44 protein-coding genes, 2 tRNA genes, 1 other RNA gene and 1 pseudogene (1 of these 48 cut by a window edge) are annotated in these 51,885 nt (G+C 57.6%); 29 read left to right on the top strand and 19 right to left on the bottom strand.

What is annotated here, in order from left to right:
* The first annotated feature begins 393 nt into the window (after nucleotides 1-393).
* A complete protein-coding gene (gene mobI, locus AAGW23_RS06590; RefSeq protein ID WP_045429914.1) occupies nucleotides 394-855 on the top strand; it encodes a conjugative transfer protein MobI(A/C) in 462 nt (153 codons plus the stop codon).
* A 379-nt stretch (nucleotides 856-1,234) separates the two neighbouring features.
* On the opposite strand, the gene AAGW23_RS06585 is transcribed toward mobI, so the two are convergent.
* Together AAGW23_RS06585 and AAGW23_RS06580 are read right to left on the bottom strand one after the other, a co-directional pair.
* Nucleotides 1,235-1,600: a hypothetical protein gene (locus tag AAGW23_RS06585; RefSeq protein ID WP_042926707.1), complete on the bottom strand. Its 366-nt coding sequence runs from the start codon at nucleotides 1,598-1,600 to the stop codon at nucleotides 1,235-1,237.
* Nucleotides 1,601-2,143: 543 nt separating this feature from the next.
* On the bottom strand, nucleotides 2,144-3,112 hold the full coding sequence (locus tag AAGW23_RS06580; protein WP_042926705.1) for a hypothetical protein: 969 nt from the start codon (nucleotides 3,110-3,112) through the stop codon (nucleotides 2,144-2,146).
* A gap of 226 nt (nucleotides 3,113-3,338) precedes the next feature.
* On the opposite strand from AAGW23_RS06580, the gene AAGW23_RS06575 reads away from it, so the two are divergent.
* The 3 genes from AAGW23_RS06575 to AAGW23_RS06565 all read left to right on the top strand — a co-directional run bounded on the left by AAGW23_RS06575 (nucleotide 3,339) and on the right by AAGW23_RS06565 (nucleotide 5,953).
* Entirely contained in the window at nucleotides 3,339-3,905 is a 567-nt protein-coding gene (locus AAGW23_RS06575) for a recombinase family protein (RefSeq protein WP_042926704.1), read from the top strand.
* Between the two features lie 322 nt (nucleotides 3,906-4,227).
* Nucleotides 4,228-4,848: a hypothetical protein gene (locus tag AAGW23_RS06570; RefSeq protein ID WP_042926703.1), complete on the top strand. Its 621-nt coding sequence runs from the start codon at nucleotides 4,228-4,230 to the stop codon at nucleotides 4,846-4,848.
* The gene (locus AAGW23_RS06565; protein ID WP_042926702.1) at nucleotides 4,841-5,953 is read left to right on the top strand and encodes a helix-turn-helix domain-containing protein; all 1,113 of its coding nucleotides are present in this window, start codon (nucleotides 4,841-4,843) and stop codon (nucleotides 5,951-5,953) included. The genes AAGW23_RS06570 and AAGW23_RS06565 overlap by 8 nt, the downstream gene beginning before the upstream one ends.
* Nucleotides 5,954-6,204: 251 nt before the next feature.
* Here AAGW23_RS06565 and AAGW23_RS06560 read toward each other — a convergent pair whose 3' ends face one another.
* The 13 genes and pseudogenes from AAGW23_RS06560 to AAGW23_RS06500 form a co-directional block, all read right to left on the bottom strand.
* A complete protein-coding gene (locus tag AAGW23_RS06560) occupies nucleotides 6,205-7,395 on the bottom strand; it encodes a GIY-YIG nuclease family protein (RefSeq protein WP_042926699.1) in 1,191 nt (396 codons plus the stop codon).
* Nucleotides 7,388-9,499 (bottom strand): DEAD/DEAH box helicase, encoded by a 2,112-nt coding sequence (locus AAGW23_RS06555; protein ID WP_042926697.1) that lies wholly within the window; start codon nucleotides 9,497-9,499, stop codon nucleotides 7,388-7,390. Before AAGW23_RS06555 ends, AAGW23_RS06560 begins: the two co-directional genes overlap by 8 nt.
* The gene (locus tag AAGW23_RS06550; protein ID WP_042926695.1) at nucleotides 9,496-10,557 is read right to left on the bottom strand and encodes a PDDEXK nuclease domain-containing protein; all 1,062 of its coding nucleotides are present in this window, start codon (nucleotides 10,555-10,557) and stop codon (nucleotides 9,496-9,498) included. Before AAGW23_RS06550 ends, AAGW23_RS06555 begins: the two co-directional genes overlap by 4 nt.
* Nucleotides 10,554-13,313: a class I SAM-dependent DNA methyltransferase gene (locus AAGW23_RS06545; RefSeq protein WP_042926692.1), complete on the bottom strand. Its 2,760-nt coding sequence runs from the start codon at nucleotides 13,311-13,313 to the stop codon at nucleotides 10,554-10,556. The genes AAGW23_RS06550 and AAGW23_RS06545 overlap by 4 nt, the downstream gene beginning before the upstream one ends.
* Before the next feature lie 480 nt (nucleotides 13,314-13,793).
* Nucleotides 13,794-14,384: a helix-turn-helix domain-containing protein gene (locus AAGW23_RS06540; protein ID WP_042926691.1), complete on the bottom strand. Its 591-nt coding sequence runs from the start codon at nucleotides 14,382-14,384 to the stop codon at nucleotides 13,794-13,796.
* On the bottom strand, nucleotides 14,377-14,616 hold the full coding sequence (locus tag AAGW23_RS06535; RefSeq protein WP_081262886.1) for a helix-turn-helix transcriptional regulator: 240 nt from the start codon (nucleotides 14,614-14,616) through the stop codon (nucleotides 14,377-14,379). The genes AAGW23_RS06540 and AAGW23_RS06535 overlap by 8 nt, the downstream gene beginning before the upstream one ends.
* A 459-nt stretch (nucleotides 14,617-15,075) precedes the next feature.
* Nucleotides 15,076-16,023, bottom strand: coding sequence for a site-specific integrase (locus AAGW23_RS06530; RefSeq protein ID WP_342405516.1), 948 nt, complete (start codon nucleotides 16,021-16,023; stop codon nucleotides 15,076-15,078).
* Between the two features lie 12 nt (nucleotides 16,024-16,035).
* Nucleotides 16,036-16,281, bottom strand: a pseudogene (locus tag AAGW23_RS06525) (Arm DNA-binding domain-containing protein); the annotation flags it as partial.
* A gap of 173 nt (nucleotides 16,282-16,454) precedes the next feature.
* Nucleotides 16,455-16,833, bottom strand: a transfer-messenger RNA (tmRNA) gene (gene ssrA / locus AAGW23_RS06520).
* Between the two features lie 157 nt (nucleotides 16,834-16,990).
* Nucleotides 16,991-17,299: a hypothetical protein gene (locus tag AAGW23_RS06515; RefSeq protein ID WP_342405489.1), complete on the bottom strand. Its 309-nt coding sequence runs from the start codon at nucleotides 17,297-17,299 to the stop codon at nucleotides 16,991-16,993.
* Nucleotides 17,300-17,465: 166 nt separating this feature from the next.
* The gene (locus tag AAGW23_RS06510; RefSeq protein WP_342405488.1) at nucleotides 17,466-20,300 is read right to left on the bottom strand and encodes an FAD-binding and (Fe-S)-binding domain-containing protein; all 2,835 of its coding nucleotides are present in this window, start codon (nucleotides 20,298-20,300) and stop codon (nucleotides 17,466-17,468) included.
* Between the two features lie 65 nt (nucleotides 20,301-20,365).
* Nucleotides 20,366-21,535 (bottom strand): FMN-dependent L-lactate dehydrogenase LldD, encoded by a 1,170-nt coding sequence (lldD, locus tag AAGW23_RS06505; protein ID WP_342405487.1) that lies wholly within the window; start codon nucleotides 21,533-21,535, stop codon nucleotides 20,366-20,368.
* A gap of 171 nt (nucleotides 21,536-21,706) precedes the next feature.
* Entirely contained in the window at nucleotides 21,707-23,401 is a 1,695-nt protein-coding gene (locus AAGW23_RS06500; protein WP_342405486.1) for an L-lactate permease, read from the bottom strand.
* Nucleotides 23,402-23,682: 281 nt separating this feature from the next.
* On the opposite strand from AAGW23_RS06500, the gene AAGW23_RS06495 reads away from it, so the two are divergent.
* Nucleotides 23,683-24,462: a GntR family transcriptional regulator gene (locus AAGW23_RS06495; RefSeq protein ID WP_148926767.1), complete on the top strand. Its 780-nt coding sequence runs from the start codon at nucleotides 23,683-23,685 to the stop codon at nucleotides 24,460-24,462.
* Nucleotides 24,463-24,530: 68 nt separating this feature from the next.
* Here AAGW23_RS06495 and smpB read toward each other — a convergent pair whose 3' ends face one another.
* On the bottom strand, nucleotides 24,531-25,013 hold the full coding sequence (gene smpB / locus AAGW23_RS06490) for an SsrA-binding protein SmpB (RefSeq protein ID WP_019340344.1): 483 nt from the start codon (nucleotides 25,011-25,013) through the stop codon (nucleotides 24,531-24,533).
* A gap of 228 nt (nucleotides 25,014-25,241) precedes the next feature.
* Between smpB and AAGW23_RS06485 the strand changes: the two genes are divergently transcribed.
* A complete protein-coding gene (locus AAGW23_RS06485) occupies nucleotides 25,242-25,676 on the top strand; it encodes a type II toxin-antitoxin system RatA family toxin (RefSeq protein WP_102835578.1) in 435 nt (144 codons plus the stop codon).
* Nucleotides 25,669-25,998 (top strand): RnfH family protein, encoded by a 330-nt coding sequence (locus tag AAGW23_RS06480; RefSeq protein WP_342405485.1) that lies wholly within the window; start codon nucleotides 25,669-25,671, stop codon nucleotides 25,996-25,998. The genes AAGW23_RS06485 and AAGW23_RS06480 overlap by 8 nt, the downstream gene beginning before the upstream one ends.
* Nucleotides 25,999-26,058: 60 nt before the next feature.
* On the opposite strand, the gene AAGW23_RS06475 is transcribed toward AAGW23_RS06480, so the two are convergent.
* Nucleotides 26,059-26,565 carry an outer membrane protein assembly factor BamE gene (locus tag AAGW23_RS06475; protein ID WP_159968934.1) on the bottom strand — a complete coding sequence of 169 codons (507 nt, stop codon included), beginning with the start codon at nucleotides 26,563-26,565 and terminating at the stop codon, nucleotides 26,059-26,061.
* Between the two features lie 93 nt (nucleotides 26,566-26,658).
* Here AAGW23_RS06475 and fur point away from each other — a divergent pair, with 93 nt between their 5' ends.
* Nucleotides 26,659-27,066: a ferric iron uptake transcriptional regulator gene (gene fur, locus AAGW23_RS06470; protein ID WP_045429745.1), complete on the top strand. Its 408-nt coding sequence runs from the start codon at nucleotides 26,659-26,661 to the stop codon at nucleotides 27,064-27,066.
* Nucleotides 27,067-27,336: 270 nt separating this feature from the next.
* On the opposite strand, the gene recN is transcribed toward fur, so the two are convergent.
* Nucleotides 27,337-29,013, bottom strand: coding sequence for a DNA repair protein RecN (gene recN / locus AAGW23_RS06465; protein WP_342405484.1), 1,677 nt, complete (start codon nucleotides 29,011-29,013; stop codon nucleotides 27,337-27,339).
* Between the two features lie 235 nt (nucleotides 29,014-29,248).
* On the opposite strand from recN, the gene grpE reads away from it, so the two are divergent.
* From grpE to AAGW23_RS06425, 8 genes are all read left to right on the top strand, one after another.
* On the top strand, nucleotides 29,249-29,818 hold the full coding sequence (grpE, locus tag AAGW23_RS06460) for a nucleotide exchange factor GrpE (RefSeq protein ID WP_102835582.1): 570 nt from the start codon (nucleotides 29,249-29,251) through the stop codon (nucleotides 29,816-29,818).
* Nucleotides 29,819-29,914: 96 nt separating this feature from the next.
* A complete protein-coding gene (dnaK, locus tag AAGW23_RS06455; protein ID WP_148926762.1) occupies nucleotides 29,915-31,828 on the top strand; it encodes a molecular chaperone DnaK in 1,914 nt (637 codons plus the stop codon).
* 168 nt (nucleotides 31,829-31,996) lie between these two features.
* Complete coding sequence (gene dnaJ, locus AAGW23_RS06450) at nucleotides 31,997-33,124, top strand: molecular chaperone DnaJ (protein WP_342405483.1); 1,128 nt, start codon at nucleotides 31,997-31,999, stop codon at nucleotides 33,122-33,124.
* 77 nt (nucleotides 33,125-33,201) lie between these two features.
* Nucleotides 33,202-34,008 carry a 4-hydroxy-tetrahydrodipicolinate reductase gene (gene dapB / locus AAGW23_RS06445; protein ID WP_342405482.1) on the top strand — a complete coding sequence of 269 codons (807 nt, stop codon included), beginning with the start codon at nucleotides 33,202-33,204 and terminating at the stop codon, nucleotides 34,006-34,008.
* A gap of 191 nt (nucleotides 34,009-34,199) precedes the next feature.
* Nucleotides 34,200-35,336, top strand: a complete 1,137-nt coding sequence (carA, locus tag AAGW23_RS06440) for a glutamine-hydrolyzing carbamoyl-phosphate synthase small subunit (RefSeq protein WP_102835586.1) — start codon at nucleotides 34,200-34,202, stop codon at nucleotides 35,334-35,336.
* A 30-nt stretch (nucleotides 35,337-35,366) separates the two neighbouring features.
* Complete coding sequence (gene carB / locus AAGW23_RS06435; RefSeq protein WP_342405481.1) at nucleotides 35,367-38,588, top strand: carbamoyl-phosphate synthase large subunit; 3,222 nt, start codon at nucleotides 35,367-35,369, stop codon at nucleotides 38,586-38,588.
* Nucleotides 38,585-39,061: a transcription elongation factor GreA gene (greA, locus tag AAGW23_RS06430; RefSeq protein WP_046162835.1), complete on the top strand. Its 477-nt coding sequence runs from the start codon at nucleotides 38,585-38,587 to the stop codon at nucleotides 39,059-39,061. Before carB ends, greA begins: the two co-directional genes overlap by 4 nt.
* A 10-nt stretch (nucleotides 39,062-39,071) precedes the next feature.
* The gene (locus AAGW23_RS06425) at nucleotides 39,072-39,470 is read left to right on the top strand and encodes a DUF4149 domain-containing protein (protein WP_342405480.1); all 399 of its coding nucleotides are present in this window, start codon (nucleotides 39,072-39,074) and stop codon (nucleotides 39,468-39,470) included.
* Between the two features lie 26 nt (nucleotides 39,471-39,496).
* Here the strand turns inward: AAGW23_RS06425 and AAGW23_RS06420 are convergent, their stop codons facing one another.
* On the bottom strand, nucleotides 39,497-39,808 hold the full coding sequence (locus AAGW23_RS06420; protein ID WP_342405479.1) for a YhbY family RNA-binding protein: 312 nt from the start codon (nucleotides 39,806-39,808) through the stop codon (nucleotides 39,497-39,499).
* Between the two features lie 81 nt (nucleotides 39,809-39,889).
* Between AAGW23_RS06420 and rlmE the strand changes: the two genes are divergently transcribed.
* From rlmE to truB, 13 genes are all read left to right on the top strand, one after another.
* Entirely contained in the window at nucleotides 39,890-40,540 is a 651-nt protein-coding gene (gene rlmE, locus AAGW23_RS06415; protein ID WP_342405478.1) for a 23S rRNA (uridine(2552)-2'-O)-methyltransferase RlmE, read from the top strand.
* 191 nt (nucleotides 40,541-40,731) lie between these two features.
* Nucleotides 40,732-42,642, top strand: coding sequence for an ATP-dependent zinc metalloprotease FtsH (gene ftsH / locus AAGW23_RS06410; protein ID WP_342405515.1), 1,911 nt, complete (start codon nucleotides 40,732-40,734; stop codon nucleotides 42,640-42,642).
* Between the two features lie 16 nt (nucleotides 42,643-42,658).
* Nucleotides 42,659-43,510: a dihydropteroate synthase gene (gene folP / locus AAGW23_RS06405; protein WP_342405477.1), complete on the top strand. Its 852-nt coding sequence runs from the start codon at nucleotides 42,659-42,661 to the stop codon at nucleotides 43,508-43,510.
* A gap of 9 nt (nucleotides 43,511-43,519) precedes the next feature.
* The gene (glmM, locus tag AAGW23_RS06400; RefSeq protein ID WP_342405476.1) at nucleotides 43,520-44,857 is read left to right on the top strand and encodes a phosphoglucosamine mutase; all 1,338 of its coding nucleotides are present in this window, start codon (nucleotides 43,520-43,522) and stop codon (nucleotides 44,855-44,857) included.
* 66 nt (nucleotides 44,858-44,923) lie between these two features.
* On the top strand, nucleotides 44,924-45,679 hold the full coding sequence (gene tpiA, locus AAGW23_RS06395; protein WP_342405475.1) for a triose-phosphate isomerase: 756 nt from the start codon (nucleotides 44,924-44,926) through the stop codon (nucleotides 45,677-45,679).
* Nucleotides 45,680-45,683: 4 nt separating this feature from the next.
* Nucleotides 45,684-46,067, top strand: coding sequence for a preprotein translocase subunit SecG (gene secG, locus AAGW23_RS06390; protein WP_148926756.1), 384 nt, complete (start codon nucleotides 45,684-45,686; stop codon nucleotides 46,065-46,067).
* A gap of 7 nt (nucleotides 46,068-46,074) precedes the next feature.
* A tRNA-Leu gene (locus AAGW23_RS06385) sits at nucleotides 46,075-46,160 on the top strand.
* A 90-nt stretch (nucleotides 46,161-46,250) separates the two neighbouring features.
* Nucleotides 46,251-46,327: transfer RNA gene (locus tag AAGW23_RS06380), tRNA-Met, on the top strand.
* Between the two features lie 128 nt (nucleotides 46,328-46,455).
* The gene (gene rimP, locus AAGW23_RS06375; protein WP_342405474.1) at nucleotides 46,456-46,914 is read left to right on the top strand and encodes a ribosome maturation factor RimP; all 459 of its coding nucleotides are present in this window, start codon (nucleotides 46,456-46,458) and stop codon (nucleotides 46,912-46,914) included.
* 48 nt (nucleotides 46,915-46,962) lie between these two features.
* On the top strand, nucleotides 46,963-48,444 hold the full coding sequence (gene nusA, locus AAGW23_RS06370; RefSeq protein WP_342405473.1) for a transcription termination factor NusA: 1,482 nt from the start codon (nucleotides 46,963-46,965) through the stop codon (nucleotides 48,442-48,444).
* Between the two features lie 28 nt (nucleotides 48,445-48,472).
* The gene (gene infB, locus AAGW23_RS06365; RefSeq protein WP_342405472.1) at nucleotides 48,473-50,974 is read left to right on the top strand and encodes a translation initiation factor IF-2; all 2,502 of its coding nucleotides are present in this window, start codon (nucleotides 48,473-48,475) and stop codon (nucleotides 50,972-50,974) included.
* Nucleotides 50,975-51,087: 113 nt separating this feature from the next.
* Nucleotides 51,088-51,477: a 30S ribosome-binding factor RbfA gene (rbfA, locus tag AAGW23_RS06360; RefSeq protein ID WP_342405471.1), complete on the top strand. Its 390-nt coding sequence runs from the start codon at nucleotides 51,088-51,090 to the stop codon at nucleotides 51,475-51,477.
* 2 nt (nucleotides 51,478-51,479) lie between these two features.
* On the top strand, nucleotides 51,480-51,885 hold the start of the coding sequence (gene truB / locus AAGW23_RS06355; protein WP_342405470.1) for a tRNA pseudouridine(55) synthase TruB. The gene runs 512 nt beyond the window's last position; 406 of the gene's 918 nt are visible here — the first part of the coding sequence; the start codon lies at nucleotides 51,480-51,482; its stop codon lies off the right edge, out of view.

Below are 51,885 nucleotides of genomic sequence, written 5' to 3'. Positions count from 1 at the left end.
GTTCGCCTCCACGCCCGCTGACAAAGCAATTTTGCCAACGGCATGGGGAGGTCGCTACTTTTTCAACAGAATCGGCCGATTTCTGCCTGTCGTAACTGGCAGAAATTGGCCAGTTGCAGCTTGGCAGGGATACACGCCCGCTCGCTGTAATCTGCTTCTAACAAGTCGACCTTGTTCCGCTCAGGGTCAAGGCTGCCGTCGTCATCTATCGTGCATCCTTTGCATGTTATGTTTTTCTGCGATCCGTCGGTCATCTGATGCGAAGCTGGGTCACAGCGTGAGCCAGTTCGCCCAGTTTTCGTATATTTCCGACGGTAGAACGGTCTGAAATCGAATCCCGGGTGCTCAGCGATCGGTCACCATTTGGCTCTTACAAAGAAGAGAGCCTTCGTCATGAGCAAAGAAGCACAAACGATAGTCACCCTGCTGGATCAGCAGTACGAGCAGCTGCTTACGGACGCGAGATGCTTGGTAGCAAGCTATGTGGATACGTCCATGAAGCTGTACAAAAAGACCGGGGTCAAATCTGTTGTGGCCGGCGTATCAATCAAGCAGGTGAGCCCGAATGCGTATTCGATCTACTGGTGCAAACTGGTGCCGCTGCAAGGACAAAAAAACAAATTCGCGCCCCTGACTATTGCCAAGGGGAATGGCAAACATAAATACCCGGCTTCCTCGTTTGAGTTTGTTGAATACCCATACCGTCACCTCGTTCTGCAAGTTGAGGGGCGACTTGCAGAGATTCGCCGCGTTGCGAGCGAGAATCGTCAGCTACGTCGTACGTTGGTCGCTTATGAGAAGAAGCTGTCTAGATACCAAGCGCTTAATCATGGCGACCTCTATTCGGCAGGGTAGCGGCTGAGTACCTATAAGCAGTGCCTAACAGATTTGACCCGATTGTAAATCCCGAAAGCCCCGTGCAGCTTGGTCTGGCGGGGCTTTCTCGTATCAGCAGTGAACTACGGCGAGATACATTGCTGCGCTTGATCAGGGAAGGCGACGGGTTCGAGCTATAAGCAGTGTAGGGCGCTAAATCTACTCGCCGTCAGCCAGCAGGCCCATACAGGCAGGGGCGGAGGCCGTATTTGCTATTAGCAGTGACGCTTGCGACCAAGTCAGCCGGCCAGCTTTGACCTGTATTAGTAGTGAAAGGCTTCACTTTCATAAAATAAACATTGGTAGGTGCCGTTCCTGCTGGTACCTGTGTCGCGCAGCGGGTGGTGACGGTAACGCGCTACCCCTCGCTGCCTCGCTGCTGTTCGAATGCAATGCGGTTCATTACGCAGATGGGGATGGGGTAGCCCTGGATGTGGGTCGTGAGAGCCTCGTTGCCTGCGATCACCATGATGCAGGATAGGCCTCTGCGGAAGCGCATCCCTCGTCCCGAGTAGTTGCGCGGGATGATCTCCCATGATTCGTCGTCGTAGTAACAACCAACGATTTCTGACCAGCGTAATTGGATGCCCGCGCCCATGATGCCTACTGGGGCCAGGCAGAAAATTTCTACCTGGGTTTCCTGCCCAAGAGGTACAGCGTAAATCCGACCGTTTGGTGCAATAGGTGGGAAGTACTGCCCGTTACCAAGGTGACGAAATTCCATGATGCTGCTCCGGTTAGATGAGGTCGCTAAACACTCTCCGGTAGCTTTCGGAAAACCCAAGATGAGATGCTGCCCATGAGTCCGCGCACGGGTTTTAGCGTACTCGGCAAGCTAGCTCGCCACACGGAGGGCGTGCATGTTGCAGATCTAAACGCTTCGGCGCTCCGGTCACTTTCGCTAGGGTGCGGAAATTGACAGCCCTTCCGAAGTCATCCCATGACCTCATAGGCTTGGGAAAATACTGCGTATCGCAGCGGTAGTGTGCCTTGCCGATGGATTTGGGTAAGCGCCCGCTGCCAAGGGGCAGCGGACAGTTTGTTGCAGGTATCTGGCCGTTCCGCTGAGGGCTCAATCGTCGCCGTGCTTCTTGTCCAGGTACGCTGCGACCATATAGCCAATTACACCTGCGATAGTCAGCGCACTGATGACGGCAAGCACGGCATATACAAGCAATTCAAAACGATCCATACCCTGACTCCTTTAATTCGAGCTCTGCCAAGGTTAAGGGCGTCTGATCTAATCCCAAATCTGCTGTGTGATGGCTTAGCGATTGGTACCGGCGGCTTCCTTCCTCAGGTTGGCTCGGGCACCAACGTACGCATCAGTTTCCCAGATACGCATATTCCCGAGCTCGTAGGCGACGTGATTCCGGGCCTCCAGATCCTCATCTTGGGGAGCTTTGCCCCCAAGAATCGGGGCGTGGTGACCAGACAATCGCCAGTAGAGCTCGCAGGCATATGCCGCGCGACAATCATCAATGTTTAGTCCGTGAGAAAGTAAAAGCTCTTGAGCTGCAGGTAGGTTCTTTAATTTCCATGTACACCAAGCTGCTGGTGTCGCGTGGCTGCTGCCCTGAAGCTTTTGAAATGCCGCGGCCTTCTTCAAAATTAAAATTTGCTCAGGAGCAGAGATATTAATGATCCGATGCTCATGTTTATCTTTGCTGAACACATAAAAGATGTTTTCTTCTTCGGCGTCCTTGTGAGCATCTTCTGCGTCGAAGAAAAAAGCCTCAAGCAATGACATGCCGAGGTATCGAACTGACCTGATTAATGTTGCTAGCTGCTCTGAGTGGAGAGCCTGAATATCCACCATCGCGGTTTCAAACTTAGTACGGTCAAGACTGCGCGGTACGGTAATCCGTGCATAGCTTGGAAAGCCAAGACGGCTACCGACGTTAGCCGCTGCGCCTTTCCAGTGCCCATTAGTTGCGAAGCCCATCACTACATATACAGTCTCAAGCAGGCCCGACACGCTTTGTAGTGGGAGATTTCCTTGGTATGTCTGGATATAGAGCTCTTCCCCGTACTCCCTCACCAATTTTTTATTGACGAATTCCAAGATGTCTACCTCATGAGACTCGTTGGCATAAGCACTAAACTGCGCCCATTGCTGGTCGTGGATCATGGCCTCGTGCTGACTGAGAAGCCCGCGCCGGACTGCCTCCCTGAGAATTGCCGAACCGGCCTTGGTCAAGTCCCGATCAAAATGTGCGTGGAAACTCTGCTTCATGGTCATTCCTCCATTCAGCTCAGGTGCTGAGCTGCTGAAGGAAATGTTGAGCGAGGAAAAATATTCTGGGGTTCGGTTTCGGTCGCTTTCAGCGCCTGAAATTGACGAGCGCATCCGTCCAATAAACGGTCGTTTATGGCACACCTATTCCAGATGATCTTTTGGGCTTGGGATTTACCGCTTTCCTGTCACTTTTCCCGTACCGAAATCAGTGTGAGAAAAACGTATGGGAAAGCGGATTGGGTACGCCCGAGTGTCGACTGATGATCAGAATCTCGACCTGCAGCGTGATGCACTTGCCCTGACTGGATGCAACGCAGTTTACGAGGAGACCATGAGTGGTAAGTCAGCAGATAGGCCGGAGTTGGGGCACTGTCTCAAGGCTCTGCGCAGTGGCGACACTCTGGTCGTATGGCGACTGGATCGCCTTGGCCGCTCCTTGCCTGACTTGGTTGGGATCGTCAGTCGGCTGGAGCAGGAAGGGGTGGGGTTCGAGTCGATCAACGAGCGAATCGAAACCACCAGCGCCGCCGGCAAGCTGATCTTTCATGTGTTCGCAGCCCTGGCCGAGTTCGAGCGCAACCTGATTCGAGAGCGTACCCGCGCAGGGCTGGCGGCGGCTCGCGCTCGAGGACGTAAAGGTGGTCGTAAACCTGCGCTGGAAGAGGCTCAAGTCCGCGAAATAAAGGCTTTGCTCAAAGATCCACAGATTCAGGTTGGCACCGTAGCCAAGCGATACGGGGTATCGAGAACAACGCTGTATCGATACGTCGGTAAGACCGGGCCGAGATAACTTGCACCTGGCAGCACACGAAACTGCGACCAGGGGATTATGAGCGTCCTAGAAGCGCTGTAAGCCAGTGAGCAGATACAGTGAGCTAAACGTAGCGTCGTATATGGCTTTTGGGGTGGTTGAGCAAAAACTGTACAACCTGAGCACTCTACCGTCAGTGTCCCGTGTTGTTGCCGGGAAACGGTCTTAGGTAGCTTCGGGTTTAAAAGCTTCGCCAGGCAGCTATTGAGCATCAGGGGCACGAAGGTTGACAGATACCATAATTTGCACAAAAATGCCGGTTGACAGTATCTATGTTTTGCACGCTTTTATGGAGAGGCCCATGCCCCCGATCCAACACCCGAGTGAGCTGGAACCGAAGCTGAAGCCGGAACACGTCGAGCTGATCTGCAATAACGCTCTGGATGCGGCTTACCGTGCGTTGGAAGTCACCTCTACTGATGACGATACCAACTGGACTATGGGAACACTTCCGTATGGCCGCGTCCACGGCCGGTTCAAACGCCTGCACGGCGATCCGGCCCTTCCGTGGCTGCTGCTCACTAACCGCACCATGGACTTCACTCTGAGTGTGAATGGCGTGCTGATGCAGGTGGTAATGGACGATCCCGAGGTCAGAAAGAAAGGGTATCGACTGCAATCCAACCGAGTTGAGCTTTACCAGGCTAGCCTGCTGGGGCCTGCGATCGACAAGAACATTACCTGGCGTTTGTATGTCGATACTGACGGCAACTTTGACGGGCCGACGCTGACTGCTTCGATTCTGGGCTTCGATACCAACCGGAACCTCGTATGTAAGTGGGTGCATGACTACGTGCCTCTGTTTGCTCCTCGTACCACCGAGCTTCCACAAGAGGTGGCAATCGATGATCCATTAGTCGCTCGTCGGGACAAAGATGCAGACCAGAACGCAACACGAGATGCTGATCCAGTAAATGAATGACAGAACAGGCTTTCTGCCTCTTGGCGACGAGTTTTCGCCCGACAAGCTCCGTCTCGCTAGATGCGCGGCGGGGCGTTCGCTCGCCGATATCGGAGAGCTCTTGGGCGTTACCCGGCAATACGCGCACAAGCTGGAAGTCAATGCGATTCCTTCGGGCACCCAACTCGCCCAGCTATCTGAAGCCTTGGGCGTGCGCGAGAGTTTTTTCTTCACGCCACGACGCGGTTCGGTGGAGTTGGAGCAATGCCATTTTCGAAGCGTCCGATCCTCCTCGCAGACTCTCAAAAAGACCATTGCGGCTCAGGTCGAGATGTTTGAGCTGCTGATTGACGAGTTGGATAAGGAAGTTGCCTTTCCTGCAGTGAGTTTCAGCATGCTTGAGGAGCCGGTATCCGGTATCAACAAGATCGAGCAAGTTGCTGAAAAATTTCGCCGTGAGCAAGGCCTGGGGATTGGCCCCCTGTCTAGTGTGACCAAGCTGGCCGAAAAAGTTGGTGTGCTGGTGGTGAATCTGGCCGAAGCCGATGACAAGGTCGATGCGTTCTCGCTGTCCAACAAACGACCGTTGATCGTGAGGAACACCGCAAAGGTGAATCCATGCCGGCAACGTTTCGACCTTGCTCATGAAATGGGCCATTTGGTGATGCACCAAGGCATTGAGACCGGTTGCCGCCTTACTGAGGATCAGGCTAACCAGTTTGCCAGCGCTTTGTTGATGCCCCGGGCAAGTTTCGCATCAGAGTTTCCCCCTATGCGAGGCAAGTACCTGAACTGGCCGGCACTCAAGGAAATGAAGCTTCGTTGGAAGGTAAGCTTCAAGGCGCTCATTTTCAGGGCTCACACCCTTGATCTGCTTACTGCCGAGCAAGCTAAATCGGGCTTCACGTACCTCAATCGAAAGGGTTTCACGAAGCACGAGGAGTTTGACGAGTTGATCCCTATGGAGTCGCCTATGCTGGTACAGAGGGCGATCAATCTCCTGGATTACAGTACCTGGAAGCGGGTGTTGACAGCTGCCGGGCTTACGGCAGAGATGGTGACCAGGCAGTACATGCTGGATGTACCGTCATCTCCTTTGCGACTGGTCGAGGCTAACGTAGGTTAAGTCGCGCTGAAGCTGTCCACTGCAACCCGCATGCCGGCACTCACATGGATGCCGCGTATGCCAGTCGCGGGGAAGACCTTATGGGGGAGGCGCATATGGCACTGTGGGTGCGTGGGCATTCACATACAGCCGTCGACTAAGAAGTGGCGGGCACGCGTATGGTCTGCAACCCTCGGGGATATCCGGGCGAAGAGACTGGCTTCCGCCCGGATTTGATCATCACTATTTAGCCGTTGCGCATACCCAGCGCCTCAGCTGACCAGGCGAGCCGTTTGTGGGTCATACGCTACACCGGTAATAGACCCATCCCGAATGCGCTCAACCGCTTCATCAATCACATGCAGCGGCACTAGGAACCATTCCCTTGGCTTAACCGGATTGCCGAAGCGGTCTTCGATGGTTAAGTCCAGCTGCGCTGCGCCAAACAGGCGGTGGAAGATGTTTTCCAGCCGGGTACGGTTCAGGTTGTGAAGCTTGTAAGTCGCGACCACTTCCACATCGGCCAGCAGGTAGGTGGCATCCTTCGCGGCCGCCGCGATACGGGTTTCCACTCGGCCGCCGGTTACGCCGATCTTGTGGATCAGCTCGCGGTGCTCGGCTACGAATGGGTGGCTGGACTGGCTGCGCAGCACATAGATAGTGCCAGTCTCGATGTCGTCCGGCTCGGTTATGTCGCTGAATAGCGGGCCGGAATCTACCTTGATGAGCCGAGACCCGGCACGGCCGTCACTGTCTTTGTAGAGCGCCCGCTGCAAGGACCGTAATAGCAGATCGCTTTCCGTCTCATTGGAGTAGATGACGCGCAAGCGCCCATTTGTCTCCGCATTCGGCGTCCTGTAGGTGTCGCCCACTTCGGCAACATAGGCGATCAGTCCGCTCAAAATGAAGAAGTCCCCTGCTTCGATGCTGGCGTTCTTGCCAAAGGGCTTGGTTACCCACGATTTTTGTTTGAGGCCCGCTTCCACCTCATCAAACAGTGGCTTAAACCTCTCGAAGTCTTTACACGGGTTCCGGGCGGCAATTTCTTCTGCCGCCTTTATTGCCGCACTGGATCGCACATGCCGCAGCACGGTGATGTCGTCCTGATCGACGGACTCACTGCCGATGCCGAGCTCAGCGAGTAATGCGTCCTCATCCAGGTCGTCCACATTTACTGCGGCGGCCGCAGTACCTGACAGTAGGCCGTGACTATCAAAGCCTGCCAGTAGGGTTTGTGCCTCCGGCAGCTTGCGCAGCTGATCCAGGCGCACGGCATACAAACGCTCGAAGATGTCGCAATCCTCGCCATGCAGTGGGGCGCGGCCGTGGGTTTGATAGAAACGCTGAATGTCCTCGAAGCCAGCGATGATGCGTTCTTCGCGAGGGGTTCGGGTTGTTATCTTGAGTGAAGGGACTTCTATCCCCAGCGCATTCAGCAGCTCGTCATCGTTCATTTCAGCCATTGGCAGAGCCCTCCTGTGCCTTCGCTTGGGCACGATAGCGTGCGAAAGCTACCATGCCCTCGGCGATAGTCTTTTCCCAGGCGTCGGCGGAGTTGATGTCAGGCAGGCGGCCACGCTCGTTCTTGAACTGCAGGGCACGTTTTGCCAGGTCTCGTGCTTCGTCTTCGGGAATGCTCACCTTTTTGGCCGCAATGCTGGCCTGAACCTGACGCAGGGACTTTTCGTCCATCGCCTTCGCCAGTACCGCATAGGCGGCGTCGAAGGGGTTGATGCGGTCGATTAGATCAATGTCCAGCTCGCGTACGTTAATGAACTTGCGCACGCCATCCAGCAGAGCAGTGCTGCCTTGTAAGGTGTCACTCCCGTTGGCGTCGGCCTGAGCCAACATCAACTTGGCCTGCTGGGTAATGTTCATTGCGGCGATAGCGTGTTGGCGGATGGCTTCCTGGTCGACGTCGCTCAAATCGGGGTAACGCTCGCGCACGATTTTCCCCATGCGCAGTTGGGTCAGCTCTTCCGGCAAGGTATTTTCCTTGTCGAATAGGCCGCGTTCCAGCACGGTTTTGTCCTGCAGGAAGCTAGTCACTACTTCGTTCAAATCTTCTTTGCAGATGCGCGTGGCTTCAGTGCTTTGCGGCGTGGTCAGGCCATTGATCTCAACATGGAACTGGCCTGTGGTTTCATTCACGCCCAGGTTGGTGCCGCCCGGTTGATAGCCTTCACCATCGTTGTAAACAAAGCCCTCTTTCTCCCCGTGGTTCCTCGGGGTGAATTCATAGCGCGGAGCAAGCACCTGTTCCATCAGCAGGCTGGCGGAAATGGCTTTGAGCATATCGTTCACCGCCTCGGCAACGGCAGCTTGATCGGCCATAGGCTCGGCGATCAGGTTGGTGAAACGCGAGCGCTCCTTACCCTCGGCATCCCGCGTGGCACGGCCAATGATTTGTACGATTTCGGTCAGGCTCGAACGGTAGCCGATGGTCAGCGCATGCTCGCACCAGATCCAGTCAAAGCCTTCCTTCGCCATGCCCAGCGCGATGATTACATCCACGTTGTCGCGGTTGTTCTTCTGTGCCGGATCTTTCAGTGCGCCGAGCACTTTGGAGCGTCTGGCCGCGTCGCTGTCATCTACCAGGTCGGCCACTTTCAGCGTGCGGCCGTCCTTGGCTTTGATCAGGTGGAAGCCGGTCGCCGGGTCGACACCCTGCCAATCGCCCAGCGAACTCATGATCTCGTTGACCTCGCGTTCCTTGTCTTTGAGGCTCTCGCGGGCATTTACGTTTGGAATGTGGACGATGGTTTTCAGCGCCGGGTCCAGCACCTTGGCGACCGCATCCACGTACCTCCCAGTGTAGAAGAAGTAGCCAATATCCAGCGACTTGAGCCAGCGATAGCCGTTTAGCTGCTCGTAGTAGGTGTACGTCACCGTCTCAAACTTGTTCTCTTCCGACGGGGCCAGCACGGCCGCGCTGTCGCCACGGAAGTAGGAGCCGGTCATGGCAACGAGGTGTACCTTGTCGCGGTTGATGAACGCGCTCAGTTGGCTGCCCAGTTTGTTGTCTGGGTTGGCAGAAACGTGGTGGAACTCATCGATGGCAATTAGGCGGTTGTCGAACGCGTCGATGCCCAACTCTTCCACGGCAAAGCGGAAGGTGGCGTGGGTGCAGACCAGCACCTTGTCGCTGCTGTCTAGGAAGGCGCGCACGGCGTCCACCTTGGACTTGGCCACACGCGGCTCATCGATGCCTGGGGCATTGCACAGGTTCCACTGCGGAGCCACCACCCAGTCCCAGTAGAAACCATGCTGGCTCAGCGGCTCATCGGCAAAGCTGCCGCCAATGGAGCGCTCGGGCACTATGACGATGGCCTGTTGCAGGTTCTGGTTATGCAGCTTATCCAAGGCGATAAACATCAGTGCGCGAGACTTGCCCGATGCGGGGGGCGATTTGATCAGCAGGTACTGTTCGCCGCGCTTGGTATAGGCGCGCTCTTGCATGGTGCGCATGCCCAGCTCATTTGCCTTGCTGGATGCCCCAGTGTGCGCTGTAGCAATGGATACCGACGGCACCGTGTAGCTGTTGGTCGGGTTGGTGGTGTTCGTCACTGTGATTCGTCCTCCATGAGGGTGCCGTCGCCCGCCAGTTCACGTTCGATCTGTTCAATGCTGGGCAAGCTGGTTTGCAATTCTGCAGGCAGAGATTCGAGCAATTTGTACTCGGCAATGCCCATGGGCTGGGTCTTATCGCCCAGCGCATATTCCGCCACGATCTTGTTTTTGCTCTTGCAGAGCAAAAGGCCGATGGTGGGGTTGTCGTGTTCATCTTTGACCTGGCGATCCACCGCAGTCATATAAAATCCAAGCTGGCCCAGGTGCTCGGGCTTGAACTTGCCGGCTTTGAGCTCGATCACCACATAGCAGCGCAGCTTGAGGTGGTAGAACAGCAAGTCAATGAAGAATTCGTCGCCGCCTACATCCAGCACTACCTGCCGCCCGACAAACGCAAAGCCTGCGCCCAGCTCCAACAGAAACTCGGTGACGTGTTTGACCAGGGCGTGTTCGATTTCGCGTTCCTGCGCCTCATCGCGCAGGCCGAGGAAGTCAAACCGATACGGATCTTTCAACGACTCGCGGGCCAGGTCCGACTGCACCTTGGGCAAGCTGACGTCGAAGTTAGTGACCGCCGTGCCACTGCGCTCCAACAGGCGGGTTTCGATATGGATGTTCAGCACATTGCGTGACCAACCGTGCGCAATCGCGCTCTGGGCATAGGCCAGGCGCTGCTGTGAGTCTTTTAGCCGGGTCAGCAGTACCAGGTTGTGCCCCCAGGGCAATTGTCCAACAGCCTGTTGGACAATTGCGGCATCCGGCCAGGCCTCGGCAAAGGCGCGCATATACATCAGGTTGGCGCGGGAAAATCCCTTCATCTCAGGAAAGGCGGTGCGCAGGTCATGGGCCAGCCGCTCGATCACCTTGGCCCCCCAGCCCTGCTGTGCCTGCCGGGTCAAAATATCGTTGCCGATCTGCCAGTAGAGCAGCACCAGTTCGCGGTTTACCGCCAGCGTGGCGCGCTGCTGGGCGCTATGGATGCGGCCTTTGAGGTCTGCTAACCACTCGCCGTAGCCCTCGGGTGGTGTGGTCAGGCTAGCAGGGGTGTCGTTCATGCCATTTTCCCTCGTAGCTTCTTCGGCGTGGCCTTTGCTGTGTCTGCTGTCATCTTGGTGTAGAGATCAAACAGCTTCTCCAGTCGTTCGGTGTCGTTCTTGAAGCGACGACCGATATAGATACGCTCCAGCACTTCATCGTTGTGCTCGTGGGCACGGCGAAGGTTCTCAGGCATGGTGTCTGGGTCATACAGGTCGGCGATGGTGGCGGGGAAGTGTGCTTCGCGGGCCAGCAGAATATCTTCAGCGCAGCGGGTCAGGTCGACCTTGTTTTGCTCTGTGAGCCTCGGCACTGGGAAGGTGTTCCAGCCAAGTGTGTTGGAGTAGCGGAAGTCCGTTTTCATTTTTCCGCAGACGGTGCCAATCCAAACGAGGTGCAGGCGGGAGGCGATGAGGGCCATGTTCCAAAGTGGGGCGTCGTAGAGGGCAAGTGCAAGATTTGAGACGCGCACGTCACTCGTCAGCAAACCGCAAGGGAGATAAGCGCGGCGCTCCGACGAGACGCTTGGAATGATGATGGTGTGGTCGTTTCCGATGATAGTCCGTTCAAACTTGTAGGGTGTGTCGAGGCCGGCACGGCCACGTTCACTGCCATGCAGACGATATTCTCGTATGCGGTCAAGCCTCGCCTTGATGGGCGGAATTGAAAAGGCGATCTGCGCTTGTTCGTCAGTTATCCAGAGACAGTACCGTTCTAGGCCATTGATGAACTCTTTGGAGCCAAGGATCGGCTTTATTAGAGGCGCTGCCTCAGGATAAGAGTCCAGCAAATCCCTTGCCTCATCGGGCGTGAGCAACAGATTTCCCTGATCTCTCGGGATGTTCCCGCCAAACATGGTCGATACACCAGAGATGGGATCATTCGCCCGCTCGACGATGATATTTTTGCCGGGCGCGAGATATAAGTTGATGCTTTCAACTTCTTTTCGCTCTTCACCGTCGAAGATGTATTTCTGTTTGACGCCTAAATTGGCCACGCCAACAATTATGCAGGTGACTTGCGCGTTCCTAGCAGCGTTGTTACCCCAGAGAAAAGCTTTGTGGCCAAAGAAAATCTCTTGCCCCGCCATGACTATTCTCGGCCACACCAGCGGAACCTGAACACCTTGGCAGATAGAGTTCGTAGAAACGAAGGCGAATCGGCCTCCGCTGCGAATGTAGTCTGATGCTTTCCAAAGCCACCCAGTGATGTAATCGACAGCGCGCACGTCTTTTTTGGTAAGGCTTTTTATGTCGCTCTTCTGCTCTTTCGATTGATATTTGTCGCCAATATACGGCGGGTTACCGCAGATGTACGTCTCGCCTCCTTCGTTTTCGAAGGCGATTTCAGATTGGTCCAATGGCACGTCGAACAAATCGTTCGCTGCCAGCTTCACGCTAGTCCCCGTCGGCGGGCACACCGCCAACCAATCCAGCCGCAGCGCATTGCCGCAGACAATCCAATTCTGTGAGTCTAACGGTAGAAATTCAGCTAAAGCATCCTGCTGCCCGCGATACAACACATCGCACTGAAACTCAGCAATGATAAGGGCCAGTCGGGCAATTTCTGCCGGAAAGTCGCGTAGCTCGATGCCGCGGAAATTGGTCAGCGGTATTTCGGACTTATTGTGAGCTTCGCCCCGGCGACGATTGATCTCCGCCTCGATATCGCGCATCTGCTTGTAGGCAATGACCAGGAAATTGCCGGAACCGCATGCTGGGTCAAATACGCGGATGCGCGCCATACGCTTGCGCAGGTTAAGCAGCTTGGCCTTGTTGTCGCCCGCTGCCTCCAGCTGAGCACACAGATCATCCAGAAATAGTGGGTTTAATACTTTCAGGATGTTGGGCACGCTGGTGTAGTGCATGCCCAGTGCGCCGCGCTCTTCATCATCGGCCACGGCCTGAATCATGCTGCCGAAAATGTCTGGGTTGATTTTTTGCCAGTTCAGGTTGCCGGCGTGCAGCAGGTAAGTACGCGCCATGCGCGTAAAGCGCGGTACTTCAGTGCTTCCAGAGAACAAGCCGCCATTCACATACGGGAATTTGTTGGCCCAGCCAGGCAAGCGCGGTTCTGCACCGGCACGCTCGGCCAACTTGAGGTTCATAGCGCGGAAGATTTCCGACAGCACCTGGGCGGTGTTGGAGCCGTCGCGCTCGCTGTAGTGCTCAACCGTCGTGGTAAACAGTCCGTCGCCAGTGAAGATATCTGTGTCTTCAGCAAAAAAGCAGAACACTAACCGAGACATAAAATGGTTCATGTCATGGCGGCGTTCGGTCTTGGCCCAGTCCGGGTTCTCGTTCAGCAGTTCGACGTACAGCTTGTTCAGGCGGCTGGTGGCACGCACGTCGATGGGGTTGTCTTTGATCTCCTTGATGGTGGAGATGCCGGCCAGCGGCAGCAGGAAGCCGAAGTGGTTGGGAAAGTCAGGGTAGTCGCAGGTGATGGTTTCACCCGTGATCAGTTCTTCGGCCTCCAGCGTTTGCCCGTCGGTGGAGAGGATGAACTTGGCTTTAGCTTTTATGGTGGCCGGGCTGGCGCGCAAGGCCTTGAGCGTTTCGCCCACGGTGCCAGGCTCGCATGCGGCGATATGAATGTTGCTGCGCAGTAGTACGCCGCCAGGTACATCCGAGGCGTTGTTGTTGCCAGCGCGCAGGCGCTTGAGCGCGGTTTCCTTGTTGCCGAATGCGGCCAGGAAGGTGAACGGGAACTCCGCCGCGTCAAAGGGCTCTAGGGCCAGGTCCGAAATGGCGGACTCAATTTCTACTGCATTCATGGTTTACCACTGTCCAGATCGCTGATGCGCGAAGGCGGCGATTTTAGCCGCTAAAATTTTTGGGCGAGGGTCACATCCCGGCCGGCACATGCCGCTCTGTCGGCCTGGCGTCAGCATCGCAACTCAGCTCTGCTCAGTCGCCTCGGTTTATGCTGGATGCCACTGGATTCGACAGCCGAGCGCCCTGAGCCAGTGAATGGGGAATCAATCATTACACGATGCCGGGGATGATAAAGGAAGGCGCTTCTGCAATGCGAAAAAGCGGCAAATGGGCTGGTGGGTTTCGTCGAATCGAGCTTACGGTAGCTGCCCGTAACCCAAAATGGCTTCGGGGCTTTCACTCAGGAGGTTGCGTCGCCCCCAGAACTACTCTTTTTTATTTTATCTTTCTTTTTAGCGGCTCAGCCTGAGCTGTATTCCAACGCGACGGAGCTCTAGGTGAGCTCCATCCAGATGGTACACAGCTCAGGTTGATACGTGTCACTCTGAGCTGTGTATAAGATCACCACGGCGATTGAGGTTTCTACGCAGCGTTTCTCGAATGCCGGCTGGCAGTCGATCTAGGTCGGTGTGCAATGAGCCTAAATCGATCTGGGAATTACCACCTGCCAGATTGATTTGTATATTCAGACGCTCGATATTCAGTGTTCGCGTACTTGCGAGATCGCCAGCGATCATGGCTTTTTTAAGCTCAGTAACGGTCTGCTGGGCGCGGTCCGGCACGTAATCCCAGGTTACTACGGTATGTGGTAAGCCGGCCTCAGTGACCTGGACCTTTTCGCGTAGCATGTAGTGATTGGATCGGCCGAACTTTTTCTTTGCAATGAAACCTGCTTTTTCGAGAACCCCTAATGCCCGTTTGACCTGTGCCTGACTGACTCCAGACTGTTCGGAAATCCGTTGGATGCCCGGTTTCGATAATCCATGGTCGAAATTGGCGTGTGCCTTGATGACGGCATAAACCGTAAATGCATGGGGCCCGATTCGGGCGACATCACCCTGATCGATCATGGCCCTAAAGACATGAAACCACTGAGTCTGTGCGCGCAGTGGGGCGGAGGTGTTAGTCATTGTTATGCCTCCCACGTAACTGTACGCGCGGCCGGCTCAGGATCCAGGCAGATATCTCCGTGCTGAGCCAGCCAACCGATCTGCTGCTGCCTAGATCATATGGAGCAGGGAATTTTCCCGCTGCTATGTCGCGATAGATCGTGGATCTCTTTTTCCCGACAGCGAGTTCAACCTCGGGCAGGCGAAGGAAGCGCGGTTCCTCTGGGCTGGGTGCAATAGTTTGTGCTGACATTTAACTGGTGCTCAGGCGGTGGCGTTGCAGCGGTCCTCAAGTACTGCAATACGCATATGTGTTGGGAGTGGCGCTCGGATTTTCCTACTGCAAAGCAGGGATGTTTGTCGGGCCTCGTGTTACGGGCCTCCGAGGTTTATTGCCGGCTTCAGCTGTGCGCATGACAGCTGAAGCTGTGTCTTTGGCGTGGGGGAGAGGAAAGACCCTGCTGGTACGGAATAGGAGTCCATACGTTTCTTTAGCAGCCTTGTTGCAGGCGAGCAGGCGCAAAAGGCCTGCGAGATGCTGGCGATACCCCGATGAGGTACCCAGAAAGTCCATTTGCTAACAGCAGATGGACTTCGGATTCTTAACGCCGTAACTGGGGCAGCGTGACGATCCCATGGAGTCCTATGAACGTCCGAGGGATGCCTGATTTTTACCAAGCGGGAATCGGTATTGCAAGCCCAGGCAGTGAGCTCAGGCCTTGATCGCATCTAGGTAATCTGACCAGCGCTGCATCATGTCGCGTCGTTCTGGCAGAAATGACGTTCGGTCGTACGCCCGTCCCAACGGATTTTTTACCGTGTGAGCAAGCTGATGCTCCAGGAGATCGGGGCGAAATCCCAGCACCTCAGCACCTATGGTTCTCGCTGTTGCACGAAAGCCGTGCCCAGTCATTTCGTCGCCGCTGATGTCCATGCGGCGTAACGCGCTGAGAACGGCATTGTTGGACATCGGTCGGTCGCCTCCTCGGGCCGAGGGGAAGGTATACCGATGCCTGCCGGTGAGCGGTTTCAGTTCGCGTAGAACAGCGACTGCTTGTTGGCTGAGGGGAACCAGGTGATCTGGGCGATCCTGTTTGGTAGCAGTTAGCCCTTTCATCTTGTGACCAGGAATCAACCACTCGCCAGCATCCAGATTGACCTCCGACCATTCCATATGTCGAAGGTCTCCGGGCCGGCAGAACAGCAACGGGGCCAGTTTTAAGGCACAACAGACAGGCATTGTTCCGCTGTAGCTATCTAGTGCTTTAAGCAGTGCGCCGAGTTTTTCAGGATCGGTCACGGCAGCAAAATGTTTCACCCGCTTGGCTGGGAGCGTACGTGAGAGATTGCCAATCTGGTTGGGTGGGGTGATACCGGCAGCTTCGGCGAACTCGAAAATCTGTTTGTAGATTTGGGCTACACGACGTGCCGTCTCGCGAGCACCGCGCTTGATGATGCGCTGGAGGTTTTCGACCAGCATGGGCGTGCTGATGCTGCTGATCGGAAGTTTTCCCAACCAGGGGTAGGCATTGAGCTCAAGGCGCTGCCTTACTGTGCGGGTGTACTCCGGATCCCAGGAGGATTCGCGAACAGTGAGCCATTGCTTGGCGACCGATTCAAAGGTGTGCTGGTGATCGAGCTGGCTGACCACTTTGGCCATGCGTCTTTGCAGCGAAGGGTCTTGGCCGCCGGCAAGCTGAACACGAGCGTCATCACGCTTGCGACGAGCATCCTGTAAGCCGACCTCTGGGTAAACGCCAAGAGCAAGGCGTTTTTCCTTGCCCAGAAAGCGGTACTTCAAGCGCCAGTAACGGCCTCCATTAGGCTGCACTTCAAGATACAAACCCTGTTCGTCATACAGCCGGTAGGGCTTGTCCTGGGGCTTGGCGTTGCGGCAGTTGGTGTCTTTCAAGGGCATTGGGGGCACATCCTCTCCGAGCGAGCTGATGAGCGTTTTATGCCCCCATATGTGCCCCCGTCAACCGTGGGATGCCCTGGGATTAGATAGCAAAACGTGGGCAATAAAAAAGCCGTAAAGCTTTGATTTCTCTGGGCTTTACGGCTTTTCTGGGTCTTCCTGGGAAGACAAAATGGTGGAGCCGGGGGGATTTGAACCCCCGTCCGCCAGCTCTCCACTGTCGGTACTACATGCGTAGCCAAATCTATTGAGTTAACTCCGCGCCGCCCGATTGGCAGGGTGCTTGGAGCGAGCTGCATGAATTTTAGCCGTTACGTCTGCAGCGAACTTGGCGGCGATCCTGTTCTATCTGACAGTCATTTCGGGTTTACAGGCATCCCCTAGTGACCGCTGGCGCCGAAGCGACCAGATGAAGGTTAGGCGGCTAGCGCGTACCCTTCGTAGTTGTCGTCGTTGGCAACTATAAGTTTGCAACAGTGGATTTACGAGTTCTGTTACCAACTCGGCATGCACCTAGAGTTTTGTTACCGGCGTCGAATCCTAATCGGCCCCATGAAGCGTGTTGCTGCCTCATGTGTTGCGCAGTGTACGCCATAAGGTTTGGCTGCGTCGAACGCTTGATCTTCTTAATTAGGGCGGCTGGTCGAAATTCAAGGGCAAACCGGGAATCGGCAAGGCCAACTACTGGCGGCCTTGCCTCGCGGACGTATCAGTTACCGGTGCCCGAGCCAGTGCCGCTGGTGCCTGTGCTGCCGGAGCTGCCTGGGCCTTCGAGTTTACGCAAGGCCTGGGTGGTATGAACGATGCAGTTTTCGACGTCGCCAGCTTGCTGCGCTTCACGGGCCTGCTTGATCAGTTCTTGAACTTCGCTGCGCGCCGGCTCCCCGAGGGTGGCTCGGTTGGTCGCCATGTTGTCTTCAATTTCCTGCATGTTCAATTGGCACAGATTCTTGTCGTCGGCAAACACGGCAGGGCTTGCGATCAGAGCTGCGGCGGCAAGTAGGGCAAATTTCTTCATAAAGTCCTCCAGGGAGTTAACTTCCCGGCGGGCCTGCCTGTTTCTGTAATTGCGCGGCGGCGCCGAGGCGGTTGAGCCTCTATTGAAACTGGGCTCCTAACTTCCGACTGCGGCTGCGCTGAAGCGTTTCATTTGCGTATGTCGTGGTCTTCGCCGGGGCCGCTCACTAGGGTGCTGAAACCGCTCTGGCTCGGCTGTTTCGGTTAACCAGATAAGCCAGCCCGTGATAGTCGATGCCGCCATGTTGTGACAGGCCGATCTCGCAGGTTCGGCTGGTTGAAATTCCTTCTTCGCAGACCTGCACGGCGTCTTTAAGACTGCGCAGGGCATGGGCGTTGAGCTCGGGGGTGGTGAAGCCCTTGTCGCCCGCAAAACCGCAACAGTGAATGCCTTCCGGCACGACCACTTCTTTGGCGCAGCGGCGCGCGATATCAATCAGCGCCTGGGCTTCGCCGAGGTGTTGAGTGCTGCAGGTGACGTGCACGGCAATCGGCGCATCCTGCGGCTCGAAATCCAGTTTGTCGATCAGATGCGTGCGGATGAAGCGCACCGGATCGAAAACCTGCAGGCGGTCGTCCGCAAGGTCCTGAACCAGGCGCAGCGTGCAGGGGCTGGTGTCGCAGTAGATAGGGTCAAGCCCGCCGCGGCTGGCCTTGAGCAGAGCATCCAGCGTTTCCTGACGCTTCTGCTCGGCCTGCTCTGCATAGCCTTTGGAGGCGAATGGTTGGCCGCAGCAGAGGTTGTTCAGCTCATCGGGGAAGATGACCTGGTAACCAGCTTTCTCCAGAAGCGTGCGGGTGGTGTCGAGCAGTGGTTCCTGCTCCTGATCACGTGCTGCGGGACCCATGGCGCGCGAGACGCAGGCGGCAAGGTAAACCACCCGTGGGCGTTGGTCCTGGGGTGATGGCTTGGGTAAATGGAGCCGCTGCAGCGGCTGCGGTGTGGCGGGGGTCCACTGGGGCACGCGACCTTTGCTGGCATTGGTGAGCGCAGCGGAGGTCTTGCTGAGCAGGCGCGTGCCCATGAGCAGGTGTGCGCCATTGGCGACGTGCAACATGAACCGCGCGCCCTGCACGGCGGTGCGGAAATGCTCGGCCAGCCAGGTGGCGGCACGCGTATTGCCGGCATTGCGCCCGCGAAGTTTGCGCACAAGGTCTCCGGTGTTGATGCCTACCGGGCAGCGCTGTGCGCATAGCCCGGTCGCAGCGCAGGTCTTGACGCCCTGGTAGCCGTAGAGCTGCTCGAGTTCGCTTGTGTCGATGCCAGCGCGCTTTTTCGCTTGAATGTCGCGCCAGACGACGATGCGCTGACGCGGCGTCAGGGTCAGTCCATTGGACGGGCAGACCGGTTCGCAGAAGCCGCATTCGATGCACTTGTCGACGATCTCGTCGGCAGCCGGCATTGGCTTGAGATGTTTGAGGTGGATCTGTGGGTCTTCGCTGAGCACTACGTCGGGATTGAGGATGCCCTGAGGGTCCAGCAGGCGCTTGATCTGCCACATCAGTTGGTACGCATCGTTGCCCCATTCCAGTTCGACGAAGGGCGCCATGTTGCGGCCGGTACCGTGTTCGGCTTTCAGGGCGCCGCCGAATTCAACGGCAACCAGCTGGGTGACGTCTTGCATGAAGGCTTCGTAGCGCGCGACTTGCAGTGGATCGTCGAAACCCTGGGTGAAGACAAAGTGCAGGTTGCCCTCTAAGGCATGGCCGAACAGGATCGCCTCACTGTAGGCGTGCTTTTCGAACAGCTGGATCAGACGATTGACCCCTTCGGCGAGGCGCTCGATAGGGAAAGTGACGTCCTCAATGATCACCGTCGTGCCAGTCTGGCGCACCGCACCGACCGCGGGAAAGGTGTCCTTGCGGATCTTCCAGAGCTGGTTGTAGACGACCGGGTTTTCGCTGAAATCGACCTGTTTTTCCACCGGGAAATGAGCGATCGAGACCATGATCTGGTTGATTTGCTCGTGCAGCAGCGACCCGCTGGCTGCGCGGGATTCGATCAGCAGCGCGCAGGCATTGGCCGACAGTTGCTTGACCCACTCCGGCATGCCGGCCTTGTTCTCCACCGAGCGCAAGCTACGGCGATCAAGCAGTTCAACTGCCGACACCGGCTGTTGCTTGAGCACGGGTACGGCGAGGCAGCAGGTTTCTACGTCGGGAAAGACAACCAGCGCGCTGGCTTTGTGCGGGTGATCGGGCACGGTGTCGTAGGTCACTGCGCTGATGAAACCCAGTGTGCCTTCGGAGCCGACCATCAAGTGGTTGAGGATGTCGAGTGGCTCGTCGTAGTCGACCAGCGCGTTCAGCGAAAAGCCTGTGGTGTTCTTCAGGCGGTACTTGTGGCGAATCTTTGCAGCCAGGTCGGTGTTGGCGCGGGTGGTGCGGCCGAGCTCGGCGAGCTGATCGAGCATCGCCGAATGGCTTTGGCGGAAAGATTCGACGCTGATAACGTCTTCGCTGTCGACCACGCTGCCATCTGCAAGCACCAGGCGCAGGCCAGCAAGGGTTTTATAGCTGTTCTGCGCCGTTCCACAGCACATGCCGCTCGAATTGTTGGCGACGATGCCGCCGATTTTTGCGGCGTTGATCGAGGCTGGGTCAGGGCCGATCTTGCGTTGCAGCGGCGACAGTATGGCGTTGGCATTGGCACCAATTACGCCAGGCTGAAGGCGTATCTGCTCGCCGCCGTTGCGTATTTCGCGGCCGTTCCAGTTGTCGCCCAGTACGATCAGTACCGAGTCGGAAATCGCCTGGCCGGAAAGGCTGGTGCCCGCCGCCCGGAAGGTCACAGGTACCCGCTGGCTGTGAGCCAGCTTGAGCAGCCCTACCACTTCCTCCTCGGATTCAACCCGTACCACCAGCTTGGGAATCAGCCGGTAGAAGCTGGCATCTGTGCCGAAAGCCAGCGTTGAAAGAGGGTCGTCGAAGCGTCGCTCAGCCGGAATCAGCTTTTCGACAGCGGCGAGAAAGTCGGTCGGTAGAGCGGCAGGCGCGTTCATTTCGGGCTCCGGGAGGTAGCGACCGTGGCGAATGCCGACGGCCTTCTCGATGGGATCAGCCAGGCTCAGTCGACGTGGCGGCTGGTCTGATAGTGATCAACCTCGCGTACCAGCGAATCCGTGCTGATTTCGCTGATGCTCTTGGCTCCGGTCAGGACCATCGCGACACGCATTTCTTTTTCGATCAGGTCGAGCAGGTTGCTGACACCGGCTTCGCCGTCTACCGCCAGCGCGTAGGCGAAGGCGCGGCCGAGCAGCACGGTATCCGCGCCGAGGGCGATCATGCGCACCACGTCTAGACCGCTGCGGATGCCCGAGTCGGCGAGGATTTTCAGGTCACCTTTGACCGCGTCGGCAATCGCTGGCATCGCGCGTGCACTGGACAGAACGCCGTCGAGCTGACGCCCGCCGTGGTTGGAGACGATGATGCCGTCGGCCCCGAAGGTCACGGCATCGCGGGCGTCATCGGCATCCAGGATGCCTTTGATCACCATCGGGCCATCCCAGAATTCGCGGATCCACTCCAGATCTTTCCACGAAATCGACGGATCGAAATTGGCTGCAAGCCAGCCGATGTAGTCTTCCAGTCCGGTGGTGTGTCCGCGGTAGGTGGTGATGTTGCCGAGGTCGTGCGGCTTGCCGTGCAGGCCGACGTCCCAGGCCCAGAAGGGGTGCGTCATGGCCTGCAAAATGCGCCGTATGTTGGCGTGGGGGCCACTCATGCCGGAATGCGCGTCGCGGTAGCGGGCGCCGGGGGTGGGCATGTCGACGGTGAAGACCAGGGTGGTAACGCCCGCGGCCTTGGCGCGCTCCAGCGCGTTCTTCATGAAGCCGCGGTCCTTCAGCACATAGAGCTGAAACCACATCGGCCGCTTGATTGCCGGTGCGACTTCCTCGATCGGGCAGACCGATACGGTGGACAGGGTGAAGGGAATTCCTTTCTTGTCAGCCGCACGAGCGGCCTGCACCTCACCACGGCGAGCGAGCATGCCGGTCAGGCCGACCGGGGCGAGGGCCACCGGCATGGACAGGGTTTCGCCGAACAGCTGGGTTTCCAGGCTGAGTTCCGACATGTTGCGCAACACCCGCTGACGCAGGGCGATGCTGGCCAGATCCTCGACGTTGCGCCGCAGCGTGTACTCAGCGTAAGCGCCGCCATCGACGTAGTGAAAGAGGAACGGCGGGAGCTTGCGTTGTGCGGCAGCGCGGTAATCCGTGGAAGCAGAAATAATCATCTTATGTTCTCACCGACTGAAACGAGGTAAGTCTCGGAGCGCCCGTCATCGACGAAGGCGGTGTTCGATTTACGGCTGTCCTGATCACCGGGTCGGGCGATGGAGAGGTCAGGACATGATTCCAAACGCCATTGCCCCAGGTGTTTCCCGAAGCAATGGTCACAGGCCGCGTTAGACGCCGACCAGCGGGTCCGTCACGCCAAGCAGGTAGATCGCGATCATGCCGATCAGGCCGGTGGCCAGCACGTAGTACAGCGTAGGCCAAACGGTCTTGCGCAGGGTGATGCCTTCGCGGCCGAGCAGGCCGACGGTGGCCGAGGCGGCGACAACGTTGTGGATCGCCACCATGTTGCCGGCGGCGGCACCCACGGCCTGGATGGCCACGACCATCGCGCCGGAAATGCCCAGCGACTGTGCAACGCCGAACTGGAACTGGCTGAACATCATGTTGCTGACGGTATTCGAGCCAGCGAGGAATGCCCCCAGCGCGCCGACAGTAGGGGCCAGCAGCGGGTAGATGCCGCCCACGCTGTCAGCTACATAGCGCGCCATGGCGATGGGCATGCTTGGCAGGTCGCTGGCGTTGACACCCGAGTTGATCAGGATGCGCACCATCGGCACGGTGAACAGCAGCACGAAGCCCGCACTGAGCAGCACGCTGCTCGATTCCTTCACTGCAGCTTTGAGTTCGGCGGCGCGCATGCCATGGATGAAGAAGGTAATCAGTACAACGGCAACCAGAATCCCGCCAGGCAGGTACAGCGGCTCGATGCTGGCGCTGACGCCGGTCTCGCCGAGAATGTTGGCGAAGGCGATCGACACGGATTTCAACGCGCCGGTGACCTGCGGGAAGACACGGCTGATCACCAGGATTGCGCCGACCAGGATGTAGGGCAGCCAGGCGCGGAAAGCGCTCATCGGGCGTGCCGCGAGGTCGTCTAGCTTCATCTCGATAGTGCCGATCCACTCCGCTGGCCAGTCTTTTGCGGCAGCGAAATCCCAGTTGGTTTTCGGCACCAGAAACTTGAAGCGCGCGGCGGTGGTGACGATCGCCAGGCCGACCAGACCGCCCAGCAGCGATGGGAACTCGGGGCCAAGGAATACGCCGGTGGCGACATAGGGGAGGGTGAAAGCCAGCCCTGCGAAAAGTGCGAAAGGCAGCACTTCGAATCCGGCCTTCCAGCTCTTTTCCTTGCCGAAGAAGCGCGTCAGCATCAAGACCATGATCAGTGGCATGACCGTGCCGACGATGGCGTGGGTAATGGCGACGCTGCTGGTGATTTGCTGCAGGAAGATCGGCCAGCTGGAACCTTGCGCGGCGAGTTGTGCGCCGAGGGAGGCGGTGTCGAGTCCGCTATTCACACCAACGATGATCGGCGTACCGACCGCGCCAAAGGACACAGGCGTGCTCTGCACGAGCATGCCCATCAGGACCGCTGCCATGGCCGGGAAGCCCACGGCGACCAGCAGCGGTGCTGCAATTGCTGCGGGGGTACCAAAGCCGGATGCGCCTTCGATAAAGCAGCCGAACAACCAGGCGATGATAATGGCCTGAATTCGACGGTCCGGGCTGATGGTGGTGAAACCAGCCCGAATGGCGGTAATGCCGCCCGAATGCTTGAGCGTGTTCAGCAGCAGGATCGCGCCGAAGATGATCCACAGCAGTCCCAGCGTGATCACCAGGCCTTGCAGGGTTGAGGCGATGATCCGGGTAAAGCTCATGTCCCAGATGAACAAGCCAATGGCTGCGGTGAACAAGAACACAACCGGCATGGCGCGGCTGGCCGGCCAGCGAAGGCCAATCAGCAGAACGGCGGCCAGCAGGATCGGGGTAAAGGCAAACAGGGCGAGCAGTCCGGTAGACATGTCAGGCTCCCAGGGTCGAAATGAGCGAATGGGGGCCCGGGCGGACCGGTGATGAGCAGATAAACGGAGACCGCATTAACTAGTCCTCTTCTTGTTTGGTTGCCTCTACCTGTAAAGTGGTATTACCAATTTACAGTAGGGTCTGGCCAGCGTAAGAGTTCTGCCGGCGCTGCGTCAATTAGCAAGCTATAGACTTTGGTCGCAGCGGCGGTTATTGCGGTGGGCCTGGCGGCTGGCTACGCTGCTTCCCATCACAGTGGTCAAACCAATCGAGAGGCGTCATGGAAGTGGGAGTGGTGCGCCAGCGGAGGCTGGCGGATAACATCGTCGAGCAACTCGAAACGATGATCCTTGAGGGGACGCTCAAGGCTGGGGAGCGGCTGCCGGCCGAGCGGGTGCTGGCCGAACAGTTTGGGGTATCACGTCCGTCGTTGCGCGAAGCGATCCAGAAGCTGGCGGCCAAGGGCTTGCTGGTCAGTCGTCACGGTGGTGGCAATTTCGTTGCCGAGTCCCTCGGGTCGACCTTCAGTGATCCGCTGCTGCATCTGCTCGAAAACAACGCTGATGCGCAGCGTGACCTGCTTGAGTTTCGCCATACACTGGAAGGAAGTTGCGCTTATTACGCCGCCTTGCGCGCGACTGAAGTGGACCGGCAACGCCTGAAAGAGGCCTTTGCGGCGTTGCAGGATTGCTATGCGCGCGAAGGGGTAGTGACCCGCGCCGAAGAGGGCGCCGCTGACGCGCGTTTTCATCTGGCGATTGCCGAGGCCAGCCACAATGCAGTGCTGCTGCATACCATTCGGGGTCTGTTCGATCTGCTCAAACGCAACGTAGTGACCAATATCGGCGGTATGTACGCGTTACGCAGCGAAACCCGCGACATGCTGATGAATCAGCATCAGGAGTTATACGATGCGATCATCGCGCGGCGGGCGAACGATGCGAGGGATGTCATTCACCACCACATCAGCTATGTCCAAGAAGTTTTGGCGGAAGGGCAGCAGGAAGCTCAACGGTTGGCGCGTGCGCAGCGGCGCCAGGCGCACCCGGAAAAGAATTAGCAGGGCTGGGGCGGTGGTGGGTTGAAAAGCTATATCGAGCGGCTGGGTTCCGCTCGATACGCCGAGGGTCAGTCTTCCTTGCCCTTTGTGCGCATGGCACGCTGAATCTCCCGATCGGAGTCGCGCTCTTTCTCGGTGTGGCGCTTGTCGAACTCCTTCTTGCCCTTGCCTAGCGCGATATCGCACTTGATCAAATGCTTTTTCCAGTAGATCGACAGCGCCACACAGGCGTAACCCTTCTGCTGCACGGCGCCGAACAACTTGCCCAGTTCACGCTTGTTGAGCAGCAACTTGCGGGTGCGGGTCGGGTCGGCAATGACATGGGTGCTAGCGGTGGTCAAAGGCGTAATGTGGCAGCCCATCAACCATGCTTCGCCATCCTTGAGCAAGACGTAGCTGTCCACCAGCTGGGCTTTTCCCGCCCGAAGGCTTTTCACTTCCCAGCCGGCCAGCACGAGGCCCGCCTCGAATTTCTGTTCGATGAAGTAGTCGTGTAGCGCTTTCTTGTTCAGCGCAATGGTCCCGGGGGACTGTTTCTTCTGTTTGGCCATAGGGTGCGCATTATAGGGAGTCCCGTTGCGGCTGGCGATAACCTGCGTGGTGCGACGGTGCGAAACTTGAGAGGGGTGCGCTTATCCTCGACAATGGTCAACTTTACGTTTGTTCATGCTCAAACACCTGCTGCGTAGCAGGTATGAGCTTTACGCTTGCTCTCGGTGAGCGGCTGTCGGCCTTGGCTCCAGCTGCTGATTGTCGACTGACGAAGTAGAAGGGACTGAATGACGACGCATATTCAACGTTCGGCGCTGCTGCCCTATCCGGCTCATGCGCTGTTCGACATGGTCAATGATGTAGCCAGCTATCCAAAGTTTCTGCCCTGGTGTTCGGCAACCGAAGTGCTGTCCAGCAGTGACACACAGATGCACGCAAGCATGACGGTGGCAAAGGCTGGCATGAGCCAGCGCTTTCTCACGCGCAATGAGTTGCAGGCAGGTAAGCGCATCGAGATGTCGCTGGAAGAGGGGCCTTTCAGTCATCTGCATGGTATTTGGGAATTCAAGGCGTTGGGTGAAAAGGCCTGCAAGATCAGTCTTGATCTCACCTTTGATTACGCCGGGCCGTTGGTTCGTGCCACCTTGGGACCGTTGTTCAATCAGGCCGCTAATACATTGGTCGATGCGTTCTGTGACAGGGCTAAGCAGCTTTATGGATAAGCAGATGATCGCGGTTGAGGTCGTCTATGCGCTAGCGGACAAGCAGAAGTTGCTGCGCTTGGCCGTTCCTCAGGGCACCAGCGTCCGAGAGGCAGCGCTGCGCTCGGGAATGGATGGCTACTTTCCGGGGCTGGATCTGGCAACGTCGCCGTTGGGCATCTTCGGCAAGGCTGTGCCCAAGCCGGACGAGCGCACGCTTGTTGAGGGAGAGCGAGTTGAGATCTATCGACCACTGATCGCCGACCCGAAAGAAGTTCGCAAGCAGCGTGCGGCTAAGGCTGCACAGAACAAGGCCGGCGAATCAGGTGAAGCGGTCACATAGGAAGTGGCATTAACGAGAAAAAGCCCGGCGTGACGGGCTTTACTGGTGTTCGGTTAACGCTTAGTTTGTGTCCAGGCTGCCTGGAGTAGGCACTGGAACGGGCTCCGCCGCATCTACGTCGCGCTGGATCTGTTCAAGCAAAGAGCCAGGAGCGGTGGCCTCTGGTTCGGTGCTGACAGGGTCATCGGTGCTTGCCGGTAGATCAGTCCCCAGAATGGCTTCGTCACGGCTCACGCCGGGCTTGAAGTCGCCTGCAAGACCAGCGAGCTGGTCGTTAGCATTGAATACAAGGCTGACGCGCTCCTGCTGACGTTCTCTGCCGCCAGGCTGGATGCTGTACAGATAATCCCAGCGGTTAGCGTGGAACGTGTCGGTGATCAGCGGGTTGCCCATGATAAACCGCACTTGTGATCGGGTCATTCCGGGGCGCAACTGGTCTATCATGTCCTGAGTCACGACATTGCCCTGTTGAATGTCGACCTTGTAAACCCCGGGGAATGAACAACCGGCGAGTGCGAACAGGCCCACTAGCGTGAGGCTGGACAGCATGAGCTTGGTGTTTTGCATCGGTAGGTGACTTCCACTATCTTGGCTGGGCAAAGCCCGGATCATACCCGTATTGAAGGAGGCTGCGAAACAGCAGCAGCGAGAAAGCCCACCATGGTTGAAAATAGCGAACTACGCAAAGCTGGCCTCAAAGTAACCCTGCCACGGGTCAAGATCCTGCAAATGCTGGATACCACTGATCGTCGCCATATGAGCGCAGAGGACGTCTACAAGGCATTGATGGAGGCCGGCGAGGATGTCGGTCTGGCAACTGTTTACCGCGTGCTGACCCAGTTCGAGGCAGCTGGTCTTGTGGTTCGGCATAATTTCGATGGCGGCCATGCCGTGTTCGAGCTGGCTGACGGTGGCCATCATGACCACATGGTGTGCGTCGACAGCGGCGACGTGATCGAGTTTTTTGATCCGGAGATCGAGAAGCTGCAGAAGGAGATCGTCAAGCGCCATGGCTACGACCTGGTGGATCACAACCTGGTGCTGTACGTCCGCAAGAAGCCTGAGTGATCGGAGTCGATCGGGTTCGAGTGTGAGCCCCGGATAGTCTTGCTATATGACAAACCCCGCCGATTGGCGGGGTTTTGTTTTGAAGGCGCGATTCATCCGGCTGCTGCCGCCTCAGCGCGCTGGGGATGTGCCCATGACGATGAGCCGGATGAGGCGCGTTTTTATTGCAAGCCAGCCCAGTGCAATCCGGTACGTGCAATGGTGTGTGCTCTCCAGATGGTCTGTCGTCGCGGCAAGATGATCCGTGGGTCGTCGTCGTTGCCTGCTTTTTCAGGATGTTTGAGCTGTGCCGATCATCTGGCGGGCGTGGGCCAGCGCTTGCTCGGTGAGGTCAAGCCCACCCAGCATGCGGGCAATTTCCTCGACCCGTTCACTGCCATCCAGTGCGGCGACAGCGGTGTGGGTTTCTTGGGCGCCGCGCGCCTTGTGTACAAACAGGTGATGGTGACCCTGTGCCGCAACTTGTGGCAGGTGGGTCACGGTCAGTACTTGGCCCCGCTCGCCGAGGCGGCGCAGCAATTGGCCGACCACTTCGGCGGTCGGTCCTCCGATGCCGACGTCCACTTCGTCGAACACCAGGGTAGGGATGCGTGATGTCTGCGCTGTGATCACCTGAATCGCAAGGCTGATGCGCGACAGCTCACCGCCCGAGGCAACCTTTGCCAGTGGACGCAGTGGCTGGCCTGGGTTGGCGCTTACCAGAAACTCTACTTGTTCCAGTCCGTGTGGCATCAGGTCTCCTTCTGCTGCGGGTTTCAATACGGCGCTGAACTTGCCGCCTGGCATGCCCAGACGCTGAATCTCCGTTTCGACGGCCTGCGCCAAGGATTCTGCCGCCAGCTGGCGCGAAGCGCTCAACTGTTCGGCTTTTTCTCGATAATGTCGCTCGTAGGCGGCAAGCTCTTCGCCGAGTTGCTCCAGCGCAGTGTCGTCGGCGTTAAGGCTTTCCAATTCTTCGAAGAGGCGTTGCTGCAAGCTCGGTAATTCTGACGGCTGAACGCGGTGTTTGCGCGCCAGGGTATAGATGCTGTCGAGGCGTTCTTCCAGTGCCTGCTGCCTTTGTGGGTCGGAATCGAAGTGATCGAGAAAGCGATTGAGTTCGCCGATCGCTTCTTCAACCTGTATCTGCGCACTGGACAGTAGATTGACGGCCTCGCCAAGCGCGCCGGGCTGGTTCTGAAAGCCGGTCAGTCGCTGCAGGCTCGAGGTCAGCGCTGACAGTACGTTGCCGGCGTCGCTCTCGCTACACAGCTCGATCACCTGGCGACAGGCGCCGAGCAGGTGTTCTGCGTTGGAAAGGTTCTTGTGTTCCTGCTCCAGTTGGTCCAATTCGTCGTCGCCCAAAGCCAATGTCTCAAGCTCCTCGAGTTGGTAGCTGAGCAGCTGGTGGCGGGCGCGCTGTTCATCACTGCTGCTGCTCAGTCGCTCCAGGCTCTGCCGGGTTTGCCGCCAGCGCTGGGCGGCCAGTTGTACCTGGCGAGCAAGTTCCTGGTTGCCGCTGTACTCGTCGAGCAGCCGCCGGTGCGTATCGAGCTTTAGCAGTGACTGGTGTTCATGCTGGCTGTGGATATCGATCAGTAGCTCGCCAAGCGCCTTAAGGTCACCTTGCGGACAGGGCGTTCCGTTGATATAGCCGCGCGAACGACCTTCAGCGGTGATCACTCGCCGAAGGATGCATGGGCCATCATTTTCCAGATCGCGCTCGGCCAGCCAGGCTCGTGCATCTGGGATGTCGTCCAGGTCGAAGCTCGCAAGAATATCTGCCTTGTCCGCGCCGATGCGCACCACGCTGCTGTCGGCTCGATCGCCAAGAGTGAGACCTAGCGCATCGAGCATGATCGACTTGCCTGCGCCGGTCTCGCCGCTGATCACGCTCATGCCGCGTTTCAGCTCAAGATCGAGATGCTCGACGATTGCGTAATTATGAACGGAAAGATGAACCAGCATGGCAGGACTCCTGCGTAGGTGACTGGGTATTTATACAGTGCTTCTGCGTGGCTCATCAAGCTGCTCCGCGTGACTGGTATGTAAACAAATGCGGTCGGTTAGGCGCTGAATGGGCTGTTCGAAAGGGGCTGGTGTTTCTTTGATGTGGATCGCCCTTGAAGCAGAATTTTGTTGCCCCCATATAGCGGCACAAGCGCGGGTCGACGCCCGCTGACGTATCGATGAGGAGGACCGCATGGCCGACGAGCAGAACCTGGACAACCAGACCCCTGATGAAAACGAGACCGCGCAAGCCGAGGTGACCGAGGATCTGGCTGCACGGGTGCAGTCCCTCGAAGAGCAATTGGCCGCGGCGCAGGATCAGTCCCTGCGAGTGGCAGCCGAGTTGCAGAACATCCGTCGTCGTGCCGAGCAGGATGTCGAGAAAGCGCACAAGTTTGCGCTGGAAAAATTCGCCGGCGATCTGCTGGGCGTCGCTGACAGTCTGGAGCGCGGGCTAGAGCTGTCGAATCCAGATGATGAAGCGGTCAAGCCGATGCGCGAAGGTGTCGAGCTGACGTTCAAGTTGTTGCTCGACACTCTGGCACGCCATCAGTTGGTGCAGATTGACCCACAGGGCGAGCCCTTCAATCCCGAGCATCACCAGGCCATGGCCATGGAAGAAAGCACCCATGCCGAGCCGGGTAGCGTGCTCAAGGTGTTCCAGAAGGGCTATCTGCTCAACGGGCGTCTGTTGCGTCCGGCGATGGTCGTTGTCAGCAAGGCGCCGGCAGAAACCCCGCCTTCGATTGATGAGAAGGCTTGAATTTCTGCGGCTGACCCCCATCTGGTAGCCAAGCGTTTTTGTATTACCCGCAGCCGGTAAACAGGCGCGGATCAATCAAAGTTCGGAGAGAAGCACATGGGCAAGATTATCGGTATCGACCTGGGAACGACCAACTCCTGCGTCTCCATTCTGGAAAACGGCAAGGCCAAGGTGATCGAGAACGCCGAAGGCGGTCGCACCACCCCATCGATCATTGCGTACGCCAATGACGGTGAAATCCTCGTTGGTCAATCGGCCAAGCGCCAGGCTGTTACCAACCCGCACAACACGCTGTACGCCGTGAAGCGACTGATCGGTCGTCGTTTCGATGAAGATGTCGTGCAGAAAGACATCCAGATGGTTCCGTACAAGATCGTCAAGGCGGACAACAGTGACGCCTGGGTAGAGGTGAGTGGCCAGAAAATGGCACCGCCGCAGATCTCTGCCGAGATCCTGAAGAAAATGAAGAAGACTGCCGAAGACTATCTCGGCGAGCCGGTCACCGAGGCGGTAATTACCGTTCCGGCGTACTTCAACGACAGCCAGCGTCAGGCCACCAAGGACGCTGGGCGCATTGCGGGTCTGGATGTTAAGCGCATCATCAACGAGCCGACTGCTGCCGCGCTGGCCTATGGCATGGACAAGGCCAAGGGTGATCACACAGTCATCGTATATGACCTGGGTGGCGGTACCTTTGACGTCTCGGTGATCGAAATCGCCGAGGTTGACGGCGAGCATCAGTTTGAAGTGTTGGCCACCAACGGCGACACCTTCCTTGGTGGTGAAGACTTCGACATCCGCCTGATCGACTACCTCGTCGACGAGTTCAAGAAAGAAAGCGGCATGAACCTCAAGGGTGATCCGCTGGCCATGCAGCGTCTGAAGGAAGCTGCTGAAAAGGCCAAGATCGAGCTGTCTTCCAGCCAGCAGACCGACGTCAACCTGCCTTACATCACGGCAGATTCGACCGGGCCGAAGCACCTGAACGTGAAAATTTCTCGCGCCAAGCTCGAAGCGCTGGTCGAGGATCTGGTTCAGCGCACCATTGAGCCGTGCCGCATGGCGATGAAAGACGCCGGGATCGACGTCTCCAAGATCGATGATGTGATTCTGGTTGGTGGTCAGACCCGCATGCCACTGGTGCAGCAGAAGGTTGCCGAGTTCTTCGGCAAGGAAGCGCGCAAGGACGTCAACCCCGACGAAGCCGTTGCCATGGGTGCAGCCATTCAGGGCGCAGTGCTGGCTGGCGACGTCAAGGACGTGCTGTTGCTCGACGTTTCCCCGCTGACCCTGGGTATCGAAACCATGGGTGGCGTGATGACCGCGCTGATCGAGAAGAACACCACCATCCCGACCAAGAAGTCGCAAGTGTTCTCGACTGCCGATGACAATCAGGGCGCAGTGACCATTCATGTACTGCAGGGTGAGCGCAAACAGGCGTCGCAGAACAAGTCCTTGGGCCGTTTCGATCTGGCTGATATTCCGCCCGCTCCGCGGGGTGTGCCGCAGATCGAGGTGACCTTCGACATCGATGCCAACGGCATCCTGCACGTGTCGGCGAAAGACAAGGCCACCGGCAAGCACCAGTCCATCGTGATCAAGGCCAACTCGGGTCTTTCCGAGGAGGAAATCGAGCAGATGGTGCGTGACGCCGAAGCCAACGCCGAGGAAGACCGCAAGTTCGAAGAGCTGGTGACTGTCCGCAACCAGGGCGATCAGCTGGTGCATGCGACTCGCAAGATGTTGACCGAGGCTGGCGACAAGGCCACCGAAGAAGACAAGGCCAACATCGAAAAAGCCATCGGCGAGCTGGAAGTGGCCATCAAGGGCGACGACAAGGCCGAGATCGAAGCCAAGATCGCAGCAGTCTCGCAGGCTTCCACTCCGCTGGCGCAGAAGATGTATGCCGAGCAGCCTCAGGGCGGCGAAGGCGAGCAGGCTGGCGACAACGCTCAGTCAGGTGACGACGTGGTCGACGCTGAGTTCGAAGAGGTCAAGGACAACAAGTAAGCCGCGGCTTATGACCTCCATGAGTGAGGTGAGGGCAGGGGCCATTCAGGCTGCTGTCTTTCGCTCCAGCCCGATGCGGTGATGCCGCGACGGGTCTGATCGCCGCGCGGGGGCTTGCTCCCGCGTCGGCGTGTCTGGAGGGTACGAATTTGAAGGTTCAGGAAACTTATGGCCAAACGTGACTATTACGAAGTGCTGGGTGTCGAGCGCGGCGCCAGCGAGGCGGAGCTGAAAAAGGCTTATCGTCGCCTCGCAATGAAGCATCATCCGGACCGTAATCCCGGAGATAAAGCCGCTGAAGACGCATTCAAAGAAGCCAACGAGGCTTACGAAGTGCTTTCGGATGCGAGCAAACGTCAGGCCTACGACCAATACGGTCATGCCGGCGTCGATCCCCAAATGGGGGCTGGCGCGGGTGCGGCTTACGGCAACGCCAACTTCTCCGACATCTTTGGCGATGTGTTCAGTGATTTCTTTGCTGGCGGTCGCGGCAGTTCACGTGGCGGTGCTCAGCGCGGTAGCGATCTGCGCTACACCCTTGAGCTGGATCTGGAGGAGGCTGTGCGGGGCACTACGGTCACCATTCGGGTGCCCACCTTGGCTGAATGCAAGACCTGCGACGGCTCCGGCGCAAAGAAGGGTACCAGCCCGGTGACCTGTACCACCTGTGGCGGCATTGGCCAGGTGCGCATGCAGCAGGGTTTCTTCTCGGTCCAGCAGACCTGCCCACGCTGTCATGGCAGCGGCAAGATGATTTCCGACCCTTGCGGTAGCTGTCATGGGCAAGGTCGGGTCGAAGAGCAGAAGACGCTTTCGGTCAAGGTGCCGCCGGGCGTCGATACAGGTGACCGGATCCGTTTGACGGGTGAAGGCGAGGCGGGCGCTCAGGGCGGTCCGGCTGGAGATCTTTACGTGGTGGTCAACGTTCGTGAGCACCCGATTTTTCAGCGTGACGGCAAGCACTTATTTTGCGAGGTACCGATCAGTTTCGCCGATGCGGCGCTGGGCGGCGAGTTGGAAGTGCCAACCCTCGACGGGCGTGTGAAGCTGAAAATCCCAGAAGGTACTCAGACTGGCAAGCAGTTCCGTCTGCGCGGCAAGGGTGTGGCGCCTGTGCGTGGCGGCGCGGCTGGCGATCTGTTGTGCAGGGTCGCGGTGGAAACGCCGGTCAACCTGGGCAAGCGCCAGCGCGAGATACTCGACGAGTTCCGCAAGACATTGCAGAGCGACAGCTCGCATTCGCCAAAGGCCAGTGGCTGGTTCGAAGGCGTTAAGCGATTCTTTGGCGATCTTTAATCCAGCGGCAAGCTGCAGGCGGCAGCCTTCCTGAAGGCGCTCTTGCAGCTTGAGGCTTGCAGCTTGGAGCTGTTTTTATGCGACGTATTGCAGTAACGGGCGCCGCCGGGCGTATGGGCAAGACACTGGTCGAGGCAGTTCAGCAAACTGCCGGCGCCGCGGGCCTGACGGCTGCCATCGACCGACCTGACAGTACGCTGGTCGGCGCCGATGCGGGCGAACTGGCAGCTATCGGGCGGCTCGGCGTGCCGCTGATTGGTGAAGTGGCGAAGGTTGTCGACGAGTTCGATGTGCTGATCGATTTCACTCATCCTTCGGTCACGCTGAAAAATCTCGAAGTGTGCCGACGCGCAGGCAAGGCGATGGTAATCGGCACCACTGGTTTTTCGGTGGCAGAGAAAGAGAAGCTGGCGGCAGCCGCGCAGGATATCTCCATCGTGTTTGCGGCTAACTTCAGTGTCGGCGTCAATTTGTGTCTGAAATTGCTTGATACGGCTGCGCGCGTGCTGGGTGACGAGGTAGATATCGAGATCATCGAGGCGCATCACCGCCACAAGGTCGATGCTCCGTCGGGCACTGCATTGCGCATGGGTGAGGTCGTCGCGCAGGCGCTTGGCCGCGATCTGCAGAAGGTTGCGGTTTATGGGCGCGAAGGGCAGACGGGCGCCCGCGCGCGGGAGACGATTGGTTTCGCCACCGTGCGCGCCGGCGACGTGGTAGGTGATCACACGGTGTTGTTTGCCGCCGAGGGCGAGCGGGTCGAGATCACCCATAAGGCATCCAGTCGGATGACTTTCGCCAAAGGCGCGGTGCGTGCTGCGATGTGGTTGGAGCAGCAGCCAGCAGGGCTGTATGACATGCAGGATGTGCTCGGGTTGCGCTGAGGAAGCGCCTCGCTCGGCGTTTTGGCTGATTGCGGCTGGACCTGAAAGGGCGGTTTCTGTAATCTTCCCGTTTTAGTGTGTCCACTAAAAGTTGCGCAGAATGAATCAAATAAAAAGCGGGATGACCTTCACACGTCATCCCGCTTTTTTACAATCTGCGCTTGCTTCAGCCTTGATCTTTGGGAGGTCTCTTGACTAAGCCAGCCATTCTCGCCCTTGCCGATGGCAGTATTTTTCGCGGCGAATCTATCGGCGCCGACGGCCAGACTATCGGTGAGGTGGTGTTTAATACCGCCATGACCGGCTATCAGGAAATCCTCACCGATCCTTCCTATGCCAAGCAAATCGTCACCTTGACCTATCCGCACGTTGGCAATACCGGTACTACCCCAGAAGACGCCGAGTCCTGGAAGGTTTGGGCTGCCGGGCTGGTGATTCGCGATTTGCCGCTGGTCTCGAGCAACTGGCGGGACAAGCAGCCGCTGCCGGATTACCTCAAGGCCAATGGCACCGTCGCCATTGCTGGTATCGATACGCGCCGTCTGACCCGTATCCTTCGCGAGAAAGGCGCTCAGGATGGTTGCATCCTGGCAGGTGACGATGCAACTGAAGAAAAGGCGCTGGAGCTGGCTCGCAGCTTCCCCGGTCTCAAGGGCATGGACCTGGCCAAAGAGGTCAGCGTCAAGGAGCGCTACGAGTGGCGCTCGAGCGTTTGGTGTCTGAGTGATGACGGTCATGCTGAAGTGCCTGCCAGTGAGCTGCCGTACCATGTGGTCGCCTTCGACTACGGCGTGAAGTACAACATTCTGCGCATGCTGGTCGCGCGTGGTTGCCGGGTCACTGTGTTGCCGGCTCAGACGCCTGCCAGCGAAGCCCTGGCGCTGAACCCGGACGGTATCTTCCTGGCCAACGGCCCCGGTGACCCCGAGCCTTGCGACTACGCGATCAAGGCGATCCAGGAAGTGCTCGAAACCGACATTCCGGTGTTCGGTATCTGCCTCGGCCATCAATTGTTGGCGTTGGCCTCTGGTGCCAAGACCGTGAAGATGCCCAACGGCCACCACGGTGCGAACCACCCGGTTCAGGATCTGAAGACGGGTGTGGTGATGATCACCAGTCAGAACCATGGCTTTGCCGTGGACGAAGCCAGCCTGCCTAGCAATGTGCGCGCCACGCACAAGTCGCTGTTCGACGGCACGCTGCAAGGTATTGAGCGCACTGACAAGGTTGCCTTCAGCTTCCAGGGCCACCCTGAGGCTAGCCCGGGTCCGCATGATGTCGCGCCGTTGTTTGATCGCTTCATCGACGCCATGGCCAAGCGCCGCTAAGTTCGCCGAGCACAGAATTCGAGAGAGACCATGCCAAAACGTACAGACATCAAAAGCATTCTGATCCTCGGCGCTGGCCCGATCGTTATCGGCCAGGCGTGCGAGTTCGATTACTCCGGAGCGCAGGCGTGCAAAGCACTGCGCGAAGAAGGGTTCCGCGTCATCCTGGTCAATTCCAACCCCGCGACCATCATGACCGACCCTTCCATGGCCGATGCCACTTATATCGAGCCAATCAAGTGGGCCACCGTCGCCAAGATCATCGAGAAGGAACGTCCCGATGCGCTGCTGCCGACGATGGGTGGTCAGACCGCGCTGAACTGCGCGCTTGACCTGGAAAAGCACGGCATCCTGGAGAAGTTTGGCGTCGAGATGATTGGCGCCAACGCTGACACCATCGACAAGGCTGAAGATCGCTCGCGCTTCGACAAGGCTATGAAGAATATCGGCCTTGCATGCCCGGTCTCCGGTATCGCGCACAACATGGACGAAGCCTATGGCGTGCTCGATAAGGTCGGATTTCCTTGCATCATCCGTCCCTCGTTCACTATGGGCGGCACCGGTGGCGGTATCGCCTACAACCGTGAAGAGTTCGAGGAGATCTGCGCTCGTGGCTTAGACTTGTCGCCGACCAGCGAGCTGCTGATCGATGAGTCGCTGATCGGCTGGAAGGAATACGAGATGGAGGTGGTCCGTGATAAGAAGGACAACTGCATCATCGTCTGTGCCATCGAAAACTTCGATCCGATGGGGGTCCACACCGGCGACTCCATTACCGTCGCGCCAGCGCAAACGCTGACCGATAAGGAATATCAGATTCTGCGTAACGCCTCGCTGGCGGTGTTGCGCGAGATCGGCGTGGAAACCGGCGGTTCCAACGTGCAGTTTGGCATTTGCCCCAACACCGGCCGTATGGTCGTGATCGAGATGAACCCGCGAGTTTCGCGTTCGTCAGCTCTGGCGTCCAAAGCCACTGGCTTCCCCATTGCCAAGATCGCTGCAAAGCTTGCGGTGGGCTACACCCTCGACGAGTTGCAGAACGACATTACCGGTGGCCGCACCCCTGCGTCCTTCGAGCCGGCGATCGACTACGTCGTGACCAAGATTCCGCGTTTCGCTTTCGAGAAATTCCCCAAAGCTGATGCTCGCTTGACCACCCAGATGAAATCGGTCGGTGAGGTCATGGCCATCGGGCGCACTTTCCAGGAATCTGTACAGAAAGCGCTGCGCGGCCTGGAAGTCGGTGTGTCCGGCTTTGATCCGAAGCTCGATCTGACTGACCCCGAGAGCGAAAGCACCCTCAAGCGTGAGCTGACCGTGCCTGGCGCTGATCGTATTTGGTACGTGGCCGATGCTTTCCGCGCTGGCAAGACGGTCGCTGAAGTGTTCGACCTCACGCGCATCGACGAGTGGTTCCTGGTGCAGATCGAAGATCTGATCAAGGAAGAGGAGCAGATCAAGACACTGGGCCTGTCCAGCATTGATCGCGATGTCATGTACAAGCTTAAGCGCAAGGGGTTTTCAGATGCGCGTCTGGCCAAGCTGCTCGGGGTAACCGAGAAGAACTTGCGTGCCCACCGCCACAAGCTCAAGGTGCTGCCGGTCTACAAGCGCGTCGACACCTGCGCCGCCGAATTTGCCACCGATACGGCCTACATGTATTCGACCTACGAGGAAGAGTGCGAGGCCAATCCGTCCAGCCGCGAAAAGATCATGATCCTCGGCGGCGGGCCGAACCGTATCGGTCAAGGCATCGAGTTCGACTACTGCTGCGTTCACGCAGCGTTGGCGATGCGCGACGATGGTTATGAAACCATCATGGTCAACTGCAACCCGGAAACCGTCTCCACAGACTACGACACCTCAGATCGCCTGTATTTCGAGCCGGTGACCTTGGAAGATGTGCTGGAAATCGTGCGGGTCGAGCAGCCTAAGGGCGTGATCGTGCAGTACGGTGGACAGACCCCGCTGAAACTGGCGCGCGCTCTGGAAGAGGCGGGTGTGCCAATCATCGGGACCAGCCCTGATTCCATCGATCGCGCCGAAGATCGTGAGCGGTTCCAGCAGATGGTTGAGCGTCTGAATTTGCGCCAGCCGCCAAACGCGACCGCCCGCAGCGAAGAAGAGGCACTTGCCGCTTCGAAAGTGATTGGTTATCCGCTGGTGGTGCGTCCGTCTTATGTACTGGGCGGTCGTGCGATGGAAATCGTTTACCAGGAAGAAGAGCTCAAGCGCTACATGCGCGAAGCGGTGAAGGTGTCGAATGACAGTCCAGTGCTGCTGGATCACTTCCTCAACTGCGCCATCGAGGTCGATATCGATGCGGTGTGTGACGGCGAGCACGTGGTAATCGGCGCCATCATGCAGCACATCGAGCAGGCAGGCGTGCACTCCGGTGACTCGGCGTGCTCGCTGCCTCCTTACTCGCTGCCGGCGCACATCCAGGATGAGATTCGCGACCAGGTCAAGAAGATGGCGCTGGAGCTGGGTGTGGTCGGTCTGATGAACGTGCAGATGGCCGTTCAGGGCGAGGACATCTTCGTCATTGAGGTCAACCCGCGTGCGTCGCGCACTGTGCCGTTCGTATCGAAGTGCATCGGCGTCTCGCTGGCGATGATTGCGGCTCGTGTCATGGCCGGTAAAACGCTGGCTGAGGTCGGGCTGACCGAAGAAATAATTCCAGAGTTCTACAGTGTTAAAGAGGCGGTTTTCCCCTTCGCCAAGTTCCCGGGTGTCGACCCGATCCTCGGCCCGGAGATGAAATCGACTGGTGAAGTGATGGGGGTCGGCGATAGCTTCGCTGAAGCCTTTGCCAAGGCTCAGCTCGGCGCTAGCGAAATTCTGCCGAACAGTGGCTGTGCGTTCATCAGTGTGCGCGATGATGACAAGCCACACGTAGCCCAGGTGGCGCGTGATCTGATCGACCTTGGGTTCGAAGTAGTCGGTACGGCTGGCACGGCAAAGATCATCGAGGCTGCTGGGCTGCCGGTGCGTCGGGTGAACAAGGTAACCGAGGGTCGCCCGCACGTTGTCGATATGATCAAGAATGACGAGGTCACCCTGATCATCAATACTACCGAGGGGCGTCAGTCCATCGCCGACTCTTACTCAATCCGTCGTAACGCTCTGCAGCACAAGATCTGTTGCACCACCACCCTGGCTGGTGGGCAGGCGATCTGTGAGGCGCTGAAGTTCGGCCCCGAGAAGACCGTGCGTCGCTTGCAGGATCTCCATGCAGGAATCAAGGCATGACTAAATACCCAATGACTGTCCAGGGCGCGCGCGCCTTGGAAGAAGAGCTACATCATCTCACCAAGGTCCTTCGCCCCAAGCTCAGTCACGACATCGGTGTGGCGCGTGAGCTGGGGGATCTCAAGGAAAACGCCGAGTATCACGCCGCCCGCGAACAGCAGGGTATGGTCGAAGCGCGGATTCGTGATATCGAAGGGCGTTTGCAGAATGCCCAAGTGATTGATGTCAGCAGCATTCCGCACACCGGCAAAGTGATCTTCGGTACCACCGTCGAGATTGCCAATGTCGAGACTGATGAGCGCGTCACTTATCAGATCGTTGGTGAGGACGAAGCGGAGATCAAGCTAGGCAAAATCTCGGTAGGCTCCCCAATTGCGCGCGCTCTGATCGGCAAGGTCGAAGGCGACGTCGCGGTGGTGAAAACGCCGGGCGGACTGGTCGAGTTCGAGATCGTCGAGGTTCGCCATCTCTGAGATTCGACCGATGCGCGCAGGCGTGATTAGTTGGCAGCTGGCCCAGACATTCTGGGTCGGCGGGCTATGGCTTCTGCAGTTTGTGATGCTGCCGGCGTTGGCCAAGATCGGCTTGGCGCCGTTGCTGATCGAAGAGGTCGCCAGCAGTCTACGGCCTTTGCTGGTGGGCTTCGCTGCGTTTTGTGTGTTACTTCAGGCAGCGGTGCTGATCCAGCTCTGCGGGCTTCGCAGTCTTTGGCGCGATCTGCGAGGTCAGCTATTGATGGCAGTGCTGCTACTGGCAGGAGGTCATTTTTCGGCGCGGGCGGGTATTATCGAATCACCATACTGGTTGGTGTTCAGTTACTTGGCGATGGGTTTGTGCGGATTGATTCTGGTGCTGCAAGTCGCTCCCGGACGGGAGCGCTAGCAGAAGGCCGCGGCTGATAGAGTGGATCAGCTCTGGAACCGATGTACGTTGGATAGCTGCTTGTTCACTTTGGGGTTCTTGCGATAGATCAGAGCCATCTTGCCGATAGCCTGAACCAGCTCGCAGCCGCCAATTTTGCACAATTCTTCGGTTAGCGCACGCCGATCATCGCGCTCGGTGATCCGCAGCTGCACCTTGATCAATTCGTGATCGTTCAGGGCTCGCTCCAGCTCGGCTTGTACGCCTTCGGTCAAGCCGTTCTCCGATACGATTAATACAGGCTTTAGATGATGGCCGATGGATTTGTACTGTTTCTTCTGCTCGTTAGTGAGCGGCATAATTCGACCCTTGCGTCAGAACCCTGGAAAACCCGGCTAGTGTAACTGACACGCTCTGAGCCGCACAGATGAGGTAACAGCTTGGCACGCTCCAAGACCAGCCCGCGTTGGCTGAAAGAACATTTCGACGATCCTTATGTAAAGATGGCGCAGCGAGATGGCTATCGGTCGCGAGCGAGCTACAAGCTCCTCGAGATTCAGGAAAAAGATCGTATTCTTCGGCCAGGTATGACAGTGGTCGATCTAGGGGCTGCACCAGGCGGCTGGTCGCAGGTCACCAGCAGGGTGATCGGTGATCGCGGGAGGCTGATCGCGTCCGATATTTTGCCCATGGACAGCATTGCGGACGTCACCTTTGTTCTTGGTGATTTTACCGAGGACGAAGTATTCGCTGAAATCCTTCAGGCCATTGGTGAATCGCAAGTCGACCTTGTGATTTCCGATATGGCCCCCAATATGAGTGGGGTGAAGGTTGCTGACCAGGCACGAGCGATGTTTCTCTGTGAGCTCGCGCTTGATCTGGCCATGCGGGTTCTGCGTCCTGGTGGGGACTTTCTGATCAAGATTTTCCAAGGGGATGGCTTTGATGCCTACCTGAAAGATGTGCGGCAGAATTTCGATAAGGTACAGATGCGTAAACCCTTGTCCTCAAGGGACCGTTCGCGTGAACAGTATCTGCTGGCGCGCGGATACCGAGGCGATGGCAACGCGCTTGAGGCGCTGCGGTCTTAACCGAGCGGGAGCTGAAACCATCCCGTCAAGCTTCGGCCCATGAATTACCGGCTAGCATGTTTCATATCGGGTTACAGACCGAGCTGCGCGTTTAGCAACGTTGTGTAGTAAGTTAGGCCAAGAGCGAACCATCGGCCGTCATGCAGGCTCCCGACAACCCGCCTGCTCTAGAGGGTAGTGAATTGAACGACATGGCAAAGAACCTGATTTTGTGGTTGATCATTGCCGCTGTCCTGGTGACGGTGATGAACAACTTTTCCAGCCCGACCGAGCCGCAAACGCTCAACTATTCGGATTTCATCGAGCAGGTGAAAGAAGGTCAGGTCGAGCGCGTCACCGTCGACGGTTTCGTCATTACCGGCAAGCGCAGTGACGGCGAGACCTTCAAGACTATTCGCCCTGCGATTCAGGACAATGGTCTGATCGGTGACTTGATCAACAATAATGTGGTGATCGAAGGCAGGCAGCCTGAGCAGCAGAGCATCTGGACGCAGTTGCTGGTGGCGAGCTTCCCGATTCTGGTGATCATTGCGGTTTTCATGTTCTTCATGCGGCAGATGCAAGGCGGCGCGGGTGGCAAAGGCGGCCCGATGAGCTTTGGCAAGAGCAAGGCTCGCCTGCTGTCCGAAGATCAGGTCAAAACCACGTTTGCTGATGTCGCTGGTTGTGACGAGGCGAAAGAAGAAGTCACTGAGCTGGTCGAGTTCCTGCGTGACCCCGGTAAGTTTCAACGTCTCGGAGGTCGCATTCCGCGCGGTGTGCTGATGGTTGGATCGCCGGGTACCGGTAAGACGCTTTTGGCTAAGGCGGTCGCCGGCGAGGCTAAGGTGCCTTTCTTTACCATCTCCGGTTCCGATTTTGTTGAGATGTTCGTCGGTGTGGGCGCCAGTCGCGTCCGCGACATGTTCGAGCAAGCAAAGAAGCACGCACCGTGCATCATTTTTATCGATGAGATCGACGCTGTCGGGCGCCATCGTGGTGCGGGGCTTGGAGGCGGTCACGACGAGCGCGAGCAGACGTTGAACCAGTTGCTGGTCGAGATGGACGGTTTCGAAATGAATGACGGCATCATCGTCATTGCTGCCACGAACCGCCCGGATGTGCTCGATCCTGCGCTGCTTCGCCCTGGTCGCTTCGACCGTCAAGTGGTCGTTGGGCTTCCCGATATTCGTGGTCGCGAACAGATCCTGAAAGTACATATGCGCAAGGTTCCGCTTGGCGACAGTGTCGAGCCGGCGTTGATTGCGCGTGGAACTCCTGGGTTTTCAGGTGCCGACTTGGCCAATCTGGTCAACGAAGCATCGTTGTTTGCTGCGCGTGCCGGTAAGCGTGTGGTTGAAATGAAAGAGTTCGAGCTGGCCAAGGACAAGATCATGATGGGCGCTGAGCGCAAGTCGATGGTCATGTCCGAGAAGGAGCGGCTCAATACGGCCTACCACGAAGCGGGTCACGCCATCGTTGGTCGCGTCGTTCCGGAGCACGATCCGGTCTATAAGGTATCGATCATTCCCCGTGGCAGAGCGTTGGGAGTAACGATGTTCCTGCCTGAGGAAGACCGCTACAGCCTTTCCAAGCGCGCATTGATCAGTCAGATATGTTCGCTGTTTGGGGGGCGGATTGCAGAGGAAATGACGCTCGGCTTCGAAGGTGTTACGACCGGCGCTTCCAATGACATCATGCGTGCTACCCAGCTGGCTCGTAACATGGTTACCAAGTGGGGCTTGTCTGAAAAGTTGGGTCCGCTGATGTACGCGGAGGAAGAGGGGGAAGTTTTCCTTGGTCGCAGTGCGGGTAGTCAGCACACAAATGTGTCCGGTGACACTGCGAAGCTGATCGATCTCGAGGTTCGTAGCATCATCGATCAGTGCTACGGCACGGCTAAGCAGATTCTTTCCGACAACCGTGACAAGCTTGATCTGATGGCTGAGACACTGATGAAGTACGAGACCATCGATGCTGATCAAATCGATGACATCATGGCCGGCCGGACTCCACGTGAGCCGCGTGACTGGCAGGATGGCTCTGGTCCAACCGGAACGCCCATCCAGCCTGAAGGTGGTCGCCCGCAGACTCCTATTGGTGGTCCCGCTGGCGAGCACTAGGCTAAGGCTGCGTTAGATGAGAGAAAAGTTGTACTCAACCCGGCTGTCTTGTGGTAGCCGGGTTCTTGATTTGTCCCGTCCACATGTCATGGGCATCTTGAACGTCACACCCGACTCGTTCTCTGATGGCGGTCTTCATGCGGACGTCGATGCGGCACTACGGCACGCCGGCGCCATGGTGGCGGCTGGTGCGACATTAATCGACGTGGGTGGGGAGTCCACTCGCCCAGGTGCGCGCATTGTTTCGCCAATTGAAGAGCTCGAGCGTGTTGCGCCTGTGGTAGAGGCGATTGCTCGAGAGTTGGACATAATTATCTCGGTCGACACCTCAACACCTGCTGTAATTCGCGAGACTGCGCGTCTCGGCGCAGGCTTGATCAATGATGTCCGCTCTCTGTCTCGCGAAGGAGCGCTGGGTGCGTCGGCTGATAGCGGGCTTCCGGTGTGCTTGATGCACATGCGAGGCGAGCCTGGCGATATGCAGAACGATCCGCGCTACGACGATGTGACTCGCGAGGTCGCAAGTTTTTTGCGTGAGCGCATGGAAGCATGTGCAGCTGCAGGCATCCCAGCCGACCGGATCGTGCTCGACCCGGGGTTCGGCTTTGCGAAAAATCTCGCCCATAATCTTAGTTTGTTCAACAGCCTGGAACAGCTCCATACGTTAGGGCGTCCGTTGCTTATTGGTGTGTCCCGCAAGAGCATGGTCGGCCAAGCCTTGCAGCGGGATCTGCCGCACCGTCTATACGGCAGTTTGGCGCTAGCTGCGCTGGCTGTTGCGAAGGGCGCTAGCATCCTACGGGTGCATGATGTGGCCGAAACGGTTGATGTGGTTCGAATGATTGCCGCAGTGCAGGCGGCGGAATAGGGATTATTTATGGGTAGAAAGTATTTCGGCACCGATGGTATTCGTGGCCATGTGGGGCAGTTTCCGATCACGCCGGAATTCATGCTGCGTCTTGGGTGGGCCGCAGGTATGGCGTTTCGCAAGCATGGGAAATGTCGCATTTTGATTGGCAAAGACACTCGGATCTCGGGCTACATGTTCGAGTCGGCGCTGCAAGCTGGGCTTTCTGCCGCAGGCGCCGATGTGTTGTTGCTGGGTCCTATGCCAACCCCTGCGGTCGCCTACCTGACGCGTACCTTCCATGCGGACGCTGGTATCGTGATCAGTGCCTCACATAACCCTCATCACGATAATGGAATCAAGTTCTTCTCTAGCCGGGGAACGAAACTGCCCGATGAAGTTGAATTGATGATCGAGGAGCTGCTCGACACGCCGATGACGGTTGTAGATTCGGTGCAGCTAGGCAAGGCTTCACGGATAAATGATGCAGCTGGGCGCTATATCGAGTTCTGCAAGAGCAGTGTGCCGACCAGCACTGATTTCAGTGGTATGAAGATCGTGCTTGATTGCGCTCACGGTGCGACCTACAAGGTAGCCCCCAGCGTTTTCCGAGAGCTCGGGGCGGAGGTGACGGTTATCGCTGCTCAGCCGGATGGGCTGAACATTAACGCCGGCGTAGGCTCCACACATGTTGCACAACTGCAGAAGGCGGTGATCGAGCAGGGTGCCGATCTTGGCATAGCCTTCGATGGTGACGGTGATCGAGTAATGATGGTCGATCATACCGGCACTCAGGTTGATGGCGATGAGCTGCTCTACATCATTGCCGCTGACTTGCAGGATCGGGACCGCCTGATCGGTGGGGTTGTTGGCACGTTGATGAGTAATCTCGGTCTGGAGTTGGCGCTTAAAGCGCGCGACATTCCTTTTGTACGGGCCAAGGTGGGTGATCGCTACGTAATGGCTGAAATGCTCGAGCGTGATTGGGTGCTGGGAGGCGAAAACTCAGGTCACATAGTCTGCGCGCAGCATGTCACCACAGGAGATGCGATTATTGCCGCGCTCCAGGTTGTGCTTGCTTTGAAGCGTCATGGTCGCAGTCTCGCACAGGAGCGTATGGTCTGGAGCAAATGCCCCCAGGTGTTGATCAACGTGCGGTTCAGTGGCAATCGGGATCCGATTTCCCATCCTCAGGTGCAGGCTGTCTGCGACAGCGTCACGGAGCGTATGGCTGGCCGTGGTCGGGTGCTGTTGCGAAAATCCGGCACCGAGCCGTTGGTGCGGGTTATGGTCGAAGGCGATGACGAAAATCAGGTCCGCAGTTATGCCGAGGAGCTGGCGAGCGCGGTTAAAGAAGTTTGTGTGTGATTTACGCTTGCCAGGCGCACTTTCGTTGAGTACCATCTGCGCCCACTTTGACCGACGAGGTAAAGCATGCGTCGCCCATTGGTAGCTGGTAACTGGAAGATGAACGGTACCCGCGCCAGCGTCGCAGAGCTGATCGAGGCGCTTCGCCTGCAGGACTTTCCGGCGGGTGTAGAGGTTGCGGTATTTCCGTCGAGTCTGCATCTGACGCAGGTTGTGAGTGGTCTGCAAGGCAGGGCGATTGCTGTAGGGGCTCAGGATTGTGCGGCGGAAGCCGGGTTTGGTGCTCTGACAGGTGAGGAGTCAGCGTCTCAGCTGGTTGATGCAGGTGCGAGCTGGGTTCTGGTTGGTCATTCCGAACGTCGTCTGATTATGGGCGAAAGCGACGAAGTGGTAAGCAAGAAGTTTGTAGCGGCATTGGCGTGCGGGATGACGCCGGCGCTATGCCTGGGGGAGACGCTGGAGCAGCGTCAGGCCGGGCAGACTCTGGAAGTGGTTGGGCGGCAGCTTGCTAGTGTATTGGCTGGTGCTGGAGTTGCCGCGTTTGAGAAGGCGGTGGTGGCTTATGAGCCAGTCTGGGCGATAGGCACCGGGCTGACTGCGACGCCGCAGCAGGCTCAAGAGGTGCATGCTGCGATTCGGGAGCAGTTGGCTCGCGAAGATCGCCGTATCGCTGATGGCGTGCGAATCCTCTACGGAGGCAGTGTAAAAGCGGAAAATGCTGCTGAGCTTTTCGAGATGCAGGATATCGATGGGGGGCTTATCGGTGGCGCCTCCCTGAAAGCGAATGATTTCGGTGCGATTTGTCGTGCCGCAGGGAACTGATCAGATGTTGCAGACTGTTGTGATTGTGGTGCATCTGCTGGTTGCCATTGGTGTGGTTGCGCTGGTGTTGCTGCAGCAAGGTAAAGGGGCTGATGCTGGCGCCTCCTTTGGTTCGGGTGCTTCCGCAACTGTATTTGGAAGTCAGGGGTCCTCTACCTTTCTTAGTCGATTTACTGCTATACTTGCGGCCGTTTTTTTCGCTACGAGTCTTGGGTTGGCATTTTTCGCAACTCGTCAGGCTGATCAGCTCTCAGGGGCAGGTCTGCCGGATCCGGCGGTTCTTGAAGTGCCGGTCAGTAAGCCAGTAGTGGAAGATGTGCCTGTGTTGGAAAGCGCTCCATCCGCACCCGTTGCAGATGATGTGCCTCAGCTGCAGGAGCAGGAATAAGGTTTTTGCCGAGGTGGTGGAATTGGTAGACACGCTACCTTGAGGTGGTAGTGGCCATAGGCTGTAGGGGTTCGAGTCCCCTCCTCGGTACCAAACAAGCAGGCCCGCAAATGCGGGCTTTCTTGTTTTAGTCTTTCGGTTGACCTGTTGTCAGTGTGGTCGTATAATTCGTGCCCAGTTTGACGCGGGGTGGAGCAGTCTGGTAGCTCGTCGGGCTCATAACCCGAAGGTCGTTGGTTCAAATCCAGCCCCCGCAACCAGTTGATAAAAAGCCCCTGTCGAGGGGCTTTTTATTAGCTTCAAGCCAGGTCGCCGGCATCTACAGGCGATCGTCATGGATGGGCGTTTCGCCCATTTTTCATTTGTACAGCATGCGCGAGGGACTTCGATGTCGAGCAAGCTAGAACAGTTGCAGGCCTTGTTGGCCCCAGTGGTCGAGGCGCTCGGCTATCAATGCTGGGGTATCGAATTCATTTCGCAGGGTCGACATTCTTTGTTGCGGGTCTATATCGACCATTCCAACGGAATTCTTGTCGACGACTGCGAAAAAGTGAGCCGCCAACTGAGTGGTGTGCTCGACGTTGAAGATCCAATCAGCTCTGACTACACCCTTGAAGTGTCCTCGCCTGGTATGGATCGACCTCTATTCACGCTCGAGCAGTTCAAGGCTCATGTGGGCGAACAAGTCAAAATCAAACTGCGTTCGCCCTTTGAGGGACGGCGCAATTTTCAAGGTCTTCTGCGCGGGGTCGAGGAGCAGGATGTAGTGGTGCTGGTCGACGACCATGAATACCTGTTGCCGATCGACATGATCGACAAGACCAACATAATTCCCCGTTTTGAGTGAGTCGCGGATCCCGCGGACCCCAATGGATTGCGATAGGCGAGGCGTACGATGAGCAAAGAAGTACTGCTGGTTGTGGAGTCGGTATCCAACGAGAAAGGCGTACCGGCCAGTGTAATCTTCGAGGCATTGGAGCTGGCTTTGGCCACTGCTACCAAGAAGCGCTTCGAGGACGAGGTTGACCTGCGGGTCGAGATCAATCGGCAGAACGGTAGCTACGAGACCTTTCGCCGCTGGACGGTGGTCGAGGAAGAGGATTTCGACGATCCGGCACACCAGTTGACCGTCGACATGAAGCAGGCCGTCGACGCTGGGGCCAAAGTTGGTGATGTCTTGGAGGAAAAGATCGAGTCGATCGAGTTCGGTCGGATCGCCGCTCAGACAGCCAAGCAGGTCATCGTGCAGAAGGTCCGGGAGGCCGAGCGCGCCCAAGTGGTCGAGGCCTATCGTGATCGCTTGGGCGAGATCATCTCCGGCACGGTGAAAAAGGTTACCCGAGACAGCGTCATCGTCGACCTGGGTAATAATGCGGAAGCGTTGCTGGCTCGAGAAGACATTATTTCTCGGGAAACCTTTCGGGTCGGTGCGCGGGTTCGTGCGCTGCTTAAGGAAATCCGCACCGAGAATCGCGGCCCTCAGTTGATTCTTTCTCGTACAGCGCCGCAAATGCTGATCGAGCTGTTCCGCATTGAAGTTCCGGAAATTGCCGAAGGGCTGATTGAAGTGATGGCTGCTTCGCGGGATCCAGGATCTCGCGCCAAGATAGCCGTGCGCTCGAAAGACAAACGAATCGACCCGCAAGGCGCGTGCATTGGTATGCGCGGTTCGCGTGTTCAGGCCGTTTCCGGCGAGATCGGCGGAGAGCGTGTCGATATCGTGCTATGGGACGAGAACCCCGCACAGTTCGTCATCAACGCGATGGCCCCAGCTGAAGTGGCTGCCATCATCGTCGATGAAGATGCGCATGCCATGGATATCGCGGTCGGCGAAGACAATCTGGCCCAGGCAATCGGTCGGGGCGGGCAGAACGTACGTCTTGCCAGTCAGTTGACCGGTTGGACGCTGAACGTGATGACTGAAGCGGACATCCAGAGCAAGCAGCAAGAAGAAACTGGTGACATCTTACGCAATTTCATCGAAGAGCTCGATGTTGATGAGGAGCTGGCACAAGTACTGGTCGAGGAAGGTTTCACCTCTCTCGAAGAGATCGCCTACGTCCCAATGGAGGAAATGCTCGGCATCGAAGGCTTCGACGAAGATATCGTCAACGAGCTGAGAACCCGCGCCAAGGATCGCTTGCTAACTAAAGCGATCGCAACGGAAGAAAAACTGGCAGACGCCCAGCCGGCGGAGGATTTGCTTGCGCTGGATGGTATGGACAACGAACTGGCGGTCGAGTTGGCAGTGCGGGGTGTAGTCACCCGCGAAGACCTGGCCGAGCAGTCGATTGACGATCTGCTCGACATAGACGGCATAGATCAAGAACGTGCCGGCAAGCTGATCATGGCCGCCCGAGCCCATTGGTTCGAGTAAGTAATTAGCGGCCTGAGGAGAGAGATGCATGACGCAAGTCACGGTGAAACAACTGGCCCAGGTGGTCGACACACCGGTCGAGCGACTGCTACAGCAGATGCGTGAGGCAGGACTGTCGCACACCAGCGCCGAGCAAGTAGTGACCGATAATGAAAAGCAGGCCCTGTTGGCGCACCTAAAAAGCAGCCACGGCGCCAAGGTGGATGAGCCGCGCAAGATTACCTTGCAGCGCAAGACCACCACCAAGCTGAAAGTGGGTGGCAGCAAGACCATTAGCGTGGAAGTGCGCAAGAAGAAAACTTTCGTCAAGCGCAGTCCTGACGAAATAGAGGCCGAGAAGCAGCGCGAGCTCGAGGAGCAGCGCGCTGCCGAGGAAGCCGCTCGTCAGAAAGCGGCTGAAGAGGCTCGCCAACAAGCCGAGGCAGAAGCACGTCGTCAGGCCGAAGCTGCAAAAACTCAAGCGCCGGCCGCCGCTTCCTCTGAGCCGGTTGCAGCTGTGTCTGCTGATCCTGCGCCGGTCGTTGCTCCCGTCGCCCCTCCCGTCGAGGAGCGCAAGAAGGATGAGCCGCGTCGTCCCGACAAAGCACGCAGCGACGACGACGAACGTCGTGATCGCAAGCAAGCTCAGCATCGCCCTTCCTTGAAGGCAAAAGCTCCGTTGTCGCGCACAGCGCGAAGCGGCGAAGACGACGCCGATGGGTTCCGTCGCGGCGGACGCGGCAAGTCGAAGCTGAAGAAGCGCAACGCGCATGGTTTCCAGAGCCCAACCGGCCCGATTGTTCGCGAAGTTGCCATTGGTGAGACCATCACCGTCGGTGATCTGGCGCAGCAGATGTCGGTCAAGGCGGCGGAAGTCATCAAGTTCATGTTCAAGATGGGCACCCCGGTGACCATCAACCAGGTCTTGGATCAGGAAACTGCCCAGTTGATCGCTGAAGAGCTGGGCCACAAGGTCAAGCTGGTCAGTGATAACGCTCTGGAAGAACAGCTGGCCGAGCTGCTGAAGTTCGAGGGTGAAGCCATCACTCGTGCTCCGGTGGTGACTGTGATGGGTCACGTTGACCACGGCAAGACCTCGCTGCTCGACTACATCCGTCGCGCCAAGGTTGCTGCTGGTGAAGCGGGCGGTATTACTCAGCACATCGGTGCCTATCACGTCGAAACTGATCGTGGAATGGTGACCTTCCTTGATACTCCGGGCCACGCTGCGTTTACTGCGATGCGTGCCCGTGGTGCTCAAGCGACTGACATTGTCATCCTGGTCGTGGCGGCGGACGATGGCGTGATGCCGCAAACCATCGAGGCAATCCAGCATGCCAAGGCTGCTGGTGTCCCGCTGGTCGTGGCCGTAAATAAGATCGATAAGCCGGGCGCCGATCTCGATCGCATCCGCAGCGAGCTGTCTGTTCACGAAGTGACTTCGGAAGAGTGGGGCGGCGACACGCCGTTTGTATCGGTTTCCGCGAAGATGGGTACCGGTGTTGACGATTTGCTCGAGGCGGTTCTGCTGCAGGCGGAAATTCTCGAACTGACAGCAACCCCATCGGCCCCAGGCCGTGGTGTTGTCGTCGAGTCGCGTCTGGATAAGGGGCGCGGCCCGGTTGCTACCGTGCTGGTTCAGGACGGTACGCTGCGTCAGGGCGACATGGCGCTGGTTGGCTCCAACTACGGTCGTATCCGCGCCATGCTTGATGAGAACGGCAAGCCAATCAAGGAAGCTGGCCCTTCGATTCCGGTCGAAATTCTCGGACTCGACGGCACGCCGGACGCTGGGGATGAGCTCAGCGTGCTGACCGATGAGAAGAAAGCCCGTGAAGTGGCCTTGTTCCGTCAGGGCAAGTTCCGCGAAGTGAAGCTGGCCCGTGCGCACGCCGGTAAGCTGGAAAACATCTTCGAGAACATGGGCCAGGAAGAGAAGAAGACGCTTAACATCGTCCTCAAATCCGATGTCCGTGGTTCGCTGGAAGCCCTGCAGGGCTCGCTCAGTGGCTTGGGCAACGATGAGGTTCAGGTTCGCGTCATCGGTGGCGGTGTCGGTGGTATCACCGAGAGCGACGCCAACCTGGCGCTGGCGTCTAATGCAGTGCTGTTCGGCTTCAACGTTCGTGCTGATGCTGGTGCGCGTAAGATCGTCGAGCAGGAAGGTCTGGATCTGCGTTACTACAACGTCATCTACGACATCATTGAAGACGTCAAGAAGGCGCTGACCGGCATGCTGGGCAGCGATGTTCGCGAGAACATCCTCGGTATTGCAGAGGTCAGGGATGTGTTCCGCTCACCGAAGTTTGGTGCCGTGGCGGGTTGCATGGTCACCGAGGGCATGGTTCACCGCAATCGTCCGATCCGCGTTCTGCGCGACGATGTGGTGATCTTCGAAGGCGAGCTGGAATCGCTGCGCCGCTTCAAGGACGACGTCGCCGAGGTACGTGCTGGTATGGAATGTGGTATCGCGGTGAAGAGTTACAACGACGTTAAAGCTGGCGACAAGATCGAAGTATTCGAGAAAGTCGAAGTGGCGCGCTCGCTGTAACAGCAGCTGTTAGGCAACAGACGGCAAGCATTCAGGGGCGACCCTGAGGCTTGCCGTTTGCCTTTGCAGCACAACGTTTTTAGGTTAGCAGCTTGCTGCTCAAGGCAGATTTTATGGCCAAAGAATTCAGCCGTACCCAGCGTATCGGCGATCAGATGCAGCGTGAATTGGCGCAGTTGATTCAGCGTGAAGTGAAGGACCCGCGTCTGGGTCTGATAACCATAACCGCCGTCGAAGTCAGTCGGGATCTGTCTCATGCCAAGGTGTTCATCACCGTCATGGGTAAAGACGACGATGAAAATGCGGTCAAGGCCAACCTTCGGATTCTCAACGACGCTAGTGGTTTCCTGCGGATGCAGTTGGGCAAGGCAATGAAGCTTCGTACCGTGCCGCAGTTGCATTTCAACTATGACGCCAGTGTGCGTCGTGGCGTCGAGCTGACATCGCTTATCGAGCGCGCTGTAGCTGAAGATCGCAAGCACAGCGATGATGTTGGAGAGTAGGTTTGGCACAGGTAAAACGCATTCGCCGCGACGTCAGCGGCATCATTCTTCTTGATAAACCCCGTGGGTTTACTTCGAACGCAGCCTTGCAGAAGGTTCGCTGGTTACTCAACGCCGAGAAGGCTGGACATACTGGTAGCCTGGATCCGCTGGCAACCGGTGTGCTTCCCCTGTGCTTTGGCGAAGCTACAAAGTTTTCTCAATATCTGCTGGACGCCGATAAGGGCTACGAAACTGTCGCCCAGCTTGGCGTGACCACCACGACGGCCGATGCTGAGGGTGAGGTGATTGAGCGCAAGCCCGTCTCCGTCAGCCAGAAACAGCTAGAGGCTGCATTGCCGCAGTTTCGTGGCGATCTGCAGCAGGTCCCGCCGATGTACTCAGCGCTCAAGCGCGATGGTCAGCCGC

It is taken from the genome of Stutzerimonas chloritidismutans (genome assembly GCF_038562055.1).
GTDB classification, from domain to species: Bacteria; Pseudomonadota; Gammaproteobacteria; order Pseudomonadales; family Pseudomonadaceae; genus Stutzerimonas; species Stutzerimonas chloritidismutans_A.
This window is presented reverse-complemented; position numbering and strand designations above follow the sequence as displayed.

Bases quoted from the DNA above. Each gene is read 5' to 3' on its own strand.
- mobI (WP_045429914.1), top strand. From the start codon at position 394: ATGAGCAAAGAAGCACAAACGATAGTCACCCTGCTGGATCAGCAGTAC.
- AAGW23_RS06585 (WP_042926707.1), bottom strand. From the start codon at position 1,600: ATGGAATTTCGTCACCTTGGTAACGGGCAGTACTTCCCACCTATTGCA.
- AAGW23_RS06580 (WP_042926705.1), bottom strand. From the start codon at position 3,112: ATGAAGCAGAGTTTCCACGCACATTTTGATCGGGACTTGACCAAGGCC.
- AAGW23_RS06575 (WP_042926704.1), top strand. From the start codon at position 3,339: ATGGGAAAGCGGATTGGGTACGCCCGAGTGTCGACTGATGATCAGAAT.
- AAGW23_RS06570 (WP_042926703.1), top strand. From the start codon at position 4,228: ATGCCCCCGATCCAACACCCGAGTGAGCTGGAACCGAAGCTGAAGCCG.
- AAGW23_RS06565 (WP_042926702.1), top strand. From the start codon at position 4,841: ATGAATGACAGAACAGGCTTTCTGCCTCTTGGCGACGAGTTTTCGCCC.
- AAGW23_RS06560 (WP_042926699.1), bottom strand. From the start codon at position 7,395: ATGGCTGAAATGAACGATGACGAGCTGCTGAATGCGCTGGGGATAGAA.
- AAGW23_RS06550 (WP_042926695.1), bottom strand. From the start codon at position 10,557: ATGAACGACACCCCTGCTAGCCTGACCACACCACCCGAGGGCTACGGC.
- AAGW23_RS06545 (WP_042926692.1), bottom strand. From the start codon at position 13,313: ATGAATGCAGTAGAAATTGAGTCCGCCATTTCGGACCTGGCCCTAGAG.
- AAGW23_RS06540 (WP_042926691.1), bottom strand. From the start codon at position 14,384: ATGACTAACACCTCCGCCCCACTGCGCGCACAGACTCAGTGGTTTCAT.
- AAGW23_RS06535 (WP_081262886.1), bottom strand. From the start codon at position 14,616: ATGTCAGCACAAACTATTGCACCCAGCCCAGAGGAACCGCGCTTCCTT.
- AAGW23_RS06530 (WP_342405516.1), bottom strand. From the start codon at position 16,023: ATGGCCAAAGTGGTCAGCCAGCTCGATCACCAGCACACCTTTGAATCG.
- AAGW23_RS06515 (WP_342405489.1), bottom strand. From the start codon at position 17,299: ATGAAGAAATTTGCCCTACTTGCCGCCGCAGCTCTGATCGCAAGCCCT.
- AAGW23_RS06510 (WP_342405488.1), bottom strand. From the start codon at position 20,300: ATGAACGCGCCTGCCGCTCTACCGACCGACTTTCTCGCCGCTGTCGAA.
- lldD (WP_342405487.1), bottom strand. From the start codon at position 21,535: ATGATTATTTCTGCTTCCACGGATTACCGCGCTGCCGCACAACGCAAG.
- AAGW23_RS06500 (WP_342405486.1), bottom strand. From the start codon at position 23,401: ATGTCTACCGGACTGCTCGCCCTGTTTGCCTTTACCCCGATCCTGCTG.
- AAGW23_RS06495 (WP_148926767.1), top strand. From the start codon at position 23,683: ATGGAAGTGGGAGTGGTGCGCCAGCGGAGGCTGGCGGATAACATCGTC.
- smpB (WP_019340344.1), bottom strand. From the start codon at position 25,013: ATGGCCAAACAGAAGAAACAGTCCCCCGGGACCATTGCGCTGAACAAG.
- AAGW23_RS06485 (WP_102835578.1), top strand. From the start codon at position 25,242: ATGACGACGCATATTCAACGTTCGGCGCTGCTGCCCTATCCGGCTCAT.
- AAGW23_RS06480 (WP_342405485.1), top strand. From the start codon at position 25,669: ATGGATAAGCAGATGATCGCGGTTGAGGTCGTCTATGCGCTAGCGGAC.
- AAGW23_RS06475 (WP_159968934.1), bottom strand. From the start codon at position 26,565: ATGCAAAACACCAAGCTCATGCTGTCCAGCCTCACGCTAGTGGGCCTG.
- fur (WP_045429745.1), top strand. From the start codon at position 26,659: ATGGTTGAAAATAGCGAACTACGCAAAGCTGGCCTCAAAGTAACCCTG.
- recN (WP_342405484.1), bottom strand. From the start codon at position 29,013: ATGCTGGTTCATCTTTCCGTTCATAATTACGCAATCGTCGAGCATCTC.
- grpE (WP_102835582.1), top strand. From the start codon at position 29,249: ATGGCCGACGAGCAGAACCTGGACAACCAGACCCCTGATGAAAACGAG.
- dnaK (WP_148926762.1), top strand. From the start codon at position 29,915: ATGGGCAAGATTATCGGTATCGACCTGGGAACGACCAACTCCTGCGTC.
- dnaJ (WP_342405483.1), top strand. From the start codon at position 31,997: ATGGCCAAACGTGACTATTACGAAGTGCTGGGTGTCGAGCGCGGCGCC.
- dapB (WP_342405482.1), top strand. From the start codon at position 33,202: ATGCGACGTATTGCAGTAACGGGCGCCGCCGGGCGTATGGGCAAGACA.
- carB (WP_342405481.1), top strand. From the start codon at position 35,367: ATGCCAAAACGTACAGACATCAAAAGCATTCTGATCCTCGGCGCTGGC.
- greA (WP_046162835.1), top strand. From the start codon at position 38,585: ATGACTAAATACCCAATGACTGTCCAGGGCGCGCGCGCCTTGGAAGAA.
- AAGW23_RS06425 (WP_342405480.1), top strand. From the start codon at position 39,072: ATGCGCGCAGGCGTGATTAGTTGGCAGCTGGCCCAGACATTCTGGGTC.
- AAGW23_RS06420 (WP_342405479.1), bottom strand. From the start codon at position 39,808: ATGCCGCTCACTAACGAGCAGAAGAAACAGTACAAATCCATCGGCCAT.
- ftsH (WP_342405515.1), top strand. From the start codon at position 40,732: ATGGCAAAGAACCTGATTTTGTGGTTGATCATTGCCGCTGTCCTGGTG.
- folP (WP_342405477.1), top strand. From the start codon at position 42,659: ATGAGAGAAAAGTTGTACTCAACCCGGCTGTCTTGTGGTAGCCGGGTT.
- glmM (WP_342405476.1), top strand. From the start codon at position 43,520: ATGGGTAGAAAGTATTTCGGCACCGATGGTATTCGTGGCCATGTGGGG.
- tpiA (WP_342405475.1), top strand. From the start codon at position 44,924: ATGCGTCGCCCATTGGTAGCTGGTAACTGGAAGATGAACGGTACCCGC.
- secG (WP_148926756.1), top strand. From the start codon at position 45,684: ATGTTGCAGACTGTTGTGATTGTGGTGCATCTGCTGGTTGCCATTGGT.
- rimP (WP_342405474.1), top strand. From the start codon at position 46,456: ATGTCGAGCAAGCTAGAACAGTTGCAGGCCTTGTTGGCCCCAGTGGTC.
- nusA (WP_342405473.1), top strand. From the start codon at position 46,963: ATGAGCAAAGAAGTACTGCTGGTTGTGGAGTCGGTATCCAACGAGAAA.
- infB (WP_342405472.1), top strand. From the start codon at position 48,473: ATGACGCAAGTCACGGTGAAACAACTGGCCCAGGTGGTCGACACACCG.
- rbfA (WP_342405471.1), top strand. From the start codon at position 51,088: ATGGCCAAAGAATTCAGCCGTACCCAGCGTATCGGCGATCAGATGCAG.